Source organism: Kineococcus arenarius subsp. arenarius, assembly GCF_050871845.1.
Classification (GTDB): Bacteria; Actinomycetota; Actinomycetes; order Actinomycetales; family Kineococcaceae; genus Kineococcus.
The window spans coordinates 1-57,081 of sequence record NZ_JBJLSE010000017.1 but is presented as its reverse complement, the minus strand read 5'-3'; the positions used below and the strand labels follow the sequence as shown (position 1 = coordinate 57,081).

General features: G+C 74.7%; 52 protein-coding genes and 2 pseudogenes (1 of these 54 only partly in view). 30 read left to right on the top strand and 24 right to left on the bottom strand.

What is annotated here, in order from left to right; translation table 11 throughout:
* Positions 1-1,306, bottom strand: partial view of a choline BCCT transporter BetT gene (betT, locus tag ACRYM0_RS06850; RefSeq protein WP_432503368.1) — the 5' portion only. Its footprint begins 857 nt before the window's first position; 1,306 of the gene's 2,163 nt are visible here — the first part of the coding sequence; it begins with the start codon at positions 1,304-1,306; its stop codon lies off the left edge, out of view.
* A gap of 237 nt (positions 1,307-1,543) precedes the next feature.
* Here betT and treZ point away from each other — a divergent pair, with 237 nt between their 5' ends.
* Positions 1,544-3,301 carry a malto-oligosyltrehalose trehalohydrolase gene (treZ, locus tag ACRYM0_RS06845; protein ID WP_432503380.1) on the top strand — a complete coding sequence of 586 codons (1,758 nt, stop codon included), beginning with the start codon at positions 1,544-1,546 and terminating at the stop codon, positions 3,299-3,301.
* Positions 3,298-3,963 (top strand): NUDIX hydrolase N-terminal domain-containing protein, encoded by a 666-nt coding sequence (locus ACRYM0_RS06840; protein WP_432503366.1) that lies wholly within the window; start codon positions 3,298-3,300, stop codon positions 3,961-3,963. Before treZ ends, ACRYM0_RS06840 begins: the two co-directional genes overlap by 4 nt.
* A gap of 52 nt (positions 3,964-4,015) precedes the next feature.
* On the opposite strand, the gene ACRYM0_RS06835 is transcribed toward ACRYM0_RS06840, so the two are convergent.
* Both ACRYM0_RS06835 and zapE read right to left on the bottom strand, forming a co-directional pair.
* The gene (locus ACRYM0_RS06835) at positions 4,016-5,206 is read right to left on the bottom strand and encodes a Na/Pi symporter (RefSeq protein ID WP_432503364.1); all 1,191 of its coding nucleotides are present in this window, start codon (positions 5,204-5,206) and stop codon (positions 4,016-4,018) included.
* Positions 5,207-5,327: 121 nt separating this feature from the next.
* Positions 5,328-6,413 (bottom strand): cell division protein ZapE, encoded by a 1,086-nt coding sequence (zapE, locus tag ACRYM0_RS06830; protein ID WP_432503363.1) that lies wholly within the window; start codon positions 6,411-6,413, stop codon positions 5,328-5,330.
* Positions 6,414-6,568: 155 nt separating this feature from the next.
* Here zapE and ACRYM0_RS06825 point away from each other — a divergent pair, with 155 nt between their 5' ends.
* From ACRYM0_RS06825 to ribA, 3 genes and pseudogenes are all read left to right on the top strand, one after another.
* Positions 6,569-7,474, top strand: a complete 906-nt coding sequence (locus ACRYM0_RS06825) for a sulfurtransferase (protein ID WP_432503362.1) — start codon at positions 6,569-6,571, stop codon at positions 7,472-7,474.
* A 41-nt stretch (positions 7,475-7,515) separates the two neighbouring features.
* Complete coding sequence (locus ACRYM0_RS06820) at positions 7,516-7,929, top strand: SufE family protein (RefSeq protein WP_432495476.1); 414 nt, start codon at positions 7,516-7,518, stop codon at positions 7,927-7,929.
* 171 nt (positions 7,930-8,100) lie between these two features.
* Positions 8,101-8,697: pseudogene (gene ribA / locus ACRYM0_RS06815) on the top strand (GTP cyclohydrolase II); the annotation flags it as partial.
* 58 nt (positions 8,698-8,755) lie between these two features.
* Here ribA and ACRYM0_RS06810 read toward each other — a convergent pair.
* The 3 genes from ACRYM0_RS06810 to ACRYM0_RS06800 are packed head-to-tail and all read right to left on the bottom strand — an operon-like array spanning position 8,756 to position 11,543.
* Positions 8,756-9,928 (bottom strand): AAA family ATPase, encoded by a 1,173-nt coding sequence (locus ACRYM0_RS06810; RefSeq protein ID WP_432503361.1) that lies wholly within the window; start codon positions 9,926-9,928, stop codon positions 8,756-8,758.
* The gene (locus ACRYM0_RS06805; protein WP_432503360.1) at positions 9,928-11,130 is read right to left on the bottom strand and encodes an alpha/beta hydrolase; all 1,203 of its coding nucleotides are present in this window, start codon (positions 11,128-11,130) and stop codon (positions 9,928-9,930) included. Before ACRYM0_RS06805 ends, ACRYM0_RS06810 begins: the two co-directional genes overlap by 1 nt.
* Entirely contained in the window at positions 11,127-11,543 is a 417-nt protein-coding gene (locus ACRYM0_RS06800) for a DoxX family protein (RefSeq protein ID WP_432503359.1), read from the bottom strand. The genes ACRYM0_RS06805 and ACRYM0_RS06800 overlap by 4 nt, the downstream gene beginning before the upstream one ends.
* A gap of 60 nt (positions 11,544-11,603) precedes the next feature.
* Here ACRYM0_RS06800 and ACRYM0_RS06795 point away from each other — a divergent pair, with 60 nt between their 5' ends.
* The 3 genes from ACRYM0_RS06795 to ACRYM0_RS06785 all read left to right on the top strand — a co-directional run bounded on the left by ACRYM0_RS06795 (position 11,604) and on the right by ACRYM0_RS06785 (position 13,054).
* Positions 11,604-12,158, top strand: coding sequence for a hypothetical protein (locus ACRYM0_RS06795; RefSeq protein WP_432503358.1), 555 nt, complete (start codon positions 11,604-11,606; stop codon positions 12,156-12,158).
* 37 nt (positions 12,159-12,195) lie between these two features.
* Positions 12,196-12,627 (top strand): peptide-methionine (R)-S-oxide reductase MsrB, encoded by a 432-nt coding sequence (gene msrB / locus ACRYM0_RS06790; protein WP_432503357.1) that lies wholly within the window; start codon positions 12,196-12,198, stop codon positions 12,625-12,627.
* A gap of 70 nt (positions 12,628-12,697) precedes the next feature.
* Positions 12,698-13,054, top strand: coding sequence for a hypothetical protein (locus ACRYM0_RS06785; protein ID WP_432503356.1), 357 nt, complete (start codon positions 12,698-12,700; stop codon positions 13,052-13,054).
* A gap of 67 nt (positions 13,055-13,121) precedes the next feature.
* Here the strand turns inward: ACRYM0_RS06785 and hemQ are convergent, their stop codons facing one another.
* The 3 genes from hemQ to hemE all read right to left on the bottom strand — a co-directional run bounded on the left by hemQ (position 13,122) and on the right by hemE (position 16,463).
* The gene (gene hemQ, locus ACRYM0_RS06780) at positions 13,122-13,850 is read right to left on the bottom strand and encodes a hydrogen peroxide-dependent heme synthase (RefSeq protein WP_432503355.1); all 729 of its coding nucleotides are present in this window, start codon (positions 13,848-13,850) and stop codon (positions 13,122-13,124) included.
* A 67-nt stretch (positions 13,851-13,917) separates the two neighbouring features.
* On the bottom strand, positions 13,918-15,291 hold the full coding sequence (hemG, locus tag ACRYM0_RS06775) for a protoporphyrinogen oxidase (RefSeq protein WP_432503354.1): 1,374 nt from the start codon (positions 15,289-15,291) through the stop codon (positions 13,918-13,920).
* Positions 15,292-15,320: 29 nt separating this feature from the next.
* Positions 15,321-16,463, bottom strand: a complete 1,143-nt coding sequence (gene hemE / locus ACRYM0_RS06770) for a uroporphyrinogen decarboxylase (protein ID WP_432503353.1) — start codon at positions 16,461-16,463, stop codon at positions 15,321-15,323.
* A 65-nt stretch (positions 16,464-16,528) separates the two neighbouring features.
* Here hemE and ACRYM0_RS06765 point away from each other — a divergent pair, with 65 nt between their 5' ends.
* The 5 genes from ACRYM0_RS06765 to ACRYM0_RS06745 all read left to right on the top strand — a co-directional run bounded on the left by ACRYM0_RS06765 (position 16,529) and on the right by ACRYM0_RS06745 (position 20,842).
* Positions 16,529-17,149 carry a DUF3000 domain-containing protein gene (locus ACRYM0_RS06765; protein ID WP_432503352.1) on the top strand — a complete coding sequence of 207 codons (621 nt, stop codon included), beginning with the start codon at positions 16,529-16,531 and terminating at the stop codon, positions 17,147-17,149.
* Between the two features lie 125 nt (positions 17,150-17,274).
* The gene (locus ACRYM0_RS06760; RefSeq protein ID WP_432503351.1) at positions 17,275-17,877 is read left to right on the top strand and encodes a response regulator transcription factor; all 603 of its coding nucleotides are present in this window, start codon (positions 17,275-17,277) and stop codon (positions 17,875-17,877) included.
* A 58-nt stretch (positions 17,878-17,935) separates the two neighbouring features.
* A complete protein-coding gene (locus ACRYM0_RS06755) occupies positions 17,936-19,288 on the top strand; it encodes an HRDC domain-containing protein (protein WP_432503349.1) in 1,353 nt (450 codons plus the stop codon).
* Positions 19,289-19,415: 127 nt separating this feature from the next.
* Positions 19,416-19,871, top strand: a complete 456-nt coding sequence (locus tag ACRYM0_RS06750; protein WP_432503348.1) for an ATP-binding protein — start codon at positions 19,416-19,418, stop codon at positions 19,869-19,871.
* Between the two features lie 110 nt (positions 19,872-19,981).
* A complete protein-coding gene (locus tag ACRYM0_RS06745; RefSeq protein WP_432503346.1) occupies positions 19,982-20,842 on the top strand; it encodes a hypothetical protein in 861 nt (286 codons plus the stop codon).
* A gap of 33 nt (positions 20,843-20,875) precedes the next feature.
* Here ACRYM0_RS06745 and dxs read toward each other — a convergent pair whose 3' ends face one another.
* From dxs to ACRYM0_RS06715, 6 genes are all read right to left on the bottom strand, one after another.
* The gene (gene dxs, locus ACRYM0_RS06740; RefSeq protein ID WP_432503345.1) at positions 20,876-22,795 is read right to left on the bottom strand and encodes a 1-deoxy-D-xylulose-5-phosphate synthase; all 1,920 of its coding nucleotides are present in this window, start codon (positions 22,793-22,795) and stop codon (positions 20,876-20,878) included.
* Between the two features lie 188 nt (positions 22,796-22,983).
* The gene (locus tag ACRYM0_RS06735) at positions 22,984-23,370 is read right to left on the bottom strand and encodes a hypothetical protein (RefSeq protein ID WP_432503343.1); all 387 of its coding nucleotides are present in this window, start codon (positions 23,368-23,370) and stop codon (positions 22,984-22,986) included.
* A gap of 458 nt (positions 23,371-23,828) precedes the next feature.
* Positions 23,829-24,512, bottom strand: a complete 684-nt coding sequence (locus tag ACRYM0_RS06730; protein ID WP_432503341.1) for a nucleotidyltransferase domain-containing protein — start codon at positions 24,510-24,512, stop codon at positions 23,829-23,831.
* 540 nt (positions 24,513-25,052) lie between these two features.
* Complete coding sequence (locus tag ACRYM0_RS06725) at positions 25,053-25,229, bottom strand: hypothetical protein (RefSeq protein ID WP_432503339.1); 177 nt, start codon at positions 25,227-25,229, stop codon at positions 25,053-25,055.
* A gap of 87 nt (positions 25,230-25,316) precedes the next feature.
* Positions 25,317-25,724 (bottom strand): hypothetical protein, encoded by a 408-nt coding sequence (locus tag ACRYM0_RS06720; RefSeq protein WP_432503337.1) that lies wholly within the window; start codon positions 25,722-25,724, stop codon positions 25,317-25,319.
* A 146-nt stretch (positions 25,725-25,870) separates the two neighbouring features.
* The gene (locus ACRYM0_RS06715; protein WP_432503335.1) at positions 25,871-26,515 is read right to left on the bottom strand and encodes a nucleotidyltransferase domain-containing protein; all 645 of its coding nucleotides are present in this window, start codon (positions 26,513-26,515) and stop codon (positions 25,871-25,873) included.
* 9 nt (positions 26,516-26,524) lie between these two features.
* Between ACRYM0_RS06715 and ACRYM0_RS06710 the strand changes: the two genes are divergently transcribed.
* Positions 26,525-26,899: a hypothetical protein gene (locus ACRYM0_RS06710; RefSeq protein WP_432503333.1), complete on the top strand. Its 375-nt coding sequence runs from the start codon at positions 26,525-26,527 to the stop codon at positions 26,897-26,899.
* A gap of 117 nt (positions 26,900-27,016) precedes the next feature.
* Positions 27,017-27,628: a dihydrofolate reductase family protein gene (locus tag ACRYM0_RS06705; protein ID WP_432503331.1), complete on the top strand. Its 612-nt coding sequence runs from the start codon at positions 27,017-27,019 to the stop codon at positions 27,626-27,628.
* Between the two features lie 62 nt (positions 27,629-27,690).
* Here the strand turns inward: ACRYM0_RS06705 and ACRYM0_RS06700 are convergent, their stop codons facing one another.
* Positions 27,691-28,704: a dipeptidase gene (locus ACRYM0_RS06700; RefSeq protein WP_432503330.1), complete on the bottom strand. Its 1,014-nt coding sequence runs from the start codon at positions 28,702-28,704 to the stop codon at positions 27,691-27,693.
* Positions 28,705-28,901: 197 nt separating this feature from the next.
* Here ACRYM0_RS06700 and ACRYM0_RS06695 point away from each other — a divergent pair, with 197 nt between their 5' ends.
* On the top strand, positions 28,902-29,456 hold the full coding sequence (locus tag ACRYM0_RS06695) for an AAA family ATPase (RefSeq protein ID WP_432503328.1): 555 nt from the start codon (positions 28,902-28,904) through the stop codon (positions 29,454-29,456).
* 98 nt (positions 29,457-29,554) lie between these two features.
* Here the strand turns inward: ACRYM0_RS06695 and trpS are convergent, their stop codons facing one another.
* Entirely contained in the window at positions 29,555-30,673 is a 1,119-nt protein-coding gene (trpS, locus tag ACRYM0_RS06690; RefSeq protein ID WP_432503325.1) for a tryptophan--tRNA ligase, read from the bottom strand.
* Between the two features lie 359 nt (positions 30,674-31,032).
* Between trpS and ACRYM0_RS06685 the strand changes: the two genes are divergently transcribed.
* The 9 genes from ACRYM0_RS06685 (at position 31,033) to ACRYM0_RS06645 (ending at position 43,022) form a co-directional block, all read left to right on the top strand.
* Positions 31,033-32,760 carry an acyltransferase gene (locus tag ACRYM0_RS06685; RefSeq protein WP_432503323.1) on the top strand — a complete coding sequence of 576 codons (1,728 nt, stop codon included), beginning with the start codon at positions 31,033-31,035 and terminating at the stop codon, positions 32,758-32,760.
* A 232-nt stretch (positions 32,761-32,992) separates the two neighbouring features.
* On the top strand, positions 32,993-33,967 hold the full coding sequence (locus tag ACRYM0_RS06680; RefSeq protein WP_432503379.1) for a hydroxyacid dehydrogenase: 975 nt from the start codon (positions 32,993-32,995) through the stop codon (positions 33,965-33,967).
* A 60-nt stretch (positions 33,968-34,027) separates the two neighbouring features.
* Positions 34,028-35,146: a Gfo/Idh/MocA family protein gene (locus tag ACRYM0_RS06675; RefSeq protein ID WP_432503320.1), complete on the top strand. Its 1,119-nt coding sequence runs from the start codon at positions 34,028-34,030 to the stop codon at positions 35,144-35,146.
* Positions 35,147-35,182: 36 nt separating this feature from the next.
* Positions 35,183-36,091, top strand: a complete 909-nt coding sequence (locus ACRYM0_RS06670; protein WP_432503319.1) for a sugar phosphate isomerase/epimerase family protein — start codon at positions 35,183-35,185, stop codon at positions 36,089-36,091.
* Positions 36,092-36,493: 402 nt separating this feature from the next.
* Positions 36,494-37,366, top strand: coding sequence for an ABC transporter permease (locus tag ACRYM0_RS06665; protein ID WP_432503377.1), 873 nt, complete (start codon positions 36,494-36,496; stop codon positions 37,364-37,366).
* Positions 37,363-38,310 (top strand): carbohydrate ABC transporter permease, encoded by a 948-nt coding sequence (locus ACRYM0_RS06660; RefSeq protein WP_432503317.1) that lies wholly within the window; start codon positions 37,363-37,365, stop codon positions 38,308-38,310. Before ACRYM0_RS06665 ends, ACRYM0_RS06660 begins: the two co-directional genes overlap by 4 nt.
* Before the next feature lie 93 nt (positions 38,311-38,403).
* Positions 38,404-40,059 carry a type 2 periplasmic-binding domain-containing protein gene (locus ACRYM0_RS06655; protein WP_432503314.1) on the top strand — a complete coding sequence of 552 codons (1,656 nt, stop codon included), beginning with the start codon at positions 38,404-38,406 and terminating at the stop codon, positions 40,057-40,059.
* Positions 40,056-41,873: a hypothetical protein gene (locus ACRYM0_RS06650; protein WP_432503311.1), complete on the top strand. Its 1,818-nt coding sequence runs from the start codon at positions 40,056-40,058 to the stop codon at positions 41,871-41,873. The genes ACRYM0_RS06655 and ACRYM0_RS06650 overlap by 4 nt, the downstream gene beginning before the upstream one ends.
* Before the next feature lie 87 nt (positions 41,874-41,960).
* On the top strand, positions 41,961-43,022 hold the full coding sequence (locus ACRYM0_RS06645) for a LacI family DNA-binding transcriptional regulator (protein ID WP_432503310.1): 1,062 nt from the start codon (positions 41,961-41,963) through the stop codon (positions 43,020-43,022).
* A 105-nt stretch (positions 43,023-43,127) separates the two neighbouring features.
* Here the strand turns inward: ACRYM0_RS06645 and ACRYM0_RS06640 are convergent, their stop codons facing one another.
* Both ACRYM0_RS06640 and ACRYM0_RS06635 read right to left on the bottom strand, forming a co-directional pair.
* Positions 43,128-44,213, bottom strand: coding sequence for an NAD(P)-dependent alcohol dehydrogenase (locus ACRYM0_RS06640; protein ID WP_432503307.1), 1,086 nt, complete (start codon positions 44,211-44,213; stop codon positions 43,128-43,130).
* Between the two features lie 61 nt (positions 44,214-44,274).
* Positions 44,275-45,267, bottom strand: coding sequence for a LacI family DNA-binding transcriptional regulator (locus tag ACRYM0_RS06635; RefSeq protein ID WP_432503305.1), 993 nt, complete (start codon positions 45,265-45,267; stop codon positions 44,275-44,277).
* A gap of 330 nt (positions 45,268-45,597) precedes the next feature.
* Between ACRYM0_RS06635 and ACRYM0_RS06630 the strand changes: the two genes are divergently transcribed.
* Entirely contained in the window at positions 45,598-47,655 is a 2,058-nt protein-coding gene (locus ACRYM0_RS06630; RefSeq protein ID WP_432503304.1) for a beta-galactosidase, read from the top strand.
* 80 nt (positions 47,656-47,735) lie between these two features.
* On the opposite strand, the gene ACRYM0_RS06625 is transcribed toward ACRYM0_RS06630, so the two are convergent.
* The 3 genes from ACRYM0_RS06625 to ACRYM0_RS06615 are packed head-to-tail and all read right to left on the bottom strand — an operon-like array spanning position 47,736 to position 52,860.
* Positions 47,736-49,187 (bottom strand): neutral/alkaline non-lysosomal ceramidase N-terminal domain-containing protein, encoded by a 1,452-nt coding sequence (locus ACRYM0_RS06625; protein WP_432503302.1) that lies wholly within the window; start codon positions 49,185-49,187, stop codon positions 47,736-47,738.
* Positions 49,188-49,229: 42 nt separating this feature from the next.
* Positions 49,230-50,819 carry a carboxylesterase/lipase family protein gene (locus ACRYM0_RS06620; RefSeq protein WP_432503301.1) on the bottom strand — a complete coding sequence of 530 codons (1,590 nt, stop codon included), beginning with the start codon at positions 50,817-50,819 and terminating at the stop codon, positions 49,230-49,232.
* Between the two features lie 43 nt (positions 50,820-50,862).
* Positions 50,863-52,860, bottom strand: coding sequence for an MBL fold metallo-hydrolase (locus tag ACRYM0_RS06615; protein WP_432503299.1), 1,998 nt, complete (start codon positions 52,858-52,860; stop codon positions 50,863-50,865).
* A gap of 316 nt (positions 52,861-53,176) precedes the next feature.
* Between ACRYM0_RS06615 and ACRYM0_RS06610 the strand changes: the two genes are divergently transcribed.
* Complete coding sequence (locus ACRYM0_RS06610; RefSeq protein ID WP_432503298.1) at positions 53,177-53,425, top strand: hypothetical protein; 249 nt, start codon at positions 53,177-53,179, stop codon at positions 53,423-53,425.
* Between the two features lie 43 nt (positions 53,426-53,468).
* A complete protein-coding gene (locus ACRYM0_RS06605) occupies positions 53,469-53,684 on the top strand; it encodes an alpha/beta fold hydrolase (protein WP_432503375.1) in 216 nt (71 codons plus the stop codon).
* Between the two features lie 45 nt (positions 53,685-53,729).
* Here the strand turns inward: ACRYM0_RS06605 and ACRYM0_RS06600 are convergent, their stop codons facing one another.
* Positions 53,730-55,169, bottom strand: coding sequence for an RNA polymerase sigma factor (locus ACRYM0_RS06600; protein ID WP_432503297.1), 1,440 nt, complete (start codon positions 55,167-55,169; stop codon positions 53,730-53,732).
* Between the two features lie 171 nt (positions 55,170-55,340).
* Here ACRYM0_RS06600 and ACRYM0_RS06595 point away from each other — a divergent pair, with 171 nt between their 5' ends.
* Positions 55,341-55,808, top strand: coding sequence for an acyl-CoA thioesterase (locus ACRYM0_RS06595; protein WP_432503294.1), 468 nt, complete (start codon positions 55,341-55,343; stop codon positions 55,806-55,808).
* Between the two features lie 195 nt (positions 55,809-56,003).
* Positions 56,004-56,261: a hypothetical protein gene (locus ACRYM0_RS06590; protein WP_432503292.1), complete on the top strand. Its 258-nt coding sequence runs from the start codon at positions 56,004-56,006 to the stop codon at positions 56,259-56,261.
* 298 nt (positions 56,262-56,559) lie between these two features.
* On the opposite strand, the pseudogene ACRYM0_RS06585 reads toward ACRYM0_RS06590, so the two are convergent.
* Positions 56,560-57,081, bottom strand: a pseudogene (locus ACRYM0_RS06585) (hypothetical protein); the annotation flags it as partial.

The following is a 57,081-nucleotide window of genomic DNA, read 5'->3' as shown; positions in this document are numbered from 1 at the left end:
TGTAGAACCCCCGCTCGGGCGTGTTCACGGTCAGCTCGCCGAAGTCCGAACCGCCCCGGCGCACCGCGTCGATGGCGCTGTTGCCGAAGATCGAGACCCACATGACGATGTAGGCGAACGGGATCGTCAGGCTGCCCAGCACGAACTGGCGGATGGTGCGCCCGCGGGAGATCCGGGCCAGGAACATGCCCACGAACGCCGCCCAGGCGGCCCACCACGCCCAGAAGAACAGCGTCCAGCCGTTCATCCAGTCCTGCGGGTTCGTCCAGGCGAAGGTCTCCATCGTCAGGGACCCGAACCCGCTGGCGAAGTCACCGATGTTCATGACCAGGCCGTTGAGCAGCAGCGTGGTGTTCCCCGCGATCAGCACGAACAGCACCAGGCCCGCGGCGAGGAGCACGTTGAGCTGGGACAGCAGCTTGATGCCCCGGTCCACGCCGGTGACGGCGGAGATCGTGGCCAGCACGACCGCGAGGGCGATCAGCCCGATCTGGGCGGCCGGGCCCTCGGGGACGCCGAACAGGACGAACAGGCCGAAGTTCAGCTGCACGACGGCGATGCCCAGCGACGTCGCGACCCCGAAGATCGTGCCGAGCATGGCGGCGATGTCGACGCCGTGACCGAGGGCACCGTGCACGCGCCGGCCGAACACCGGGTACAGCGCCGAGCGGATCGCCAGGGGCAGGTTCATGCGGTAGGAGAAGTACCCCAGGGCCATGCCCATGAGCGCGTACATCCCCCAGCCGGAGATGCCGTAGTGGAACATCGTCCACACGGTCGCCTCGCGCGCGGCGGCCACCGTGCCGCCCTGGCCGACCGGCGGCTGCAGGAACTGCGTCACCGGCTCGGCGACCGCGAAGAACATCAGGTCCGTGCCGATGCCGGCGGCGAACAGCATCGACACCCAGGCGAAGGTGCTGAACTGCGGGGAGGAGTGCTCCGGGCCGAGCTTGGTGCGCCCGTACCGCGACAGCGCCAGGACCACGACGAAGACGAGCACGACCGTGGCGAACAGGACGTAGTACCAGCCGAACCACTGCCCCACCCAGCCCACCGCGGCGGAGATCACCGACGAGGCGGACTCGGGGGCGAGCAGGATCCAGCTCGCCAGCGCGAGCACGGCGATCGCCGCTCCCCAGAAGACCGGCGCCTGCACGCGGGCCTCGCGCCCCGCCGGGCCCGCCCCGGCGCCGCCGGTGGGCTGCACCGCGGTGCTCCCGTCGGGGTCGGTCCCGTGGCGGGTGCTCCCGTCGGGGGTGGTTCCGTCGGGACTGCTGCCGGCGGGGGTGGTGCCGGGTGTGCTCACGGGTCCTCCTGCTCGTGCCGGGTACCGTCGCGGCGGCACCCGGCGGCACCGGGGGGCCCGGGCGGGGCGGCGATCGGCGGTGCGGTCGCGGTGCGGCTGTCCAGCGGGGTGGTCGACGCCGGACGACGGCACACCTTAGGTGGGGAGCAACGGTTGCTGTCAAACGCGTCACCACCGCTGCAGGGAGCACGGGTCGCCGGGTCGGGCGCCGTCCGCCAGGGTGGGACCATGGTGCGGATGCAGCGGTTCGGGGTGTGGGCGCCGACGGCGCAGCGGGTGGACGTGGTGGTCGGCACCGGCGACGGGGCCGCGCGGCACGCGATGCAGCGCAGCGGGTCGCCGCGGGAGGGCTGGTGGAGCACCGAGGTCGAGGGTGCCGGGCACGGCACCCGCTACGCGTTCTCCCTCGACGGCGGCGACGCGCGCCCCGACCCCCGCTCGGGCTGGCAGCCCGAGGGGGTGCACGCGGCCAGTGCCGTGGTCGACCCCGCCACGTTCACCTGGAGCGACGACGCGTGGACCGGCCGCGACGCGCGCGGGGCGGTCTTCTACGAGCTGCACGTGGGCACCTTCACGCCGGAGGGCACCTTCGCCGCGGCGACCGCGAAGCTGGACCACCTCGTCGACCTCGGCGTCCAGGTGGTGGAGGTGCTGCCGGTCTCGGCGTGGGACGGGCCGTGGAACTGGGGCTACGACGGCGTCGCCCCCTACGCGGTGCAGCACGAGTACGGCGGCCCCGAGGGGTTCGCCGCGTTCGTGGACGCCTGCCACGGCAAGGGGCTGGCCGTCGCGCTGGACTGCGTCTACAACCACCTCGGGCCCAGCGGCAACTACCTGGCCGAGTTCGGCCCGTACTTCACCGACAAGCACGACACCCCGTGGGGCGCAGCGGTCAACCTCGACGACACCGGCTCGCAGGAGGTGCGCCGCTGGATCTGCGACAACGCGCTGCGCTGGTTCCGCGACTTCCACGTCGACGCGCTGCGCCTGGACGCCGTGCACGCCCTCGTCGACGACTCCCCGACGCACGTGCTCGCCCAGCTGGCCGACGAGGTCGCCGAGCTCTCGCGCGAGCTGGGCAGGCCCCTGTCCCTGGTGGCCGAGTCCGACCTCAACGACGCGGCGATGGTGACCCCCAGGGCCCAGGGCGGCACGGGCATGACGGCCCAGTGGGACGACGACGTGCACCACGCCCTCCACGCGCTGCTGACCGGCGAGCGCCAGGGCTACTACGCGGACTTCGGCTCCCCCGAGGTGCTGAAGACGACGTTCGAGGAGGCGTTCTTCCACGCGGAGCGGTTCTCCGCCTTCCGCGGCGAGGTGTGGGGGAAGAGGGTCGACCGGGACCGGGTGCCGGGCACGGCGTTCCTGGGGTACCTGCAGACCCACGACCAGGTCGGCAACCGCGCCGTGGGCGAGCGCATCGGGCACCTGCTGAGCGAGGCGCGCCTGGCGGCCGGGGCGGCGCTGTACCTGCTGGGGCCGTTCACCCCGATGATCTTCATGGGCGAGGAGTGGAACGCCTCCACGCCGTGGCAGTTCTTCACCTCCTTCCCCGACCCCGAGCTGGGCCAGGCGGTCAGCCGGGGCCGTCGCTCGGAGTTCGGCGACCACGGCTGGAGCGCGGAGGACGTGCCCGACCCGCAGGACCCGGCGACGAGGGAGCGCTCGGTGCTGCGCTGGGACGAGCTGGGGCGGGAGCAGCACGCGCGGGTGCTGGAGTGGTACCGCACGCTGACGCGGCTGCGCCGCGAGGTCCCCGAGCTGCGCGACGCCGACCTGCGGCGGGTGCGCGTGGACGCGGCGGACGGCGCGCTGGTGCTGCACCGCGGACCGTACCGGGTGGTCGTCTCGCTGGGCGGCGGGGACGACGTGGCCGTCGGCGGGGCCCCGCTGGAGGTGCTCGCCGCGTTCCCGGCCGGGCCGGCACCGGAACTGCTCGCCGGGGGCGTGCGCTTCGCCGGTGAGGGCATCGCCGTGGTGCGGGTGGCGTGAGCGGCGCCGCCGGGGGCGGCGAGCGGGCCGAGCAGGTGCGGCGGGCCGCGGTGCGGCTGGCCGCCCTGGCCCAGGACGGCCTGGCCTACTCCGTCGGCGACGCCACCAAGGACTACGACACCGCCCGCTACCGGCAGATCACCGAACTGGCCGCGGGCCTGCTGGCGAGCGTGTCCGGCACGCCCGTGGAGGAGCTGCGCCTCGTGCTGGGCCGCGACGCCGGGTACGCCACCCCCAAGGTGGACGTGCGCGCCGGCGTGGTCGACGAGCGGGAGCGGCTGCTGATGCTGCGCGAGCGCAGCGACGGGCTCTGGTCGCTGCCCGGTGGCTGGGTCGACCCCGGCGACCGGCCCGGGGAGGCCGCGGTGCGCGAGGTGCTGGAGGAGACCGGGTACCCGGTGGAACCGGTGAAGCTGGTGGCGGTGTGGGAGCGCGACGTGCGCGGCAAGCAGCCGCCGCTGCCGGTGTCCGTGTTCCACCTGTTCTTCCTGTGCCGGCCGGTGGGCGAGCCGGTGGCCGCGCAGGACCTGGAGACCCTCGAGGTCGGCTGGTTCGGCCTGGACGAGCTGCCGGAGCTGTCGGGGGCGCGCGTCACGCGCGAGGAGCTGGAGCGGGTGCTGGCGCACCACCGCGACACCTCGCTGCCCACGGAGTGGGACTAGCGCGGCCGGACCGGGACGGCGGGGCGGCGACCCGGCCGCCCCGCCGCGCGGGTCAGCCGGCGGCGACGGCGACGACCGGCAGGGCGACGAACACCCCGCCGGTGTAGACCGGCACGACCCAGCGCCGCCGCGCCGCCAGGGCGCCCAGGCCCTCGGCGAGGCGGACCGGCAGGTACCGGATCCGCGGCAGCGGGTAGATCAGCGTGACGGCGGTGACGTTGAACAGCACGTGGACCAGGGCGATGACGAGCCCCTCCGGCTGGCCGGTGGCCAGCGCCGCCAGCAGCGCCGTCAGGGTGGTGCCCAGGTTGGCGCCCAGGGTGATCGGGTAGGCGTTGCGCACGGTGAGCGCCCCAGCGGCCACGAGCGGGAGCAGCGTGACGGTGACGATGGAGGAGCTGACCACGAGGATCGCCGCGACCGTGCCCACGGCGATGCCGACCAGGCCACCGGCCCGCCCGACCGACCGGTTCGCCTTCTCCTGCAGGGGCCCGGCGATGACCGCCCGCATGTTCTTGCTGAGGTACCGGATCGTGACGTAGAGGGCCGCGACGCCGAGCACGAGCATGACCGTGCCCAGCCCCGCCCCCGCCGGCACCAGGGCCGACAGGACCGTCTCGACCGCGGCGTTGGCCGGGTCGGTGGCCATCGCCAGCGGGCTCGTGGTCTCCACCCCGGTGATGCCGGTGTCCGCGACGACGCCGGCGAGCCAGCGCGCCGCCGAGGACAGGAACCCGGTCAGCAGTTCCAGGGGCAGCAGGACCAGCACCGCCAGGAAGTTGAAGAGGTCGTGCATCGTCGCCGCTGCGACGACCTGCCGGAACTCGTCGCGCCGGCGCATGCTGACCATCGTGACGATCGTGTTGGTCACGGTGGTGCCGATGTTGGCGCCCATCACCATGGGCACGGCCGTCTCGACGGGGACGACGCCCGTCGCCACCAGGCCGACGATCGTGGAGGTGGTCACCGACGACGACTGAACCAGGATGGTGGCGAGGACGCCGGCGAACAGGCCCGAGAGCGGGTGGCTGACCCCCGCGAGCACCGCGTCGCCGAACCCCTCGCCCATCTGGGCGATGCCGTCCTCCAGCACCCCCACCGCGACGAGGAAGAGGTACAGCAGCACCAGGGCCAGCAGGGCGCGGACGGCGACCTGCCTGCCGCTGGGGCGTGGACCGTCGGGGGACCGCGCCTGCGACTGCGGCCGAGCGGGGACGTCGTGCGTGCGCGTGCGGTGTGCCATGGGGCCCTCCGGGATCGGGTGCGCGACGCCCGAGGAGTGCCCCCCGCCGGTGAACCCCCGGTGACGACCGCCGCAACCGTGCGCGTCGGGGTCGTGGCGCCCCGGTCGCTCCCGGACGGGGTCAGGCCAGCGCGGCGCCGTCGCGGGCCAGCGCCGACAGCCGGGAGACCGCGCGCAGGTACTTCTTGCGGTACCCGCCGTGCAGCAGTTCGTCGGTGAAGACCGCGTCGAAGGGGACGCCGGAGGCGACGACCGGGATGTCGCGGTCGTACAGGCGGTCGGCGAGCACGACGAGGCGCAGGCCGACCATCTGGTCGGAGACGGTGCCCACCCCGCGCAGGCACACGGCCGCGGTGTCGCGGACCATCGCGCCGTAGCGGCTGGGGTGCACGCGGGCCAGGTGCGCCAGGACGGCGTCGAAGTCGTCCAGGGTGGCGCCGGGACGGGCCGCGGCGACGCGCTCGACGTCGGCGTCGTCCAGCGGAGCCGGAGCGGCCGGCAGGCCGCGGTGGCGGTAGTCCTCGCCGTCCACCCGCTGCACCGCGAACTGACCGGCCAGGGCCTGGATCTCGCGCTGGAAGTCCTGGGCGGCGAAGCGCCCCTCCCCCAGCGCACCGGGCAGCGTGTTGGAGGTGGCGGCGAGCTTGACGTCGCGGTCCACCAGCTCGCGCATCAGCCGGGACATCAGGACCGTGTCGCCGGGGTCGTCGAGCTCGAACTCGTCGATGCACACCAGGTCGTGCGGGGCCAGGGCGTCGACGGCCTGGCGGAAGCCGAGCGCCCCGACGAGGTTGGTGTACTCCACGAAGGTGCCGTAGGCGGCGGTGCGCCCGCCCTCGGTGACGACCTGGTGGTAGAGCGAGGACAGCAGGTGGGTCTTGCCGACGCCGAAGCCGCCGTCGAGGTACACGCCCGGCGCGCCCTGCGGGGCGCTGCGGCGCTTGAACAGCCCCGCGAGGCCGCCGCCGCGCCCGCCACCGCCGGCCAGGACCCGCTCGCCGAAGCCGCTCATCGCCGCCACGGCCTCGGCCTGGGTGGGCTGGTCGGGCGCGGGCACGTAGCTGGCGAAGCGCACGCCCGAGAAGCGCGGCGGCGGCACCAGCTCCGCGACCAGCTGCTGCGGGGGCACCCGGGGGTCGCGCTCGACCAGGGAGCCCGCCGCGCTGCGCTCCTGGGGCTGCACGGGCGTCTCCTCGGGTCGGCTCACCCGGACAAGGGTAGTGAGGCGGGCGGCACCCGGCGTCCGGGGCGTCTGGCAGGATCGCGACGCGGCGGGAACGCGACCGCGCGGCGCGGTGTTGGTGCTGCTGCGGGCGCGCAGCCCGCCGGACGCGAGACGCCCCCACCGCACGGAGGACGACAGTGGCCCTGCCCCACGACGGCGACGAGAAGCTCGCCGCCTACGCCCACCCCGAGAAGCTCGTCACGACCGCCTGGCTGGCCGAGCACCTCGGCGAACCGGGCCTGAAGGTGGTGGAGAGCGACGAGGACGTCCTGCTGTGGGACACCGGGCACGTGCCCGGTTCGGTGAAGGTGGACTGGCACACCGAGCTGAACGACCCGGTGACGCGCGACTACGTCGACGGCGAGGGGTTCGCGGCGCTGATGTCCCGCAAGGGCATCTCCCGCGAGGACACCGTGGTGATCTACGGCGACAAGAACAACTGGTGGGCCGCCTACGCGCTGTGGGTGTTCACCCTGTTCGGGCACCCCGACGTGCGGCTGCTGGACGGCGGGCGCGCCAAGTGGATCGCCGAGGGCCGCGAGACGACCACCGAGGCCCCCGAGCCGGAGCCGGCGCAGTACCCCGTCGTCGAGCGGCAGGACGCCTCGATCCGCGCGTTCAAGGAGGACGTGCTGGCCCACCTGGGCGGCCGGCTCGTCGACGTCCGCTCCCCGCAGGAGTACACCGGTGAGCGCACCCACATGCCCGACTACCCCGAGGAGGGGACCGTGCGCGGCGGGCACATCCCCGGCGCCGAGAGCGTGCCGTGGGCGCGCGCGGCCGCCGAGGACGGCACCTTCCGCACCCGCGCGGAGCTGGAGGAGATCTACCAGCAGGAGAAGGGCCTGGCCCCCGGCGACGACGTGATCGCCTACTGCCGCATCGGGGAGCGCTCCAGCCACACCTGGTTCGTGCTGACGCACCTGCTGGGCTTCGAGAAGGTCCGCAACTACGACGGCTCGTGGACCGAGTGGGGCAACGCGGTGCGCGTGCCGATCGCCGTCGGCCCGGACAAGGGCGAGGCGCCGGCGGTGCGGCGGTGAGCGAGGACGTCTTCTCCCCCACCGCGGGGCTGCCGCCGGCGATGGCGCAGATCGTCGAGGAGTTCCAGGCGCTGCCCGAGCGCGAGCGGCTGCAGCTGCTGCTGGAGTTCAGCCAGGGCCTGCCGGCGCTGCCGGCGCACCTGGCCGACCACCCCGAGCTCATGGAGCGCGTGGACGAGTGCCAGTCGCCGGTGTTCGTCAACGTCGAGGTGGACGCCTCCTCGGCGGTGCACCTGCACGTGTCCGCTCCCCCGGAGGCGCCCACGACGCGCGGGTTCGCCGGGGTGCTGCGCGAGGGCCTGGACGGGCTGCCCGCGGCGCAGGTCCTCGACCTGCCCCCGGACGTGTGCTCGCGCCTGGGCCTGGAGCGGGCGGTCAGCCCGCTGCGCATGCGCGGCATGACGGGGATGCTGGCCCGGGTCAAGCGCCAGGTGCGGGTCGCGACCGCGTCCTGAACCCCGGGCACCGGCACTACCCTTGCAGGTTCAAGCAGTTGTCCGCCGGCCGGTGGCCGGCACGAGGAGACGCACGTGACCGAGGTCCAGGAGTCCGGCACCACCACCCCGCCGGGGCAGCGCGCCACCGTGCCGGGGCAGCACGCCGGCCTGCCGCCGCAGCACCCGGCGCTGCCGATCGTGCGGGTGTCCGAGGCCGTCCTGCCCACCACCCACGGCACCTTCCGGGCGGTGGCCTACCGGCAGGCCGACGGCGTCGAGCACCTCGCGCTGGTCGCCGGTGAGGTCGGCGACGGACACGGCGTCCTGGTCCGGCTGCACTCCGAGTGCCTCACCGGCGACGTCCTGGGATCGCTGCGCTGCGACTGCGGCCCCCAACTGCACGCCGCGCTGGCGGCGATCACCGAGCGCGGACGTGGTGTCGTGCTGTACCTGCGCGGGCAGGAGGGCCGCGGCATCGGTCTCGCCGAGAAGATCGCCGCCTACGCCCTGCAGGAGCGCGGCCGCGACACCGTCGAGGCCAACCTCGACCTCGGCCTGCCGGTGGACTCGCGCGACTACACCGGCGCGGCCGCCGTGCTGCGCGACCTGGGCGTGCGGGACGTGGAGCTCCTGACGCACAACCCCGTCAAGGTCGAGGCGCTGCGCGGGCACGGGGTGCCGGTGCTGGCCCGCCGGGACCTGCCGGTGGCCCAGACGCCGGACAACGTGCGCTACCTGCGCACCAAGCGCGACCGGATGGGCCACCGCCTGCCGGGCGTGTCCTGAGGCGCTTCCCCGCCCGTCCCCGCCCGGTGGGGTCCGGTGCCGGGGGCCGCGGTTCGGTTCAGTGGCTGTCCGTGCCGCGCTGCGAGAGCAGGCGCGGCGCCACGAGCCGGTCGGCGACCAGGCCCGTCACCAGCGAGTACACCGCCTTGTGCGCCACGTCGACGACCTGCTCGCGCACCGGCCACGTGTGCGGGGGCGCCCCCGCGCCCGAGACGTTCTCCGCCGTCTGGTCGAACGCCAGCCGCACCGCCGTGTGCGTGAGGGAAGCCCTCGGCCCCCGCATCCCCAGCGCCGACCACGCACCGCGCAGCGCGCCCAGCGTCGCACCGGTGCCCCAGTGCATCGCGTGGTTCGCCAGCCACGGCCGCTCGTCGTCGCCGACCGGACGCCCCAGCAGCCCCAGCAGCGCCCGCGCCGGCACGTAGGAGTTCGGCCGGTGCGTCAGCGCCTGCTCGACCTTCTCGCCTGCCGTCATCACGGCCACCCCCGCCAGACCGGCCAGCGCACCGCGCCCGGCCGCAGCCAGCAGCAGCGCACCGCGCCCGGATCGCCCCACCTGGTCCTCCACGTGCTCCCCGCCCCCCTCGTCGGCTCCCGCCGCGGGCACCCGACCGTGCCCGACGACCATGCTGGTGCACTCGCGCCCGCCCGGCGAGGCGGCGACCTCGTGCACCACCGCGAACCCCTCCGCGCGCAACGCCGCGGCGCTCAGCAGCGAGCGCCGGTGCGCGTGGCGGGCCAGCACCTCCGCGGGCACCCGCTCGTCCACCGGGCGGCCGCGGTCGCGCTCCAGCAGCGCGGGCAGCGGCAGGTGCGGCATCAGCACCGCCTCGGCGGGCAGGCCCCCCGCGGCGGCGGTGCGCAGGTGCTCCACCCGTTCGGCGCGGCGCAGGTGGGTGGCGTCGGCGAGGTAGCCCGCCCGCAGGCCCGCCAGCGCCTGGCAGCGGCGGCGCGCGCGGCGCACCGCCGGCGGCGAGTACGCCTGCAGGTCCCGCACCGGACGCCCGGCGGCGGCGTCGGCGGCGCGCAGCTCGCGGCGCAGGTCGTCCAGGCTCACCACGGGCAGCGCCGGGCGGGTGCGCCGCAGCAGGGCGCGGCGCAGCGTCGTCTTGCCGCTGCCGGCGGCGCCGACGAGCACCAGCACCACCGGTGCGGGCTCCCGGCACCCGCTCGCGGTGCGCTCGGCGCAGGCGGTGCACGCGCACCCGGGCACCGCGGGCAGCGCGGGCATCAGCCCGCCGGCGGGGCGAGGTCCGGGACCGCGGCGGCGTCGAGGTGGGTGCGCAGGAACCGGCGCACCGCGTCCTCCCACCCCGCCGGGTCCACGTTCCACTCCTTGGTGTGGCGGGCCGTGCCGCTGCGCACGAACGTCACCAGGTCCGGGCGCGCCTCGGCCAGCCGCGCCGACGGCCCCGAGGGCACGTAGTCGTCGGCGTCGGAGTGCAGCAGCAGCACCGGCAGGTGCAGCTCCTGCGCGCGGCCCACCCAGTCCATGCGGCGCAGGTCCACCGGCCCGTCCACGCCGATCAGCCGCCGGCCCAGCGGGTGCCCCAGCAGGCCCAGCCCGTACCGCCCCAGCCGCACCGGCAACCGGTGGCGCCGGGCCTGGTGGTCCAGGACGTCGTACCAGTCCAGCACGGGGCCGTCCAGGACGACGGCGGCCACGTGCCGCGCCAGCGGGGAGCGGGCCACCAGCTGCAGCGCGATCGCCCCGCCCATGGACCACCCCACCAGGACCAGCCGGCGCGCGCCGTGCTCCAGGGCGTACCGGCAGGCGGCCTCCACGTCGTGCCACTCGGTGTCGCCCAGCCCGTAGCGCCGCGCCGGGGACGGCGGGCCGTCGGCGTCGTTGCGGTAGGCGGGCACCAGGCACGTCAGCCCCAGCTCGTGCAGCGGCGGCAGCGCCCGCAGCGCCTCCTCCCGGGTGGCGCCGCGCCCGTGCACCAGCACCGCCCAGGTGCCGCCCTGCGCCGCCGCGGGGGCCGGCACCCGCCAGCAGGGCAGCTCCCCCACCTCCGAGCGCACCACGACGTCCTCGTGCGCCAGGCCCAGCGCGCCGCGCGGGGTGCCGGCGAAGAAGTACTGGTTCCAGCGCCCCGCCCCCGGGCGGGGCGTGCCCGCGTCCACGCCCAGCAGCTCGCGGGTGACGCGCTCGCCGGTGGCCTCCAGCACGCGCCCGACGCGGAGGTGGCCGCGCCCGCCGTCGGTCCACACCCCGTAGCGGCCGGGCACGACGGTGTCGGCGGTGGCACCCAGCACGACGCGGTGCGGGCCCACCTGCAGGACCTCCACGTCGTCGGGCTTGTGGCGGGCGGGGGTGACCACGGCGCGCGCGAAGGCGGTGGCGACGGCCGTGGCGGCGGCCGCCGTCCCCGCGGCGAGGACCGCGCCGGAGGCCGCGGCGCCCAGCACGGCGCGCCGGTGGCCGTTCACGCGGGGCCGCCGCGCGCCACCCGCAGCGCCGTGCGCACCAGCGGCACCTGCAGGGGCAGCCGCGCCAGGGTGACGGCCCGGCGCAGCGCGCCGGCCCGGCCGCGGGCGTGCCGGGCGTCCAGCGCCATCCGCCCGTTGGCCGGCCACACCGCCAGCAGGAACCCGGCGCCCGCCCAGCCGGCCGCCCGGCGGGTGGCGGGAACGCTCAGCCCGGCGGCCAGCGCCAGCTCCGCCACGCCGGAGGCGGTCGTCCAGGCCCGGGGCGGCCCGGGCAGCGAACGCGGCACGATCGCGTCGAAGACCCCCGGGCGGCGCAGGTGGGCCAGCCCGGCAACGCCGAACAGCACCGCCAGCGGCGCCCACCGCGCCGTGCTCGCCGGCACCGCCGCTGCCGCACCCCGCCCCAGGACCACGGGGCGATCCTGCCGCAGCCGCACGGGCCCGCGCACGGGGCCCCCGGTAGCGTGACCGGGGTGAGCCACCCCGCCGTGCCGCCCGTCGACCAGCCCGCTGAGCAGGCCCCCCGGGACGGGGCGGACGCCCCGTGGACCGTCGTGGTCCTGACCGAGGAGGCGCTGGGCCTGATCGACGCGGGCAACATCGCCGCCCTGCACGAGGACGAGGACGTGCACCACGTCGTCGTGGTGCCCGCCGACACCGAGCGCAACCTGCTGGCGGACGTGCTCGACCACCTCAGCCTCGGTGAGCTGCGCGCCGCGCTGGAGGAGGTGCGCGCCGGTCGACCCGACCCCGAGCGGGCCCGCGTCGACGCCGAGACGGCGCTGGCGCGCTCCCTGGAGCAGCTGCGCGCGCTGGGGCTGGACGCCGAGGGGCGCACGAGCGGCGACGACCCGGTCCCCGTGGTGCGCGAGCTGCTGGGCGCGCTGCCCGGCGCGCGCGAGCTGGTCGTCGTCACCCGCCCGCACGCCGTGGAGGACACCTTCCACACCGACTGGGCCTCCCGCGCCCGCGACACCCTCGGGGTGCCGGTGCTGCACCTGTACGCCGGCACCACGCGGCTCGGCTGAGCGGAACACCCCCCGCGGCGGGCAGGTTGCACGGGGCATGACCACCCCGGAGACGACCGCGAAGAAGTACGCCGTCACGAAGTCCGACGAGCAGTGGCGCGAGGAGCTGTCCCCGCAGGAGTACGCCGTCCTGCGCCAGGCCGGCACCGAGCGGCCGTTCAGCAGCGAGTACGAGGACGACCCCACCGAGGGCGTGTACGCCTGCCGCGCGTGCGGCGCGGAGCTGTTCACCAGCACGACGAAGTTCGCCTCGCACTGCGGCTGGCCGTCCTTCTACGACCCGAAGGACTCCGACGCCGTGGAGCTGATCGAGGACCGCTCGCTGGGGATGGTGCGCACCGAGGTGCGCTGCGCCACGTGCGGCTCGCACCTGGGTCACGTGTTCGAGGGTGAGGGCTTCCCCACGCCCACGGACCAGCGCTTCTGCATCAACGGGATCAGCCTGACGTTGCGCCCGACCGCCTCCTGACGCGCACCGGGCAGCGGGCGCGGGGCCGCTGCGGGTGCGGCCGTGCGGAGCCGGAGGCAGAGTGGACGGCATGAGCGAGCCGTACTCCGAGACCTACCAGCCGATCGACCCCGAGCTTGACCCGCTGGACGACCCGGACCTGCGCGCGCAGAACTCCTCGATCGACGGCGACGGCAACGAGGGCGACGAGCTGGGCGCCCTGCGCACGGACACGCTCCTCTTCGACGCGGACGACGACACCTACGACACGGGCCGCCAGGTGAGCCACGCCACCGAGGAGCTCATGAGCGACGACGTGGACGTGGACAACGAGACGATCGACGAGCGGGTGACGCAGGAGGAGCCGGACGAGTCCGGCGGTGCGGGGCACGCCGGCGTGGCCGACCACGTGGCCGCCGCCGACACCGAGGACCCCGAGCGCCTCTGAGGTCTTCCACGACGCGCGAGAGCCGCCGCCCCGGAGGGGCCGGCGGCTCTCGCGCGCGGTGGAGCCGTCAGGGCAGGGCGGCCACGAGCTCGGCCAGCGGCGTCCGGGTGCCGGTGTAGAACGGCACCTCCTCGCGCACGTGCCGGCGGGCCTCGGTGTTCCGCAGCTCGCGCATGAGGTCGACGATGCGGTGCAGCTCGTCGGCCTCGAAGGCCAGCACCCACTCGTAGTCGCCCAGCGCGAACGCGGAGACGGTGTTGGCGCGCACGTCGCCGTAGGAGCGGGCGGCCAGGCCGTGGTCGCGCAGCATCGTGCGCCGCTCCTCCTCGGGGAGCAGGTACCAGTCGTAGGAGCGCACGAACGGGTACACGCACAGGTAGCCGCGGGGTTCCTCCCCGGCCATGAACGCGGGGATGTGACCGCGGTTGAACTCGGCGGGGCGGTGCAGGGCGACGACCGACCACACCGGGGTGAGGTGGCGGCCCAGGCGGGTGGCGCGCAGCCGGCGGTAGGCCTCCTGCACGAGCTCGACGGTGTCGGCGTACCACCACACCATGAGGTCGGCGTCGGCGCGCAGGCCGGCGACGTCGTACAGGCCGCGCACCGTCAGGCCCTTGCCGGTGAGCTCGTCGAGCAGCGCCTGCACCTCGGCGGTCAGCTCGGCGCGGTCGGCCTCGCCGAGGGTGTCGCGCACCGCGAACACCGACCACATGGCGTAGGCGATGGTGTTGTTGATCTCCTCGGCGCTGGTGCGCGCGGCGCTCGGCGCCGCCGCGTTCGGGGTCTGCTCGCTCATGCCCCCATCGTCCACCCGGGCCGGGTGCACCCCGGAGCCGGGCCGGGTGAGCCCCGTCACCCCCGGCTCACCCCACCGGGGCGGGCAGCACCTCGTCGGCGGCGCGGGTGGCCGCGGCCACGCACGCCGGCACGCCCACCCCGTCCAGCACGGAACCGGCCAGCGCGAGCCCGCCGGCGGCGGCGACCGCGGCGCGCACCCGCTCGACCCGCTCGACGTGACCCACGGCGTACTGCGGCAGGCCGTCGACCCAGCGCACCACGGCCGAGCCCACCGAGTGCAGCGCGCGGCCCAGCAGGGCCGAGGCGTCGGCGGTGGCCCAGCGCAGCACGTCGGCGTCGTCGGCGTCGAGGGCCTCGCGCTCGCCGGCGCGGCCCAGCGAGACCCGCAGCACCCGCACGTCCGGGCGCTGGGCGGCCACCCAGTCCCACTTGTTCGCCGACAGGGTCAGCGCCTTGACGCGCAGGCCCGCGGCGGCCGCCTCCACGGGGGGCACGAGCACGCCGGAACCGGTCAGCCCGGCCAGCTCGTCGGTGGGCACGGCGAGCGCCGCGATGACCATGCTCGCGGTCTGCACCGCGGCCAGCTCGGCGGCGGCGGCGGGCACGGCGTCGCGCAGCAGCGCGGCGGCGGCGGGGGCGGGCACGGCCAGCACGACGGCGTCGGCGGTGCGGGTGCCGCCGGGGGTGCTCACGCGCCAGCCGCCGGCCGCCTCGCGCTGCAGGGCGGTGACGGGGGTGCCGGTGCGCACGGCGACGCCGGCGGCGGCCAGCGCCGCGGTCAGCGCCTCGGGCAGGCGGGCCACCCCGCCGGCGACACCGGCGAAGACGGGGCCGGCGGCGGCGGGCCGGGCCGCGGCGGCGGCGCGCACGGCGGCCAGCAGGGAGCCGCCGCGGCGGGCGCTCTCCCACAGGGCCGGGACGGTGGCGCGCAGGGACAGGCGGTCGGCGTGCCCGGCGTAGACACCGCCGAGGAGGGGCTCGACGAGGCGGTCGACGACCTCGCGGCCGACGCGGGCGGCGACGTGCTCGGCGACGGCGACGTCGTGCTCCAGCGGTGCGGCGGGCAGGTCCTCCTCGGCGCGCACGCGTTCGACGGCGGCGGGGTCGAGCAGGCCGGCGACCTGGTCGGCGGAGCCGGGCACCCCCATGACGGTGCCGGCGGGCAGGCGGTGCAGGGAGCCGTGCGAGCGCACGGCGGCCGCGGCGGTCGCCGGGTGCACGAGGTCGTCGCCGAGCCCGGCGGCGCGGATCAGCTCGACGGCCTCGGGGCGTCGGGCGAGGACGGACTCCGCGCCGAGGTCGACGACGACGCCGCCGACCTCGGCGCGCTGCAGGACCCCGCCGGTGCGGGGCGAGGCCTCCAGCACCTCCACGTCGGCGCCGCGGTGCAGCAGCCGGTGCGCGGCGGCCAGGCCGCTGACGCCGCCGCCGACTACCACGACGCGCGGTCGCGGACCCGCCGGCACGCTCACTCGGCGCCCTCGGCGCCGCGCCAGGCGTGCACCTCGTCGACGACGCGGGCCAGCACGCCCGGGTCGGCCGTGGGCGGCACCCCGTGGCCGAGGTTGAACACGTGCCCGGCGCCGGCGCGCTCACCGGCGGCCAGCACGCGGCGCACCTCGCCGCGCAGCACGTCCCAGGGCGCGGACAGCAGCGCGGGGTCGAGGTTGCCCTGCACGGCCACGGGCCGGCCGGCGCCGGCGCGCCCGCGCGCGGCACCGACGTCCAGCGGCACCCGGAAGTCCACGCCGAGGACGTCCACACCGCCGTCGACGGCGGCCATCGCGCCGAGCAGCTCCCCGGTGCCGGTGCCGAAGTGGGTGCGCGGCACGTCCAGGCCGGCCACGGCGCCCAGCGCGGCGGCGGAGTGCGGCACCACGTGCCGCTCGTAGTCGGCCAGGGACAGCGAGCCGACCCAGGAGTCGAACAGCTGCACCGCGGAGGCGCCGGCGAGGACCTGCGCGCGCAGGAACGCACCGGTGATCTGCGCCAGGCGCGCGGCCAGGTCGTGCCACAGCTGCGGGTCGGCGTGCATGAGCGCCTTGGTGCGCAGCAGGTCCCGGGAGGGGCCGCCCTCGACGAGGTAGCTGGCCAGGGTGAAGGGGGCGCCGGCGAAGCCGATGAGGGGGGTGCCGGTGGCGCGCAGCTCCCCCACCGCCAGGCGCACGGCCTCGGTGACGTGGTCGAGGCGGTCGGGGGTCAGCTCCGGCACGCGGTCGAGGTCGGCGCGGGTGCGCACCGGCTCGGCGATGACGGGCCCGGTGCCGGGCACGATCTCCACCCCGACGCCGGCGGCCTCCAGGGGGACGACGATGTCGGAGTAGAAGATCGCGGCGTCCACGCCGTAGCGGCGCACCGGCTGCAGGGTGATCTCGGCGACCATCTCGGGGCGGCGGCAGGACTCCAGCATCGTGGTGCCCTCGCGGACCGCGCGGTACTCCGGCAGGGAGCGCCCGGCCTGGCGCATGAACCACACGGGGGTGCGCTCCGGGCGCAGGCCGCGGGCGACGTCGCCGCGAGCCACCCGCAGGTAGGGGGCGTCGCGCAGGTGCTCCTCGTGCGGTGCGCCCGGGGCGGCGGCGGGGGCGGGGGCGTCAGCGGGTCCAGGCACGCGCCCGATCGTCGCACGGCGCGGCGCGCCCACCACCGCGCCCCGCGTCCCTAGTCTCACCACCCGTGACGCTCTCCCGAGTGCCCGGCGCGACCCGTGACGGCACGGGTCCCGACGCCTTCGAGCGCGCCGTGCGGGCGCTGCGCGACGTGCGCCTGCGCCCGGACGTGGTGCTGAGCGAGGTGCCGGCGCCGGCGCGGATCGCCCCGCACGCGGTGGCGCTGGCCGGGGACGTCGTGGTCGACGGCGAGGAGCTGGCCACGGGCCGCTTCATCCTGCTGCACGACCCGTCCGCCCCGCCGGAGTGGGAGGGCACCTTCCGCGTCGTGACGTACGCGCGGGCGGACCTCGAGGCGGAGCTGGGCGCGGACCCGATGCTCGGGCAGGTCGGGTGGAGCTGGCTGGAGGACGGGCTGCGCGAGCACGGCGCGCGCGCGACCGGGGTGGGCGGGACCGTCACGCGCGTGCTGTCGGAGGGGTACGGGGCGCTGGCGGAGCGGCCGCCGTCGGTGGACGTGGAGCTGCGCGCCTCCTGGACGCCGCTGCCGGACGCGGGTCCCGCCGGGCAGGGGCCGCCGTTCGACGTGGCCGCGCACCTGCTCGCCTGGAGCGTGCTGCTGTGCACGGTGGCGGGGCTGCCGCCGCTGCCGGAGGGCGTCACCGCGCTCCCGCGCGCCCAGCGCTGAGGCCCGCGCCCACGGCGCGCACCGTTCGCGCCCGGGCTGTCAAGTCCACGCCGGTTCCAGCCGATCACCTCCTCAGTGAGGCGTGCCGCAGGAGGCGGGCGCCCAGTTCCTTCAGGAGGACGACGGTGACTGCGCTCGTCGAACGCCCTGGGATGGCCGTCCCGTCCCGCCTCGGCCGCTTCGCCGCTCTCGTCGCGGTCGCCGACCCCGTGGTGCGCGAGTCCGTGACGCGGACGCTGCGCATGCTGGGTGCGGTGAACGTCGAGCACGCCGGCAGCGTGGCCCAGGCCCGCGCCATGGCCCGCACCGGCCCGCGCGCTCTCTTCATCGCCGACGCCGGGCTGCCCGACGGCTCCGGCGCCCAGCTCGTCTCGGAGCTGCGCGCGGCGGGCTGGAACCGCTGCGTGGTGCTGTCCAGCAACGCGGACCCGTTCGCGGTGCGCGGCGCGGTGGCCGCGGGGGTGCGCTGCTACCTGGTGACCACGCGCCCGGAGGGCGCCGGCTTCGAGGGCCGCACCGGCGAGTCCGGGGTGGACAGCCTGTCCGAGCGCGAGGTCGAGGTGCTCCAGCACGTCGCCGACGGCCGCTCCAACAAGGACACCGGCGCGCTGCTGGGCCTGTCGGCGCTGACGGTGAAGAGCCACCTGGCGCGCATCGCGCGCAAGCTGGGCACCGGCGACCGCGCCGAGATGGTCGCCATCACCCTGCGGGCCGGTGTGATCCAGTGAGGTGACCCGGTGACGCCCCACCGCACGCGCCGCGCCCGGCGGCACGTACGGTGGGCGCGTGCCGGTCGGGAGGGGAGAACCAGGGACCCAGCCGCCGGCGGAGGTGGGCGCGGACGCCGCGCCCGAGGCCCCCGCCGTCGAGCTGCCGCTGCTCGACGCCCCGGCGCAGGGCCTGCCGCCCGTCGTGACCGACGAGCCCGCCCTGGCCCGGGTGGTGGCCGCGATGGCCGCCGGCACCGGACCGGTGGCCGTGGACGCCGAGCGCGCCTCCGGGTACCGCTACGGCCAGCGCGCCTTCCTGGTGCAGTTGCGCCGCGCCGGTGCGGGCACCGCCCTGATCGACCCCACCGCCCTGCCGGACCTGTCCGCGCTGGGCGAGGCGCTCTCGGGCGCCGAGTGGGTGCTGCACGCCGCCACCCAGGACCTGCCGTGCCTGGCGGAGCTCGGGATGCGGCCGGCCACCCTGTTCGACACCGAGCTGGGCTCGCGCCTGGCGGGCCTGCCCCGCGTCGGCCTGGGGGCGGTGGTGGAGGAGCTGCTGGGCCTGCGGCTGGCGAAGGAGCACTCGGCGGTGGACTGGTCCACCCGTCCGCTGCCCGAGCCGTGGCTGACGTACGCGGCGCTGGACGTGGAGGTCCTGGTCCAGGTCCGCGACGCGCTGGCCGAGCGCCTGGCGGAGCAGGGCAAGCTGGAGTGGGCGCGCGAGGAGTTCGCCGCGATCGCCGCCGCACCGTCACCGGTGCCGCCCGCCGAGCCGTGGCGCCGCGTGTCGGGCCTGCACGCGGTGCGCTCGCGCCGGCAGCTGGCCGTGGTGCGCGAGCTGTGGCTGGCCCGCGACGCGGAGGCGCGCCGCCGCGACACCTCCCCGGGCCGGTTGCTGCCGGACTCCGCGATCGTCGCCGCCGCGCGCGCCCTGCCCCGCTCCGCGCAGGCCCTGGCTGCCACGGGCGGTTTCACGGGGCGCGCCTCCCGCACCCGGTTGGAGCTGTGGGCGGCGGCGGTGGCCCGCGGGCTGGCGCTGCCGGACGCCGAGCTGCCCCAGCACGCGGTGCGCGGCGACGGTCCCCCGCCGCCGCGGACGTGGGCGGCCAAGCACCCCGAGGCCGCGGCCCGGCTGGCCGCCGCGCGCGCCGCGGTGATGGCGATCGCCGACCGGCACGCCGTCCCCGTGGAGAACCTGCTGCAGCCCGACGCGCTGCGGCGCCTGGCCTGGCAGCCGCCGCGACCGCTGGACGAGGCGGGCGTCGCGCGGGCGCTGAGCGATCGGGGCGCGCGCCGGTGGCAGGTGGAGCTGGTCACCGCGGCGGTGACGAGCGCGCTGGTGGAGGCCGAGGCGACGCCGGCCGGGGGCGCGCAGGCCGGGGTGGTCACCGGCGAGGCACCGTCGGCACCGGCCGCTCAGGACGGCTGAGCGCCCGCTGGGCGGGACGCGCGTCTCGCGCGCTGGACACGCTCGCCTTGCCGCTGCCGGGAGGCTGCGGAACCCTGGACCGAACGGTGACGACGACGCCACCGGTCCCGAGGGGTGGAGGTGGGCGGTGGAGCGCCTCACGCTGGACGAGCAGCTGTCCGCAGCGGCCATGGCACGGCACTGGGTGTGCGAGAGGTGCCCCACCGAGCACCTGCCGGAGGCGCGGCGCTGGATCGCGGAGCTGCTGACCAGTGAACTGGTCTCCAACGCGCTGGAGCACGGCAGCGGGCCCGTGGTGCTGACGATGACGCACGACGAGGAGGGCATCGTGGTGGGCATCTCCGACGGGGACACCCGGGTGCCGGCGCTGCGCACGCAGCTGCCCGGGGCCACGGAGGGGCGCGGCATCGCCCTGGTCGACGCCCTGTCCACGGCGTGGGGCGTCTACCGCAACCAGCGGCCCGAGCCCGCACCGCCCGGCGGCGCAGGGGTGCAGATCAGCTGGCCGCAGCCCGACGAGGACGACACCCGCCCGGGCGCCGCCACGGGCAAGACCGTCTGGTTCCACCTGGCGACCCGCTGAGCGCGCTGCGTCAGCCGGGACCCCCGGCAGGAGGCGCCGGCTGACCCGTTCGGCGCAACGGGCGTCGTGCCGGCGCGGCGCGCCGGGCGCCGTGGCCTACGGTCGCGGACGTGAGCCACGGTCAGCCGCCACCCGTCCGGGCGTTCCTGCGGCGCTGCGTGCTGGCGGTCAGCGTGCTCGACGACGTGGACGTGGACCCCGACGACTCCGCGGTGCACGTGCCCGGCTGCGTCCCGCTGGCGTGGTCGGAGGTGGCCGCGGCGGCGGGCCCGCTGCCCGGCGGCGCCGCCGCGCTCCCCGACCCGGCCCCGGGGGCCGCGGCGCGGCTGCGGGTGCGCCAGCTGCTGCTGGCGCACCGGGAGCTGCACCGCTCCCGGGCGCGGCGCGTGGCGCTGGCCGTTCCCCGCGGTGCGGACCGGCACCCGGGGCCCGGGTGGGTGGCCGCGCCGGTGCTCGGAGGAGCTCTGGACCTGGGACCGGGCGTGATCGTCGCCCACGACGGGCGGGAGCGCGCCCTGCCGGTGCCGGCGGCCTCGGCGCGCGCCACCGGTGGGGACGCCGGGCTGGGCCCGGGGCAGCGCGAGCACCTGGAGGCGATGGGGGTGCTGGCCGCGCAGCGGCTGCGGCGCGACTCCGGTGCCCGCGGCGGTGGGGTGCTGCGTCCGGTGGGCGGCTGCGACGTGCCGACGCTGCTGGCGGCGGCGAGCCTGCGCGAGCACCTGGTCGCCGCGCCGGGCGGTGCGCCGGGGCCGGTGCTGCGCGCGGTGGCGGTGCCCGACCGCACCCGCGGCTGGTTCGACCTGGCGCGGGTGGACCCGGCGTTCGTGGTGGCGGCGTGGTCGGTGACCGACCCGGCGGACCGGGGTCTGCGCCGGCCCGTGCTGGTCACGCGCGAGGAGGTCGCACCGGCGCCCACCGCGCCGGACCTGCGTGACACCGCCGGCCTGGCGCGGGCGGTGCTGGGCCTGTAGCGCGCGGCCGGCGGGCCGGACGGTGGTGCCGCGTCAGGCCGTGGTGCCCGGCGCGCTGGGAGCGGGGGCGTCGGTGCGGGTGCCGCGGGCCACGGACTCCACGATGGTGCGGGCCACGGCCTGCGGCGCCAGGCCCACCTCGTCGAGGATGGCCTCGCGCGAGCCGTGGTCCAGGAAGCGCTGCGGCAGGGCGAAGGTGAGCACGGGGGTGTCCACGGAGCGGGCGCGCAGCTCCTGCGCGAGCGCCCAGCCCAGCCCGCCCACCTCGCCGCCGTCCTCCAGGACCGCGACGTGCTGGTGGCTGGCGGCCAGCTCCACCAGGGCGTCCTCGACCGGGACCACCCAGCGCGGGTCCACCACGCTCACCCCGACGCCGTGGGCGCGCAGGCGGGCGGCGACGTCGAGGGCGCGCGGCACCAGGGAGCCGACCGCGACGAGCAGCACGTCGTCGCCGTGCGCCCACTGCGGGCCCTCCAGGACGTCCACGGCTCCGGTGCGGGCGATCGCGGGGATGTCGGCGGGCACCTTGCCCTTGCTGAAGCGCAGCACGGTGGGGGCGTCGTCCACGGCGACGGCCTCGCGCAGCTCCTCGCGCAGCGTGGTGGCGTCGCGGGGCGCGGCCAGCCGCAGGCCCGGCACGAGCCGGCAGATGCTCATGTCCCACATGCCGTGGTGGCTGGCGCCGTCGGGGCCGGTGACGCCGGCGCGGTCCAGGACGAACGTGACGCCGGCCCGGTGCAGCGCGACGTCGAGGAGCACCTGGTCGAAGGCGCGGTTGAGGAAGGTGGCGTAGACGGCGACGACGGGGTGCAGGCCGCCGGCGGCCATGCCCGCGGCGGAGGTGACGGCGTGCTGCTCGGCGATGCCGACGTCGAAGACCCGCTCGGGGTGGGCGCGCGCGAACGGCTCCAGCCCCACGGGCAGGCGCATGGCCGCGGTGATGCCCACGACGTCGCGGCGGGCCTCACCGAGGGCGACCATCTCGTCGGCGAACACGCTGGTCCAGGAGGAGCCGGAGCTGGCCTGGGCCTCGCCGGTCTCGGGGTCGATGACCCCGACGGCGTGGAAGTGGTCGGCGCTGTCGTCCAGGGCGGGCTTGTAGCCGCGGCCCTTCTGCGTGATGGCGTGCACGATGACGGGCCCGCCGTAGGAGCGGGCGCGGCGCAGGGCGTGCTCGACGGCCTCCACGTCGTGCCCGTCGACGGGGCCGACGTACTTCAGGCCGAGGTCCTCGAACAGACCCTGCGGGGCGACGATGTCCTTGATGCCCTTCTTCATCCCGTGCAGGGTCTCGTAGGCCAGCCGCCCGGGGGCGCCGCCGCGGCGCAGCGACTGCTTGCCCCAGTCGAGCAGCTTCTCGTACTCGCGGGTGGTGCGCAGGGTCGCGAGGTGGGAGGCCATGCCGCCGATGGTGGGGGCGTAGGAGCGCTCGTTGTCGTTGACGACGACGATCACGGGACGCTCGGAGCCGGCGATGTTGTTCAGCGCCTCCCAGGCCATGCCGCCGGTCAGGGCGCCGTCGCCGATGACGGCCACGACGTGCCGGTCGCGCTCGCCGCGCAGCTCGAAGGCCTTGGCCAGGCCGTCGGCCCACGACAGGGAGGTGGAGGCGTGGGAGTTCTCCACCACGTCGTGCTCGCTCTCGGCGCGCGAGGGGTAGCCGGACAGCCCGCCCGCCTCGCGCAGGTGGGTGAAGTCCTGCCGGCCGGTGAGCAGCTTGTGCACGTAGCTCTGGTGGCCGGTGTCGTACACCAGGCGGTCGTGCGGGGAGTCGAACACCCGGTGCAGGGCGATGGTCAGCTCGACCACGCCGAGGTTGGGGCCCAGGTGCCCGCCGGTGCGGCTGACGGCGGCGACGAGGAAGTCGCGCACCTCGGCGGCGAGCCGCGGCAGCTGCTCCGGGGGCAGGTGCTTGAGGTCCTCCGGCCCCTTGATGTTCTCGAGCAGCCCCATGCGGGGTGGCCTCCTGTACGCGCGTGCAGTGCGGTGGGTGGTGCGGTCCGGGGCGTTCCCGGGTGTCGTCGTCCGGGCGAGTGTAGGAGCCGCGTGCGACGTCAGCGCGCCCGACCGCACCCGCTCGGCGCACCGCCACAGGACCCGCACACGAGCGCACGCGCGGGTCGCGCGCCGGCACGGCGGCGTCACAGCCGCGGCACGGCCCCCTCGCCGCGCAGGGAGCGCTGCAGCAGGTCGACCGCGCGGGCCACCCGGCGCAGCCGCAGGTCCTCGCGCTCCAGGACGTCGAAGACGCGCGGCGCGACTTCGGGCGGCAGGTGCGCGGACAGGTCCACGCGGGCCGAGGCGGTGGCCCGGCGCAGCGCCTCGCGCTGGGCGTCGACGTGGTGGCCGACCAACCAGGCCAGCAGCAGGGGGTGGTGGCGCAGCGGCGGGTACCCGCGGTACTCCGGCGGCGCCTGGTCCAGCAGCCACGCCGACGCGGCGAGCTCCCACTCCCCCGCTCCCGGCGGCGGCACCTCCTGGGGCCAGCCCGGGGGTCCGTGCCGGTGCGCGCGCGGTTCCACCGACACCCCCTGGATCGAACGTCCGTTCGATCCTAGCCCCGTGCGGTGAGCCGGGCTTCCCGGCGCGCCTGGACGGCGGATTCGCCGTGGGTCCCTCCGGCTCCGCCGCCCCGGCCGGGGAGGCGACCGTGCTCGAGGCCACCCGCCGCCACGGCGTCTCGGCCGCCACCGCGGGCGACCGGCGCGACCGCTCCACCACCGCCCGCCACAGCGACACCGGCTCGGGCAGCGGCGGCGCTGCGACCGGCCTTGAAACGGGGACGCCGCGGGCGGTGCCGGTCCCTTCGGCGACCCCGAGGTCCCGAGGAGGGAGGGGTCTGCCGCCACTTCGGTCGACTCCTCGACCTGCCCCACCCGTTGGCCACCTCTCACGCAGCGGGAGGAACGACCGCCGACCTCGCCGTCGAGGCTTCGCACGACGCGTTGACCTCGCGGGGCGGAACCGGCCCGCTGGAGGTCGTGGTTCACTCCGCCCGCTGGGCGCGATCCCGTTCCCGCGGCTGCGTTCGCGCATTGTCGGCCGCGCAGGCGGGGTTGACGGGACGAGTCGACACCTGATCATGCAGCAGACCCATCCACGGATGCGTCGCGTCGGTGAGTTGCAAAGCCTCGATCAGCCAGATGCGCTGAGAGCTGTCGAGCACCCCGACGACCTGAGCGAAGTCGGCCTCGTCCTTCGCGCGCGGGCCGGCGCTCTTGTAGAGCAGCTGCACCTCCGGTGCCAGCACAGCCCGCTGCGGGGTGGAGGCAGGACCGCTGAGCGTGCGCCAGGCTCGGCGGACTCGGTCGTCTCGCCGGTACACCCACTGCTGGTCACCACCGCCACCGTCGTCGATGAGGTCGTCGACCACCAGCTGCAGGCGCCAGTCAGCAGTGGGGGTAGGGCGGCACCAGATGTCATGCACGCCCAGCGGCAGCTCTTCAGCGACCGGCCAAGGCCGCAGCGTGCCTGGCGGGTCGGCGGCGTGCACGTCCCACCCGGTCAGCTGCTCCCGCAGCCGGGACAGGTGCGGGCGCAGCACCAGGACGTCGATGTCATCGTGCTCGCGGGTGTGCCGGCCCAGGTGCAGGTCGATCGCCCAGCCACCGGCGATCCACCAGGGCACGTCAGCCCGGCGCAGCAGGTGGGCCACCTCGTCGGGGCCCATCGGCGACCAGGACCCCAGCTCGCTCGTCACCCGCGACAGCCTGGCGCATCGCCGAGGCACGGGCCGACCGCGCCGTTCATGCCACCCTGCGGGCGACGTCGCGGTCGTGGCGTCGGCCTCGTCAGCGGGGCGTGCTCGGTGAGCCTCAAGCGAACACGCCAACGCGAGCAGACGCGTCGCACGGCTGCCACGTCGAGGTGAGGCGCTGAGCGCCACCAGCCGATTCCACGGTCGTCCCGCACTGCGGTCACACGCGAAACCGTCACGGCAACACCAGTGACGTAGCCCGACGACCGATCCACACTGGACCGGGTGGACGCGGTGGTGATGAGCGCGACGACCGCCGGGGGCGAGCGGTGGACGCTGTTCAGCCAGGAGGCCCGCGGGGAGCCGGGCAGGTCCTCAGCGCCAGCGCCGGCAGCGGGGACGCGGACGAGCCGTCCACGCTGGTGCTCAAACTGCGCGGCGAGGTGCGCGCGGTGGTGGTGCGCTCGTCCGACGGCACCCGGGAGGACCAGCGCGACCCGCTGTCGGGGGGTGCTACACCCACCAGGTCGATCCGCGGCCGCGGTCGATCTGGCGGCTCACCTCCTGGGCGAAGCGCGCCTCCTCCGGGTCAGCGGCGTGGCTGCCGCGGTCCAGCCGGCGCCGGGCGCCCCAGCCGATCACGCCTGCCAGGACGGCGAGCACAGCAGCGAGGAGCAGCCACGTCGTCATCGTCACCCTCCTCAGGAGCTGGGACCTGCCACGGTAGACGGCATCCGCCCCGGGCGTCGTTCCCGACGGTGTCCGGGCGCCGCGCGCTCACGACGGCGTGGGGTCACCGTCGCTTCCCGCCGCGGCCGAGCGGGCCGTGGCCGCCCCAGCGGATGCGCAGCGGGAGTTCACGTCGTCGGGGTCGCGCCCGTGCAGGCGCACCAGCCCGCGCTGCCGCCCGGTCGGTGCGTGCTCCTCGACCTCGACGTACACCACGAACGAGCGGCCCGCCGCGTGCGCCTGCGCCCACGCGAGCACCTGCTCCACGTCTTCGGCCTCGTGCAGGCGGTGCTCGTCGCTGGCGCGGGACGCGTACGCCTGCGCTGGCCCCAGCTCGCGGCCGCGGCGCTGCGGGAAGGTGTAGCCGGTACCGGTGTGCTCCCAGAAGTAGACGCGGTAGACCGGTTGTTCCACCTCGAAGCTGACGTCCCGCGGATCCACTGCTTCGCTGCGCATGAGGGCACCTTGCCAGCAGGACCTCCGAGCCGGAGGAGCGCTCGTGCCGTGCCGCGGCGCGTCTTCCCACGGCGCGGGTCGCGCGCTCGTGCCGGTGACGACGACGTGCACATCAGTTCGAGACGTCCCAGCGGTCTGTGCTCAGCTCATCCCGCGCCGTACCCCCCGGCCAGGCGTCCACCGCTGTCCCGCAGCACGTCGTCCACCACCTGCGCCAGGGACTGCACCCGCCCGGTGGCGACGGCGTGCCGGTGCGCCCGCACCAGGCGCTGCGCCAGGTCGGGGTCGGAACCGCGCAGGCGACGCAGCAGCCACTTGCCGCTGCCCAGCCACTGCCGGCGGGCGAGCAGGTGCAGCTGCGCCGCCTCCAGCAGCACTTCGGCGGCTAGGACCTGCCGCTCACCGGCATCGGCGGCATCGCGCAGGTCGTCCACGCCGGCGGTCAGCCGGTAGCGGCGTGCCGCCAACTCGTCGTCGTCGACGGCCGGTGGTCCGGCGGCCAGGAAGGCGCGGGCCTGTTCCTGCACGACGGGCCCGCCGTCCTGTTCCCCGCGCAGCAGCACCCCGGTGGCGCACATGTGCACCAGGGTGCAGCGGCTCGTGGCGGCGTCCACGTCCCACCAGCGGAGCAGTTCGTCGGGCGTGTACGCGAAGACCTCCGCCAACCGCCCTTCGTGCCGCAGGGTGCGGCGGAAGGACCGGCCGTGGCCGGGCAGGACGAGCACGACGTCCAGGTCGGAGGTGGGCGTGGCCCGCCCGCGGGCGCTGCTGCCGGCCAGCACGGCCACCACCGCCTCGGGGTGGTGCCGATCGACCAGAGCGCGAGCGGCGTGCACCGGATCCACCCCGCCACCTTCTCCACCGGCTGGGACCTCTCGCCACACCGTTTCGCACGCGTGGGGGTGGTGGGGTTCTGGACGGTGCGTCCCGGCGCCCCGGTCGAAGCGCAGCCGGTCGTCTTCTCCGGGTCCGGGGGCGAGCGGGTCGTCCGCGCTCGTGACCTCGCCTCGCTCCCGTGGTTGCCGGCCGACGACACCGGTCCCCGGGATGCGGCCCTGTTCGCCGAGTTCGGTGAGCTCGCCGACGAACTGGTGGACGCGTCGGCGATCCCGGAGACCGGAAGGTCGGCCCACGGGCGCCCTGGTCGATCAGCCCTTCGATCGCGGCATCGATGATGCGTTCGCCGGCGCAGCGGTCCACCTCGAACGCAGTGGTCCCGTCAAACCGTCCACGACTACTTTGGTTGTCGTGGCGGGGGTCGCTGGGGCGCCTCCACGGGAGGGAGCAAGCCGGTGCGCACCTTGACCTACTACGTGGGGGTGACCCTCGACGGGTTCATCGCCGCACCCGACGGATCCGTCGACGTCTTCCCGGTGGATCAGCCGGTGCTGGACTTCATCGCCGGCGAGTTCCCCGAAACCCTGCCCACTCACGTGCGCGGCCCACTGGGGGTGACCGCGGCCGGTGCGCGCTTCGACACCGTGGTGATGGGCCGCGGCACCTACACCCCGGCCCTGACGGCCGGGATCACCAGCCCCTACGCCCACCTGCACCAGTTCGTGGTCTCCACCACCTTGCCGCCCAGCCCGGACTCGCAGGTGCAGGTGGTGGCCGATGACCCCTTGGACCTGGTGCGCCGCCTCAAGCGGGAGCCGGGCGGGGGCATCTGGCTCGCCGGGGGTGGTCGCCTGGCCGGCGCGGTGCTCGAGGAGATCGACGAACTCGTCATCAAACGCTATCCGGTCCTGTTGGGGGCCGGCATCCCGGTCCTGGCCACCGACCGGCCCCGACCTGGATCCTTCGCACTCGTCGACGCTCGAACCCTGCAGGGTGGCACCACGGTGAGCACCTACCGAAGAGTCGAAGACTCACAGCTCCCTTCGACGGCACCCGACCGTTCCTAGCCGAAGCGCCCGGTGCGTGACGCGAACCGCCAGCGCGTCTGCGTCGAGTGGTCTCGCGCGGTTCACGGACGTGGCGCGAGGCGACGCGTTGGGGTCGTGGCAGCGTCCTGGTCGCCTCGCACCCACCCGTCCTGCGCGACGCGCCGGAAGTTGCCGCCCAGGACGGCGCACACCGTCTCCTCCGGGTACCCCCGTCCCCGCAGCGCCTCCTCCACCGTCAGCAGCTCCTCGGGGGTGACGAACTCGATGGGGCCCCACCCGGTGAAGCACTCGGGGAACAGGTGCGGGTTCAGGGTCAGCTCGGTGTTGAAGTCGTCGACGTCGAAGGGGTAGTCGGTGGACACCCCGACGTGCTCGGGACCCACCAGGTCCAGGGCCCGCTCCAGGTGGCGCAGCAGCGCCTGCAAGGACGCGTCGTTGGGGCCGAGGAAGATCCCCACCCCGGTGATGCCGACGACACCGCCGGTGGCCGCGCACGCCAGCACCTGCTCGTCGCTGATGTTGCGGGGGTGCTCCCACACCGACTGCAGGCACGAGTGGCTGTAGACCATCGGCCGGGTCGTCGCCTCGCTGATCTGCAGGCCGGTGCGGCGCCCGCAGTGCGAGCCGTCCACCACCATCCCCACGCGGTTCATCTGCGTCACCAGCTCACGCCCGTAGGCCGTCAGGCCCTCGTCGACGGCGTCCAGGCAACCGCCGCCGGCGGCGTTGCGGTTGTTGTAGGTCGGCAGCAGCGTGCGCACCCCGGCGTCGTGGAACTCCTGCACCAGGTCCAGGTCCCCTTCCAGGGGGCCGGAGTCCTCCAGGTCGAACGCGACGGCGATCGCGTTCTGCTGCGCGGCCCGGTCGACGTCGGCCACGCTGCTGACCGGCGTGAACCGCGCATCGGCGGCGAGCCGGGCCCGCCAGCTGCGGGTGATCGCGCGCACGTCGTCGGCGCTGTGCGGGGCGTAGCCGACGTTGACCGAGACGAACGCTCCACCGGAGCGGGCGTAGCGGGCCAGCTGGCTCACGTCGGCGTGCGGGTTCAGCGGCAGGCAGCAGTGCTGCTCCCACAACAGCGGCGGGCGGGTCACGTGGGTGCTCCTGACGATCTTCCGCGGCGGCGCTGGCCGCGACCGGTGGTGCGCTGCCGCCACCTTGCCAGCCGGCACCAGGTCCCCAGGGCTCCGGCCCCGGGAGCACCTGCACCACCGCGCGCTGACGACGCGACCACCGCGCGGGCGGGCGGCAGCCGGTGCACCATCGAGCGGGCGAGGAAGGGACGACAGCGGTGGACCGGGCGACGGCGATCCTGATGGTCGGCCTGCCCGGCGTCGGCAAGACCACCCGCGCCCGCCGGCTCGAGCGGCAGCTCGCTGCTCTGCGCCTGACCCCCGACGAGTGGATGATCCCCCTCTTCGGGGACTCCGAAGCCGGCGGCAAGCGCGACGTGCTGGAAGGTCGGCTCCTGTGGACCGCGCTGCGCGCCGCCGAACGAGGCCTGAACGTCATCGTCGACTTCGGGCTGTGGGGGCGTGACGAGCGATCCGCCCTGCGCTGGCTCTTCACCGCGGTAGGAGCCGACTGCCGCACCGAGTACCTGACCCTGGACCCCGAGACCCAGCTGGCGCGCATCCGCCGACGCTCCACGCACACGCCCGAGCAGACGTTCGCCGTCAGCGCCGAGGACCTGGCGCGGTGGCGACACGACTTCGAGGAACCGACGGCTGAGGAGCTGGGCGGCGCGCTCCCGCCTCCGCCCCCGCCGACGCACGCGACGTGGTCGGCCTGGGCGGCGGCTCGCTGGCCCTCGCTGCCTGACACCTGGGGCGAGGCGACCGGCTGACGAGCACCCGTGCGGTCGCGGCCTCCGGCCGGGGACGGCGCGCCGGACGCCGCCGCACGGATCGTCGACGTCGCCGACGTGACGTGGGACGAGTCGGGTCAGCAGGTCATGCCCAGCGCCTCCTGCACCGTGGACAGGGTGCGGTCGGCGACGACGTTGGCGTGCTCGTTGCCCGCCGCCAGCACCGCCCGCAGGTGGTCGTCCGCGTCGGCGAGCTCGCGGCGCCGCGCCCGCAGCGGACGCAGGTGCTCGTTGACCGCCTCGGTCACCACGGCCTTCAGGGCAGCCGCGCCGCCGTCGCCGACCTCCTCCGCCAGCGCCTCCGGCGAGGCGCCCGTGCACAGCGCGGCGGTCAGCAGCAGGCTGGACACCTCCGGGCGGTGCGCGGGGTCGTAGGTGATGCGCCGCTGCGCGTCGGTCCTGGCCGAGCGGATCAGAGCAGCGGTCTCGTCCTCACCGGCACGCAGGGCGATCGCGTTGCCGGCGCTCTTGCTCATCTTCGCCCCGTCGGTGCCGAGCAGCAGGGGAACCGGCGACAGCAGCGCCTCCGGCTCGGCGAAGACCTCGCGCCCCGCCGCGTAGCGCTCGTTGAACCGGCGCGCGATCGACCGGGCGGTCTCCAGGTGCGGCAGCTGGTCCTGGCCCACGGGGACGAGGTTGGCGCCGCAGAAGAGGATGTCGGCGGCCTGGTGGACCGGGTAGGTCAGCAGCAGCCCGCTCATCCCCCGTCCCCTGGTGGCGGCTGCCTCGGCCTTGACGGTGGGGTTGCGCTGCAGCTCCGCGACGGTGACCAGGCTCAGGAACGGCAGCAGCAGCTGGTTCAGGGCCGGGACCGAACTGTGGGTGAAGATCGTGGCGCCGGGGCCTCCCGGGCCGGTCCGGGTGCCGGTGCGGGGAACGACGCCTGCGGCGAGGTGGTCCAGCAGCACCTCGCGCACGTTGCCGCGCACGTCACCTGCCACGTCGCGGTCGGTGATGACCTGGTAGTCCGCGATCACCACGAAGACCTCGACCCCGGCCGCTTGCAGGCGGACCCGGTTGGCGAGGGTGCCGAAGTAGTGGCCCAGGTGCAGCGGACCGGTCGGTCGGTCGCCGGTGAGGACGCGGAACCGCCCGGGTGTGGACGCGATCTGCTCCTCGAGTTCGACACTGCGGTGTCGGGCAGCGAGGACGGAAGGCGTCGGCGACGCAGCGAGGGTGGGGGTGGAGTCGGACACGAGAGCTCCTGGGTCGAGGGAGCCGCCCACCGAGGAGTGCCCGAGTGCCACCGTTCGAGGTGGGTCCGAGCCGCCGCGGGGCAGCTCGGACAGGTCCGGAGGCAGCCGCTACAGCGACTGCCACCAGGTGCACGGGATCGTCAGCACGCCGCCACGATAGCCACTCGCGTCCCGTTCGGGCCAGGACCGTGAATCGTCACGGCTCTGCCGCCGACTCCACACCGGTCGCCACGCTGACGCCGCTGATCGATCGATCAGGTTCTTTCGATCGATCTTGACCTGTGCGCGGTGGTGTCGGCACGGTGGGCCCACCAGGACGGCTCGACGACGAGGCGCCGTGACCTCCCTCGGGAGCCCGCATGAGGACCACCCCTCCAGCCGAGCAGAACTCGGTCGCCGAGGACGCGCACGAAGAGGTACCGGTTTTCGACGCGCACCACCACGACTACTCGCCGTGGAGCTTCTGGGGCCAGGCGTCGCCGGCAGCCCGGCGACGTCAGCAGGACCTGCAGCGGCAGGCGCTCCTGGAGCACCCTCAGTGGTCGATCGGTGAGGACTGCTTCCTCAGCGAACTGGCGGCGGTGCAGGCCGAGCGGCTCGTCATGGGCGATCGCAGCTACGTCGCCGCGCACGCCCACCTGACGGACGAGGTGCTGCTCGGCCGTGACTGCACCGTCAACGCCTTCACCGTCGTGCGCGGCGGCGTGCGCACCGGTGACGGGGTGCGCGTGGGGGCCCACACCTCGCTCCTCGCCTTCAACCACGGCACGGAACCCGGCACCGAGGTGCACCGCCAGCCGTTGACCTCCCGGGGCATCACGATCGGCGACGACGTCTGGATCGGCTCGCACGTGGTCGTCCTGGACGGCGTCAGCATCGGCGACCACGCGGTCGTGGCAGCCGGTGCGGTCGTGCCCAAGGACGTGCCCGCAGGAGCCGTCGTGGGCGGGAACCCGGCACGCCTGCTGCGCTGGCGGGTGCCGCCCACCGCACCGGTCGGGCAGGTCCCCGCGGACGAGCTGGCCGCGCGGCTGGTGGCCTTCGAGGCCCGCGCCCGCGCCCAGGCGCCCGTCGTGCTCGCGGGGAACTGGCACCCCGAACTGCCCGGTGGGCAGTTCACCGACTCCCCGGGCGCCGCTCCGAGCGTGCGCGCCCAGTGCGACGCGCTCGAGGTCGCGGCGCTGCTGCTCGACGGGGCTCCGCCCCAGCTGCCCCTGGAGGAGCAGCTCGGGCGCCTGCGCGGCTGGCAGGACGAGCGCACCGGGCTGGTGCCGCCGCTGGACGCCGACGGCCGTCCCGCCACCACCGCGCCGGACCTGCACGACGGCGACACCGCCTACCACGTCCTCTCCGTGGGTTACGCCCTGGACGTGCACGGTTCCCGCTTCGAGCACCCCGTCCGGGCGGTCGCGGACGTGGACGCCGCCACCCTGGTGACCGCCCTGGACGCCCTGCCGTGGCGGGGCGACCCCTGGCGCGCCGGGGCCTGGGTGGACGCCGTGGGCACCGCCTTCCGGTGGAACCTGGCCCGCGGCCTGGAGGGGAACCGCGGAACCCTGCAGGCCCTGTTCGGCTGGCTGACCCTCCGCACGGACCCGCAGAGCGGCATGTGGGGCGCACCGCCGCCCGGAGACGGTGCCCGGCAGCTCGTCAACGGCTTCTACCGCGCCTCGCGGGGAACCTACGCGCAGTTCGGCCTGCCCCTGCCCCACCCCGTGCGGGTGGTGGACACGGTCCTCGCGCACGCCGCCGACCCGCGCTGGTTCGCCCGTGAGGTCCAGGACGCCTGCAACGTCCTGGACGTCGCGCACCCGCTCTGGCTGGCGGGGCGGCAGACGGCGCACCGGCGCGAGGAGGTCGTGGCGCTGGCCCGGCGGCTGCTCGCCGACGCGCTGGGGCACTGGCGCGAGGGGCGGGGGTTCGCCTTCCGCGCCGGCCGCACCCCGGGTCTGCAGGGCACCGAGATGTGGTTGGCGATCGTGTGGCTGCTCGCCGACCTCGCGGGTCTCTCGGACCTGCTCGGCTACCGGCCCCGGGGCGTGCACCGCCCCGAGCCGGCGATGAGCGCGCAGCTCCGCCGTCCCTGACCCGGGTGCAGCCGGGACGCGACCGCACCCACGATCGACGACGCACGATGAGGAGCCCCTGGATGCCCCGGCCGTTCTCGACCCCGCGGGCTGCGCGGACCGGTCCCCGCGCAGCGCACCTCCCGCGACGACGGCACCGCCGTCCCGCCCGTCCGCAGTGCACGCAGCGCTCGTCGTGCCCGCCCGGTCCCGCGGCGAGCCCCAGGTGAGCCGGCCGCGCCTCACCCTGGCGATGGGCACCGCCGCGCACCGCCGAGTCGTCGGCGAGGACTTCCTGAGGCGGCTGGCCGCGGTGGCCGACGTGAACCCCGGCCTGCTGGAGGAGTTCGACTCCCCCTCGGCGCGCCAGGTCCTCGCGAGCACCGACGTGCTGGTGACCGGGTGGGGGTGCCCGCCGCTGACGGCGCAGGTCGTCGCGGCCGCTCCGCGGCTGCGGGCCGTCGTGCACACCGCCGGGTCCGTGCGCCACCACGTCACGCCCGCGGTGTGGGCGCGAGGCATCGCGGTCTCCTCGGCCGCGGCGGCGAACGCCGTGCCCGTCGCGGAGTTCACGCTCGCGGTGGTGCTGCTGGCCGGCAAGGGGGTCCTCGCCTCCGCCGCGGCCTACCGGCACGCTCGCGGCCTCACGGCCACCGCGGTCATCGACGCGGGCGGCAACTTCGGCAGCACCGTCGGGATCCTGTCGGCTTCCCTGGTGGGGCGCCGCGTGGTGGAGCTGCTGCAGCCGCACGACGTGCAGGTCCTCCTGCACGACCCGTACGTGACCGACGCAGCGGTCCGGGCGATGGGCGCCGAACCGGTGGGGTTGCCGCAGCTGTTCGAGCGCAGCGACGTCCTGAGCGTCCACACGCCCCTGCTCCCGGAGACCCGGGGCCTGGTGGACGCCGGACTGCTGGCACGGCTGCACGACGGGGCGACGCTGGTGAACACCGCCCGTGGCGCCGTCGTCGACGCCGAGGCGCTCACCGCCGAACTGCTCTCGGGCCGGCTGCACGCCGTCCTCGACGTGACCGACCCCGAACCGCTGCCGGCGGAGCACCCGCTGTGGGAGTGCGGCAACGTCCTGCTCACCCCGCACGTGGCCGGCTCCGCGGGCAACGAGCTGAAGCGCCTCACCGCCTGCGCCGCGGAGGAAGTGGAACGCTTCCTGACCGGGCGACCCTTCGCGCACCCGGTGAGCCTCGCCGCGCTGGAGCGCTGCGCGTGAGCACCCGGGGACGGCACGCCCGTCGTCGCCGGCACCACCTCCTGGATCGGAGTTGAACCCGTGAACCGCAGAACCCGCTTCGCCGTCCTCGGCGCCGGCGTCATCGCCCAGCAGCACGGCACCGTCCTGCACCAGCTCGGCGAGGAGGTAGAGCTCGTGGCGGTCGTGGACCCCGTGCGCTCCCGCGCCGAGGCCCTCGCCGCCGAGCACGGCGCTCAGGCCCACGCCACGCTCGCGGAGGCGTGCGCCGCGGTCGACTTCGACGTCGCCGTCGTGTGCACCCCCACGGGCATGCACGGCGAGGCGGTGGCGCAGGCGCTCGACGCGGGCAAGCACGTGGTCGTGGAGAAGCCCGCCGAGGTCTCGACCGAGCGGATCGAGGCGCTGATCCGGGCGCGCGACCGGGCGGGCACCGTCGTCACCGTCGTCTCCCAGCACCGTTTCGACCCGTCCACCGAGATCGTCGTCGACGCGGTGGCCCGGGGCGCGTTCGGCCGCCTGACCTCGGCGATCGCCTCCGTCGACTGGTGGCGCGGGCAGAACTACTACGACTCCGGCGACTGGCGCGGGACGTGGGCGCTCGACGGCGGCGGCGCCCTCATGAACCAGGGCGTGCACACCGTCGACCTCCTGGTCGCGACCATGGGGCTCCCCGTGGAGGTGTTCGGGTACACCGGGACCCTGGCCCACGAGCGCATCGAGGTGGAGGACGTCGCGGTGGGCGCCGTGCGTTTCGCCTCCGGCGCCCTCGCCGTGCTGCACGCCTCCACCGCGGTGCACCCGGGGCTGGGCACGCGCCTGCAGGTGCACGGCGACCGCGGCTGCGCCGTCATCGAGGACGACCGCCTGGTGCACTTCCACTCCGCGCCCTCCGAGGAACAGGCGCTCGGGCTGTCCATGGGCGGCACCAGGGCCGGCACGAACCAGGTGCAGCGGTTCGCCGGGCCCGACGGGACGCTGCCGGGCCCCGTCACGAGCGTCGCGGGACGGATGTCCGACGCCCACCTGCTGCAGTACCGCAATTTCCTGGCGGCCCTGCGCGGCGAGGAGGAGCTGCGGGTCGGCCTGGAGGACAACCACCGCGCGGTCGGGATCATCACGGGCCTGTACGAGGCCGCTCGCAGCGGGCGGCCCGTCGTCCTCAGCGAGCCGGTGACCACCGTCTCGAGCAACCGCTGACCCGCCCCTCCCCGGGCACCCGCAGAGAGGACCGCGATGACGACGCACCAGCACGACGGCACGCGCAGGATCGCCGCCAACCCCATCCCCTACTGGGCGCAGGGCGGCAAGACCCGGGAGGTCTTCGAGACGGCCTTCCGCGACCTGAGGGAGATCGGTTTCAGGGCCGTCAAGGCCGACGTCCCCGAGGGCACGGGGGCCGGCGAGTACGCCGCGTGGCTCGACGGGTTCGGCCTCAGCCCGTCCCTGAGCCTGTTCAGCAGCCCGCTGGACGAGACGGTGGACATGTCCGAGGTGCTGGAGCAGGCCCGGCGCTTCGCGGCCGTGCAGGCCGAGCTCGGCCTGGACCGCACGATGCTGTCCTCGATGTCGCTGCCGGCCCGCCTGCAGGCGCCGGCCGTGGGAGCGGGGTTCGACGCCGGGCGCCTGGCACGCGCGATCGAGAACGCCGGCCGCGTGTGCGAGGTGCTGATCGCCGAGGGGATCCGTCCCCTGCACCACTCGCACGTCGGTGGCGTGTTCGAGACGGAGGCGGAGGTCACGGCGCTGCTGGACACCCTGGGGCCGGACCTCATCGGCTTCGGCCCGGACACCGGTCACCTGCGCTGGGCGGGGGCCGACCCGGTCGCCCTCATCGAGCGCTACCGCGACCGCATCGGGGGCATCCACATCAAGGACGTCTACCCCGACCACCTGGACGCCGCCCGCGCGGGCGGCGGGGACTACCGCAGCGTCTCCGGCAGCGGGCGGCTGTGGGCCGAACCCGGCAGGGGTGTGCTCGACCTCGAGGCCGTCCTGGAAGCGCTCCCGGAGGACTACGACGGCGACTACATGATCGAGGTGGACCACCCCAGCGTCGCGACGGTCTACGAGTCGCACCGGCTGTCGTTCGAGTGGGCCACGGCGACGCTGGACCGGCTGCCACCCGGCACGCCGAGGACCTAGAGCGGCGGGGTTCACGGTTCGGACCCGTCGCCCGCCGGCGCTGGGCACTGCGTGCCGACGACCGCCCTTGAACGTTCTGATCGATCGATCACAGGCCTTCCAGGGGTCCGCCCAGCGTGTTAATTTCGCTCGCAGATCGACCGGTAAACGTTTGCTGAAGACCTCGCGAGACACCCAGCGCCGGGTGTCGCCGCTTCCCACCGGACCTGGTCCGCACCGGTCCGTCCCAGTCTTCTCCTCAACAGCTGACGCGGTAGGAGCTCAAAGGTGAGAGTCAAATCGGCTGGCACCCAGCCACGAGGGGCGGCGGCGACCGCCGTCGAGGTCGAGGACACCGCGGCACGACGCGGCACACCGACCCCCAGGCGCCCACGCCGGCCCCTGTCGCGCGACCGACTCCTCCTGGTGGCGTTGGGGCTGCCCGGCGGCATCGCCCTCGTGCTGTTCCAGTACCTGCCGCTGCTGGGCAACGTCATCGCCTTCAAGGACTACCAGCCGTACCTGAGCATCTCCGAGTCGGAGTGGGTGGGCTGGGCGAACTTCTCGTTCCTCTGGGACGGCAACGCGGAGTTCCGCAACGCCCTGTGGAACACCGTCGTCCTCACGGTCATCCAGACGGTGCTCGTCTTCCCCGTGCCGCTGGTGCTGGCGCTGGTGCTCAACAGCCTGATGGGGGAACGGCTGAAGCGGACGCTGCAGTCGATCATCTACCTGCCGCACTTCCTGTCCTGGGTCATCGTGGTCGCGTTGTTCCAGCAGATGCTGGGCAACGCGGGCATGCTGAACACCTTCCTGGTCCAGAACGACCTCCCGATCATCCAGATCATCGGAGAACCGGAGTTGTTCAAGGCCCTCCTGACCAGCCAGGTGATCTGGAAGGACGCCGGCTGGGGCACGATCATCTTCCTGGCCGCGATCTCCCGGGTCGACCAGGAGCAGTACGAGGCGGCGGCCGTGGACGGGGCGAACTCCTGGCGGCGGCTCTGGCACATCACCCTGCCGGCGTTGAAGGGCCTCATCATCCTGCTGCTCATCCTGCGCCTGGGCAGCAGCCTCTCGGTGGGTTTCGAGCAGATCATCCTCCAGCAGGGCCCGGTCGGCCTGGAGGCCAGCGAGGTGCTCGACACCTGGGTCTACAACAACGGCATCCTCGGGGGCGAGTGGGGCACCTCTGCCGCGGCCGGCCTGGTCAAGGGCATCGTCGGGCTCCTCCTGGTGATCGGTGCCAACAAGCTGGCTCACGCCTTCGGCGAGAGAGGGGTGTACGAGAAGTGAGCACCACCCAGAACCCGACGATCGGGGACGACACCGTCCAGTCCTTCCGCAAGGACGGCCGACGGCCGCCGTGGATGGAGAAGCCGAGCCCGATCATCCAGGCTGTCAAGTTCGTCTTCCTGGCCATCACGGTGGCGCTGGTCCTCATCCCCTTCTGGTCGGTCATCGCCACGTCGCTGGCCGACCAGCAGACCATCAACGAGTCCGGCGGCGGGATGGTGATGTGGCCGGGCGGCGGGGTCAGCTTCGACGCCTACACGACGGTCCTCTCCGGTGGCGTGGTCACCCGCGCGGTCCTCATCTCCGTGGGCGTCACCGTCGTGGGGACGCTGCTGTCGCTGGCGGCCACCGCCGGCCTGGCGTACTGGCTCTCGCGCCCCGGGGCCCTGGGGGCCAAGCCGATGCTGATGCTCGTGCTGGGCGCCATCCTCTTCGCTCCCGGCCTGATCCCCAGCTACCTGGTGGTCAAGGAGTTCCACCTGCTCGACTCGCTGTGGTCGCTGATCCTGCCGGTCCTGGTCAACGCCTTCAACGTCATCGTCATGCGCGCCTTCTTCCAGGAGCTGCCGAAGGAACTGTTCGAGTCCGCCGCCATCGACGGCGTCGGCGCGGCCACCACCCTGTTCCGGATCGTGCTGCCCCTGTCGAAGGCGGTGCTGGCCGTCATCGGGCTCTTCTACGCCGTGGCCTACTGGAACGCCTTCTTCAACGCCCTGCTCTACATCCAGTCCAGCGAGAAGTGGCCGATGGCCCTGGTCCTGCGCACCTACGTCGTCAACCAGACGACCATCGGCGGCGAGCAGGCCGCCGGCGAGGTGCTGCCGCCGCAACTGCCGCTGCAGATGGCCATCCTCGTGATCGCCATCGTGCCGATCCTGCTGGTCTACCCCTTCATCCAACGCCACTTCGCCAAGGGCGTCATGATCGGCGCCGTCAAGGGCTGACTGGTCCCACCACCGATCGGACCCACCGGTCGCCGTTCCACCACCCACCGGCTCACGACGGGCCGAGGGCACCCATCGGATCGAGGAGGATCCATGTCGAAGAGTGCATTCAGCCGACGCGGCCTGATCGCCGGTGCCGGGGGGTCGGCCGCCCTGCTCGCGGCGGGCGGGCTCACCAGTTGCTCCAGCGGTGACGGAGGTGGCTCCGGGGGTTCCTCCGGGGGCGGCTCGGCCACCCTCCCGACCCACACCCCCTACACCGGGGTGACGCCGGACCTGCCCGGCACCGAAGAGGGTGTCGACGCGGCGTACTTCAACTTCCCGGCCGACAACCCCGTCTCGGTGCCGGAGAAACCCGGCAACGGTGAGACGCTGACCGGGATGGCGAACATCTACTACGCCGTCCCCCCGGGCCCGGGGAACAACAGCTACTGGGCCGGCCTGAACGAGCGCCTGGGCGTGGACCTTCAGCTGCAGATGGTCAGTGCCGCCGACTACACGCAGACCTTCCCCACCACGATCGCCGGCAACGACCTGCCCGACATGGTGCAGGTGCCGAACGCGCCGGTGCCCAACCTGCCCCAGCTGCTGAAGGCGCGGTTCACCGACCTCAGCGAGCACCTGTCGGGCGACGCGATCAACGACTACCCCAACCTCGCCAACATCCCCACCCGCAGCTGGTTGCCGACCGCCCACAACGGCGGCATCTACGGCGTCCCCATCCCGCGCGGGGCGATCGGTGTCTACCACTTCATCCGGGCCGACCTGTTCGGTGCGGCCGGTGTCTCGACCGAGCCCCAGAACTACGAGGAGTTCGTCGACGCCACGAAGGCGCTCACCGACCCCGGGCAGCGGCGCTGGGCCTTCAGCCTGGTCAACCAGCCCCGCCAGCTGCTGGGCCGGATGAACGAGGAACCGAACGTCTGGGCCGAGGAGGGCGGGCAGCTGACCCACATGTACGAGACGGAGCAGTACGCCCAGACCGTCACCGACCTCATCGCGATGTGGAAGTCGGGGGTCATGCACCCCGACTCGTTCAACCCGGCGCAGCCGTTCAAGCAGCTCTTCAACGCGGGCACCGTCGCCGTCAACGCCGCGGACGGGTACCCGGGCTACATCCAGTACATCCTCGACAACGCCGACAACCCGAACTTCCGGCTGGGCCTGATGCCGGTGAACAAGCGGGACGGCAGCGGGCTGGCGGAGTGGGCCCTCGGGCCCGGGTACTACTCCATCAACGTGCTGGCGAAGCAGGAGGACCCCGAGAAGATCAAACTGGCGCTGCGGGTGCTCAACTGGCTGGCCGCCCCGTTCGGCACCGAGGAGTACCTCTACCGCCTGTACGGCGAGGAGGGCGTCGACCACACCCTGGACGCCGACGGCAACCCGGTGCTGACCCCGACCGGCACCACGAACACCGTGCTCCCCATCCGCTACCTCGCCGACAGCCCGTACAACCTCTACGTCCCGGGCCGCCCGCAGGACGCGGAGCAGCAGCACGACTACCAGTCGCTGGAGGTTCCCGTGGGGATCCCCAACCCGGTGGTGGGCTTCTACTCGGAGACCGCGGCCAGCGCCAACGCCGCGGCGGACATCAACTTCAACGACGGCGTCAACGCCATCATCCAGGAGCGGCGTCCCTTCTCCGACCTGGAGGGCCTCATCGCGACGTGGCGCGACGCCGCCGGCGACGCCATGCGCAACGAGTACCAGGACGCGATGCAGGCCGCCGGGGGCACGAGCGCGTGAGCGAGCTGCCCCGCCCGCTGGACCTGCTGGAGGCGGCGGTGACCGCGTGGTCACCGCACCTCCAGCAGGACGGCAACCTGCACGACCCCGTCTTCGACACCCCGACCCAGTACGGCACCGCCTACCACGCGTGGTGCTGCGCGGTGCTGGCCGCGCAGCCGGGCACCGGTGAGGACCCGCGCCACCGGGAGCAGGCGGCCACCTGCCTGGCCGCCACCCTCGCCCACACCGCCGACCCCACCGCCGAGGCGCACGCGTCCACCTTCGACCGCCGGACGGCGAGCGTCACCGGCCGGCTGAACCACCGCGACTTCACGTGGCCCCCGCTGCTGAAGACGTACCTGGGCCTGAGGGACCTCGGGGTGGCGCTGGAGGCGAAGCTCGGCGAACGGATCGCGGACGTGGACGTGATGGCGTCCTTCCGCGCCCGGCCGCCGTCCAACTGGGCGGCCGTGTGGATGAGCGGGGAGTGGCTGCGCATGCGCACCGGCCTCTCCCCCACCCGTCCCGAGGAGTTCGACGAGTGGCTCGACGTGTTCTTCGCCGGCGGGGGGACCGGGTTCGACATGGACCTGGGCATGTACACCGAGCACGGCCTGCCGAACGCCTACGACCTCTTCACCCGGGCCCACCTGGTGGACCTGTTGGCCGGCGGCTGGGCCGGGCGCAACCGCGAGCGCGTCGAGGAGTTCCTGGCGGCGGGGCTGCGGCGCAGCCTGGCGATGCAGCTGTCGGACGGCTCCACGGCCTCCGGCTACCGCAGCGCCGGGCAGACGTGGGTGCTGGGAGCGCAGGTGGCGCTGTTCACCGCGCACCGCGTCCTGGGCCTGGGGACGCGGGCGGACCTGGACGCCGCCCGGCTGGCGGCGTGGCGCGCCTACACCTCCCTGGTGCAGTGGCAGCGCCCCGGCGGGGTCTTCTCCCCGGTGCAGAACCTGCTGCCGCCGCAGTCCCGGGTCGGCTACGAGACGTACACCGCCGACGGGCACTACTCCCCCCTGGCGCTGGCCTTCCTGGCGAGCGCGATCACGGCGGGGTTCGGTGAGGACGAGGCCCCGTCGTCGGCGCAGCTGGACGCACGCCCCGCCACCTCGCTCGCCGAAGGTCCCCCCACGCACCGCGGCGCCGCCCACCGCGGCCGCGTCTCGGTGGCCGTGCAGGCCGCCGCGGACGACACCTACGACGCCAGCGGCCCGGTCGACCTGACCTTCGGGTCGGGACGCCGGCTGCAGTTCGTCAGCGCCGCCCGCCACCTCGGCGGCGGTCCCTGGCTGGTCCCCGGCCTGGCCGTCCGCGCACAGCCGGGTCCCACCCCCGTCGAGGCGCTGTGCGCGTCGCCGCGCCGGCTGACGGCACCGCTGGGCACCCTGCCCGGTGCCGGCCTGAGCTTCGAGGCGCTGCTGCTCGAGCCGGGCACCGGCGACGACGGCGGGGACCGTCCCGGCGGTGGAGCGGCCGGACGTCGTCACCGGTGGTCGGTGCGCCTCGAGGAGGACCGGGTCGAGGTGAGCGAGACCCTGGAGGGCTGGCCGGGCTGGCGCACGTTGCTGGTCCCCTACGTGCGCGATCTCGGCGCCCTGCCGGAGACGACGGTGGAGGTCACCGGGGACGGCGTGCTGTTCAGCCGGGGTGACGAGCACGTCCGGGTGCGCGTGCAGGGCGCTGTGGAACGCCTCACCGTCCTGCCGCACGGCTACGAGAACCGGCGCGGGTCGTGCGGGTTGGTGCGGATCGACCTGGCCGGACCCGGCGACGAGCTGCGCTGGTCGATGGCCGGGTCGTCGAGCGGTGGGGGCGGGCCCACCGCCGGCTGAGCACCGCCGGACCTGCCGGAGGTCGTGGAGGCGTTGGACTACGGTGCAGGACGGCGGTCAGGACACGACCCGGCAGGAGGGGCACCGGTGGCCATACTCGGCCCAGCGCGGCGGCGGGAGCAGATCCTCGCCCTGGTCGGCGCCCGGGGCAGCGCCAGGGTCGCGGACCTGTCCGCGGCGCTCGGAGCCGCCGCCGTGACGATCCGCCGCGACGTCGAAGCCCTCGCGCAGGAGGGCCGGGTCACGCGCCGCTACGGCCTCGTCCTCGCAGCTCCCGAGGCGCCACGTCCTCCACCGCTGGGAACCGTCGTCGCCGTCGTGTCCTTCGTGAGCGGCTACATGCAGCAGATCCTGCTGGCAGCCCAGCAGGCGGTGGCCGAGGCGGGGGGCCGCTACGTCCTGGACGTCGCCCCCGACGCGCACGCCGTGCGCCGCTCGTTCGAGCGGGCGGCCGCGACCGAGGGGGTCGAGGGCGTCCTCTTCGCCCCGCGCTGGCAGTCGGTGGCCCAGGTGACCGGCGACCTGGACCACGTGCTCGCGCCGGGGCTGCCGCTCGTCCTGCTGGAGCGGTTCGCGCCGCGGGGTTCGCTCCTGGCCGCACGCGACGCGGTCCGCAGCGACCACACCAGCGGGGTCCACCAGGCCCTGTCGCACCTGCGGGCCCACGGTCACCGCAGGGTCCTGCTGCTCAGCCGCGACGACTCCCCCACCGCGCGCACGGTGCGGGCCTGCTTCGCGGAGGCGCAACGGTCCTTGAACATGCCCGTGCTCTCCCAACCGCTGCTGAGCTCGGACGGCGCGGACCAGGAGCACTGCGCGCAGGCCCCGGACCCGGTTGCAGCGATCGCTCGCTTCGGCGCGACAGCGGTGCTCGTGCACTCCGACGTCGACGCGCTGACGATGCTGCCCCGCTTCGAGGCGGCCGGCCTGTCGGTACCGGACGACCTGAGCATCGTCTCCTGGGACGACGTCGTCGCCGGCATGGGGAGCGTTCCGCTGACCACGATCGCTCCGCCGAAACGGGAGGTGGGGACCGCCGCCGTGGAACTGCTGCGCTGGCGGTGCGCGAACCCCGCCGCACCGGCGCGACGGCTGGAGATCGCGACCCGGCTCGTCGAGCGGCGTTCGGTGCGTTCGACCGGTCGGTGATGGTCGGCCCGCGCTCCGCCTGCACGTCGGCGCGCGGGCCCCGCGACGGCCGGCGCGCACCCGCGCCGGCCGCCGGGTGGCCCGCGGCCCTGCCGGCTGCGCGGCTCAGGACACCGGCGCCGGAGCGGTGGGCAGCGTCGAGGTGTCGATGACGAACCGGTAGCGCACGTCGGAGGCCACGACGCGCTCCCACGCCTCGTTGACCTGCTCGGCGCGGATCACCTCGACCTGCGCGGCGATGCCGTGCTCGGCGCAGAAGTCCAGCATCTCCTGGGTCTCGGCGATGCCGCCGATGTTGGAGCCGGCCAGGCTGCGGCGCGCGGGGATCAGCGAGAAGGCGCGCACCGACATGGGGTTCTCCGGCGCCCCCACCTCGACCAGGGTGCCGTTGCGGCGCAGCAGGCCCATGTGCGCGTCCAGGTCCAGGTTCGCCGAGACGGTGTTGATGATCAGGTCGAAGGAGCCGGCGAGCTGCCGGAACGTGTCGGGGTCGCTGGTGGCGTGGTAGGCGCTCGCGCCCAGCCGCAGGCCGTCCTCCTGCTTCTTCAGCGACTGCGACAGGACGGTGACCTCGCAGCCCTTCGCCGCGGCGATCTGCACGGCCATGTGGCCCAGTCCGCCCAGCCCGATGACGGCGACCTTCGTGCCGGGACCGGCGCCCCAGTGGTTCAGCGGCGAGTACGTGGTGATGCCCGCGCACAGCAGCGGTGCGGCCACGTCCAGCTCCAGGCCGTCGGGGATGCGCAGCACGAAGTGCTCGTCGACGACGATCTGCTGGGAGTACCCGCCGGCGGTGGGCCGCCCGTCGGCGGGGTCGGTGCCGCCGTATGTCCCGACCATGCCGGCGATCGTGCCGTTGCCGGTGCAGTACTGCTCCTCGCCGTCGCGGCAGGCCTCGCACTCGCGGCAGGAGCCGACCATGCAGCCGACGCCGACGCGGTCGCCGACGGCGTGCTTCGTCACCTCGGTGCCGATCTCGGCGACGACGCCGGCGATCTCGTGGCCGACGACGATGGGCCAGTCGACCGGGCCCCACTCGCCGCGGGCGGTGTGGATGTCGGAGTGGCAGATGCCGGCGTAGCGGATCTCGATGCGCACGTCGCGCGGGCCGACGTCGCGCCGCTCGATCGTGGTGGGCGCCAGGGGCCCGGTGGCGGACGGGGCGGCGTAGGCGCTGACGGTGGTGGTCACGGTCCCTCTTCCTGCCTGTGGGGTGGAGGGACGAGTCCAGCACGCCGGCGACGCGCGCGCCTCACGGGGGCGGCGCGGTGCTGGCGCGGTCCACGACGGGTGAGGACAGCAGCCGCACCTCCGGCGCCCGCGGTCCGTCCACGCGCTCCAGCAGCATCTCGACGGCGGCCCGGCCGATCTCGTCGGTGGGCACGTCCAGGCCGGTGAGCGGTCGCGTCACCGCGCCCGGCGCGCCGATGCGGACCAGCGACAGGTCGCCCGGCACCTGCCGGCCCTCCTCCGCCAGGACCGCCAGCAGGTGGGGCAGGGCCGCCTCGTTGTGCACGAGCAGCGCGGTGGGGTCCGGCAGCTGCCGGTGCAGCGCGGCCAGGCAGGAGCGGACACCCGCCGTCGACGCGGCGCAGGGTGCGCTCGCGGCCGCCGCCCCCACCTCGCCGGCCGCGGCGAGGAAGCCCTCGCGCAGCCGGTCGGCGTACCCGGCGCGACGGCGCACCGACGACGGCGTGGCCCCCACCAGGCCGATGCGCCGGTGCCCGAGCGCGGCCAGGTGGGCCACGGCGTCGCGGGCCGCCCTGGCGAAGTCGAAGTCCACGCAGGACAGCCCGCGGGGTTCTCGCGGCACGCCGACGAGCACGGTCGGCCGCCCCAGGCCGGCCAGCACCTGCACGCGGGGGTCGTCGCTGGCGACGTCCAGCACGACGAGGCCGTCGACGAGCGAGGCCGACGTGACCCGTTCCAGACCGGCGGCTTCCTCCTGCGTGAGCAGGAGCACGTCGTGCTCGCGGGTGCGGGCCGTGGTGACGACGGCGCGCACGAACTGCATGACGACGCCGAGGTCGGCGCCCTGGTGCAGCGGCACCACGAGAGCGACGACCCCCGTGCGGCGCGAGGCCAGCGCCCGGGCGCCGGCGTGCGGGCGGTAGCCGAGCTCGCCGATGGCCTTCTCGACGCGGGCCCGGGTGGCGGCGGAGATGGCGCGCTTGCCGCTGAGCACGTACGAGACGGTGCTGGCGGAGACACCGGCGACGCCGGCGACGTCGGCGATGGTGGCCACGCGGGTCCCTCCCCGTTCACGCCGGTTCCACGGCAGTCGTGCCGGCGGAGGGGCGGTTCGTCGAAGCGCTTCGCCAAGCAACCTACGTGAAGACCTCCTCCGAGGACAAGGACGGCCCCGACGACACGACTGCGAAGCGGGCGAAAGGCGCGTTCGTGCTTGACACGGGTGAGGTGACGCAGAAAACTCTCAACCAGACAAATCGAAGCGCTTCGCCATCCGGCGATCCCGTGCGCGTCCGTCGACGAGGACGCGACCCCTCCGCCAGGACGGCCAGGTCCTCGTGCCCGGGCCCGGCGGTCCTCGCCCCACCCCGTCCTGGAGAAAGCCTTGCCCTCCCCCGCGCGCCGCCTCAGCACCGACCGCCTCCTGTTCGGCGGCGACTACAACCCGGAGCAGTGGCCGCCCGAGGTGTGGGCCGAGGACGTCGCGCTGATGCGGCGGGCCGGGGCGAACGCCGCCACGATCGGCGTGTTCTCGTGGGCCGAGCTGGAGCCCGAGGAGGGCGTGTACGAGTTCGGCTGGCTGGACCGCGTGTTCCAGACCCTGCACGACGGCGGCATCGGCGTGGTGCTGGCCACGCCGACGGCCTCGCCGCCGCCGTGGTTCACCCGCGCTCACCCCGACGCGATGCCCGTCGGCCCGGACGGGGTGCGCCTGAGCCACGGCAGCCGCGACACGTACGCGGTGAGCGCACCCGCGTACCGCAGCGCCGCCCGTGCGATCGCGCAGCGACTGGCCGAGCGGTACGGCGGGCACCCCGCACTGCTGGCGTGGCACGTGCACAACGAGTACGGGACCCTGGACTGGGGCGAGCACGCCGCGGCGGCGTTCCGCCGGTGGCTGCGACGGCGCTACGGCACGCTGACCGAGCTCAACCGCGCCTGGTACACCGCCTTCTGGTCGCAGCGGTACTCCTCCTGGGAGGACGTCCTGCCACCCCGGGCGACGCAGTACATCGCGAATCCCACCCACGCCCTGGACTTCAAGCGGTTCAGCTCCGACGAGATGCTCGACGCGATGCGCGAGCAGCGCGACGCGATCCGCGCGGCGGGCTCGACCGCCCCGGTGACGACGAACTTCATGCTGCCCACCTGGAACCACCTGGAGCAGTGGAGCTGGTCAGCGGAGCTGGACCTCGTGTCCGTGGACCACTACCTCGACACGGTCGGCCCTGACGGCGAGACGCACGCCGCCTACGGCGCGGACCTGACGCGCTCCTTCGCCGGGGGCGGCCCGTGGCTCCTCATGGAGCAGAGCTCCACCAGTTCCACCGTCCCGGGCCGGCGGGCGCACAAGGCACCGGACCGCGTCCTGCGCAACTCCCTGTCGTACGTGGCGCGCGGTTCGCAGGGTGCGCTGTTCTTCCAGTGGCGCGCACCGGCCGCCGGCGCGGAGGCCTGGCACGGCGGCATCGTCCCGCACGCCGGCGCGGGCTCCCGCTCGTTCCGGGGCTTCGAGGGGCTCGGCCGCGCCCTGGCCTCGATCGCCGAGGTGGCCGAGCCGCCGGCCGACGGGCCGCTGGTGGAGGCGGACGTCGCCGTGGTCTGGCACGCCGAGGGGTGGTGGGCCACCGACACCAGCCAGCTGCCCAGCGACCTGCTCGACTACTCCACGGCCGTGCGCGCGGCCCACCGCGCCCTGTGGCAGGCCGGGTACGCGGTGGACTTCGTCGCCCCCGACGCCGACCTGTCGCGCTACCGCCTGGTCCTGGTGCCCAGCCTGTTCCCCGTCACCGACGAGGCGGTGCGCCGCCTGGGCGAGCACGTCACCGGCGGCGGGCACCTGGCCGTGTGGCCGTTCACCGGGTACGCCGGCGCGGACCTGCACGTCGTCCCCGGCGGGTACCCCGGGCGGTTGCGCCACCTGCTGGGCCTGCGCGTGGAGGAGCTGCACCCCCTGGCGGGCGACGAGCAGGTGCGGCTGCACCGGGACGGCGAGGCGCCCCTGCGGGGACGGGTGTGGAGCGAGCTCGTCGTGCCCGAGGGCGCGCAGGTGCTCGCCGCGTACGACGGTGGCGAGCTGGCCGGCGAGCCGGCCCTGACCCGCCACCGGGTCGGCGGGGGCGTGGCGCACTACGTCTCCACGTTCCTGGAGGAGGACTCGCTGCGGCGCTGGCTGACCTCCGTGTGCGAGCAGGCGGGTGCGCGGCCGGTGCTGCAGGGGTCCGTGCCCCAGCGCGTCGAGGTGGTCCGGCGGCGCGGTGCCGCGGCCGACTACCTGTTCGTGCTGAACCACTCGCAGGGCCCGGTGCTCGTGACCGGCCCAGGCACGGACCTGCTGACGTCCGCCGGCGCCGAGCGGGGCCTGCGCGTGGAGGCCCTGGGGTGCGCGGTGCTGCGGACCCGTGCGCGCGAGGGCTGGGCGGTCGATCCGCTGGGCTCCTGAGCGGTGCCCGAGACGCAGCTGCAGCCGGGACGGTGGCCCGGCTGCAGCTGCGGGGTGGTGGCGCGCGACCACCGGTCGCGTCAGCGCAGCGCCTGCTCGCCCACCAGGTCCGCCAGGCCCTCGACGACGGCGTCCTCCGCGCACCCGGGCTTCAGCCGCGACCCCAGGACCTGGAACGTCTGGTGGCTGAACGACTCGTCGTCGGGGACGTACCCGGAGGCCGCCCTGCCGTTGGCGAGGGTGACGAACATCGTCTTCGTCAGGGGCGAATCCTCCTTCACCCGCAGGCCGATGCGGGTGTAGATCTCCGCGTTGGCCGTCGTGAGCGCGACGTCGCCGATGCCGAGCACGCCCAGGCGCAGGTCGACGTCCGGACCGTCCTCGTACTCGCCCGCGACGCCCTCGCGGGCGTCGTCGAGCCGGGTGCGCCCCGGGCAGGTCGCGGTGTCCTGACCGGACCAGATGGTCGGTGCCACGGTGAGGGGCTCGGTGTGCGACATGACCCGGATGACCTCCTCGCCCAGGACGATCCCCGCGGCCTGCACGTAGTCGAACAACTGCCGCAGCACCGCCGGGTCCGCGGGCCCGGCGGGGACCTCCCCGTTCCGCACGGGGGCCTCGACGTCCTCGCGGACCTCCTCGTAGCCGGTGACGGGGGCACCGGACCGCGAGGCGATCACGTTCGTGCCCGTCCGCAGCCACTTGGGGTTCACGTCCCCCGACGCGCCCTGCGTGAACACCGCCACGACGTCGTCGCCGAACGCCTGCTCGACGTGACGGCTGGTGGCGGCCGGGAAGTCGCCGCTGACCGCTCCGCTGAGGTAGCCGTTGACGGGGTGCATGGCGTAGTTCGCGTACGTGGCGATCGGTGACCCGTCGGGCCGGGTGAAGGTCAGGACGGCGACCTCCTTGTCGGCGGGGGCGTCGAGGTTCGCGGCCTGCGTCCACCGCCCGGTCTCGGGGTCGAGGGCGTCGCGGTTGACATTGAGGTCGGCGCTGCCGCTGGCGTACCCGACCTGCGCCGGTTCGAGCTCCGCCCGCGCGGCCCGCACGGCCTCCAGGGCCTTGTCGGCGAGGATCTCCGTCCCGTACCGCGGTGCCTGCGGATCGCTCGGGCCGGCCGGGTAGGCGCTGTGGGAGTGGGTGCTGGAGATGACGATGTTCTCCACCGGCGTCTGCAGCTCGGCGGCGATGCGCTGGACGGCGTCGGCCCACACCGCCTCGTCGATGCCGCTGAGGTCGGCGCCGATCAGGGCGGCACGCACCCCCTGGTTCTCGAACACGATGGCGCGGACGTTGAGGCGCTCGTGCTCGTACTCCCCCAGCGCCGGGTACTCGGGGTTCGCCGCCGGGGTGATGTCCACCCTGGCGGCCCCGGCCCGCAGATCGCTCTGCGCAGCGGCCGCACCGGTGGCCGCACGGGCGGCCGCGGTCTGCTGCGCGGGGACGGCGGCGGCCACCAGGGGCGAGAACCCCACGGCCGCGGTCAGGACTGCGGCCGCCGTCGCGCGGCGGGCGGTGTTCCTCTTCATCGGGGGTCCTCCGGTTCTGGCTGCGGGTGGTGGTGACGCCGGTCAGGTCCAGAGCGAGCAGGAGTGCTCGCGCTCGAAGGCAGCTCCGGGGATGACCTCGGTCCGGCCGCCGGGCAGGAGCCCGAGGCGGAGCTCCTCGGGTTCGGTGGAGACGGGCCACGCGGGCAGGCCCTCGCCGTTCGGGTTCCCCGACCGCGCGAAGTTCGACCAGTAGCCGATCATCACGTCGGACAGCCGCAGCTGCTCGGCGGTCAGCGGTTCGCTGGTCTCCGACTGCCACAGGTACGGGACCTCGGAGGTGTGGCCGCTGCCGATGGGGAAGGAGGAGGGCACGGTCATGTAGGGGCGGCCCGGGGCCGTCTCGTCGCGGAACTCGAAGGTGTACGTGGGGACCTGCCGGGCGAGGGACCGGGTCACCGGGAGCGCCCCGCAGACGCGGGCGTCGGTCTGCAGCGCGGCCAGTGCCAGCCCGGGGGTCTCGTACCCGGTCACCGGGTAGGCGGCGAGCAGCTCCTCGGCGTCGTCGCCGTAGGTCTCCCGCACGGTGCGCTCGTAGGCGGTGGCCGTCAGCGGCAGCCGCACCAGGTCGTTGGCCTCGTAGACGAAGGCGCGGGACTCGTTGCGGGTGTTGCCGATCACGACGGGCACCTGGTTGAAGGCGCCGGTCGCGAAGGCCTCGGCCGGGGCCAGCGGCAGGTCGGACCCGCCGGCGACCGCGCCGAACCTCAGGCCGGTGGACAGCTGGACGTCGAGCAGGTCCGCGGCGCTGCGCGAGCGCAGGCACGCCACCGCCGTGGCGGGGTCGGGGCAGCCGGCGGCCTGCGCGAACTCCTCGCTGCGCGCCGCGCCCTCCTCCCGGCTCACCGCGTCACCGCAGTTGCCGGCGCTCTCGATGGCGGCGGCGGAGAACAGCCCGGCCGCGCTGGGAGAGGCCAGCAGCCAGCACACTCCCCCGGCCCCGGCGGACTGGCCGGCGACGGTGACCCGGGAGGGGTCGCCGCCGAAGGAGGCGATGTTGCGCTGGATCCAGCGCAGCGCCGCCACCTTGTCGGTGTTGGCGTAGTTCCCGCTCGAGGCTCCGTCGGGGGTCTCGGCGTCCAGGCCCGGCAGCGACAGCCCGCCGAGGACGCCCAGGCGGTAGTTCACCGTCACGACGACGTTGCCGCCCTCGAGGGCCATCCGGTCCGGCTGCACGTCGGTGGCGGCACCGTTGATGCCGCCGCCGCCGTGGAAGAACACCTGCACGGGTGCCGCGGACCCGGCCCCGCTGGGGACCCGCACGTTGAGGAAGAGGCAGTCCTCGGTGGTGCTCGCCGGTGTCCCGGGGCGCCAGAAGACGGCCGACTGCACGCACTCCGCACCGGGCTCGGTGGCGTCGCGCACGCCCGCCCACGGCGTGACGGGTTCGGCGGGGCGCCACCGCTGCGCGGGAGCGGCGTAGGGGATGCCCTGGTACGTCCCCAGGCCGTCGGTCACCGTCCCGCGCAGGCTGCCGTCGGGGGTGTGGACGACCTCCTGCACGTCCGGGGGCTGGGCGGTGGCGGTGGCGCCGACCGCGGGGGCGGCGGCGGTCAGGGCCAGGGCGGCGGTGAGGGTGGCCGCCCACCAGGGGCGGCGGGTGCGGTGCTTCACGGTGACCTCCGGTCAGCGTCGAGGAGGGGGGTGGCGCCGCTGCTCACAGCGGCAGCAGGACGAGGGCGAGGGTGTCGTCGTCCCCGGCGCGCAGGGCGGCGTAGCCGATGCGCGGGGAGGCGACGTGGGCGGCCGCGCCGCGCGCGATCCCGTCGGCCACCGCGGCCTGCACGTTGTCGACGTACTCGGGGCTGGTGTGCCACTGGTGGTTGTGCGCGGTGTAGACGGTGTCGTAGCGGCCGTCGGTCTTGCGCCGCCAGGCGGCCAGGGCCGCCGCGAACTCCTCCAGCGGGACGTGGAGGGTGAGCCCGCCGGCGGGCCCCTGCTCCCCCAGGGCGTCGCCGGCGAACAGCACGCGCGACACCGGGTCGAGCACCGTGAGGCTGCAGGCGGAGTGACCGGGCAGGGAGTACACCTCGAGGTCGACCGGCCGGCCGGCGTCGTCGGTCCCCAGCGGGACGAGGTCGCCGTCGTGCAGGAGGTTCACCGCGGCGAGCCCGGCGGTGTCCACGACCGCGGCGGCGGGCAGGTGGACGGTGTGCTCGGTGAACTGCGGCAGGCCCCCGACCTGGCTGGTGTCGTCGCTGGTGAGCAGGACCTCCAGAGGGTGCCCCGGCACGAGCCCGCGCACGTATTCGGCCAAGCCGCGGGTCCCCCGGCCGGTGCCCAGGAGCAGCGCCCGCTCGGACCCGCTCACGAGGAACAACGACTGGTTCGCCGAGTCCCGGACCATGTGCAGGCGCGTGCGGATGTTGTCCAGGAAGGCGTAGGAGGCGTCGGCGTCCGGTGAGGACCGGTAGCCGCCGGGGATCGCCACGAGGTGGTAGGCGTCGGAGTCGTCGCCGACGTCACCGGCGCGGGGACCGCCGGGGTAGAGGTTGGCCAGGGAGAAGGTCATCCGCGCCGAGCGCACCCCGATCCAGACGACCTCGCGGCCGATGGTCCGGTACGGCTCGGCCGCCACGGAACCGTCCAGCGCCGCGGAGGCCGCGTCGAACATGTCGGTGACGTACTGGGCGTCCAGCGGCCGGCCGTCCACGGGCGGCAACCCCCGGGCGAACTGCTTGACCTGGTAGAAGTGCGCCGGCAGCAGGGCGACGCCGTCCAGCGGCGCGAGGACCTCGCGCAGGCGGCCCAGCATGTCGCGGTAGAGCGTCGTCGTCGCCGAGTCGAAGTGGGCCCAGACGTAGGCGGAACCCACGGCGTCACCGGTGGCCAGCATGCGGTTCTCGACGTCCAGGTAACCGGTCGATCCGGGGGTGTGCCCGTACATCGCCACCGCGCGGATCGTCCTGCCGCCGAGGTCGAACTCGCCGACGGCCTCACCGCCCCCGACCGTCGAGGCACCACCGCCTTCGCGGACGGGCACGTAGTTCGGCGGCGCCTCCTCCGGCCAGTCCAGTTCCGGGTAGTACACCGTGCGATCGCCCATCTGCGCGTTCTTGCCGGTGTGGTCGCCGTGCCGGTGGGTGTTCGCGACGTCGAAGTCGACCGGGTCCGGACGCGGGGAGCCGTCGTCCTCGTGGCCGAGCAGGTGCGCCACGACGATCTTCAGGTCGCTCTCGCCGAGGACGTCGGGGGTGTTCTGCGCCGTGTCGATCAGCAGGGCCCTCCGGGACCCCTCGAACAGCCACATCGTCGAGCCCTGGGACCGGCGGGCGTTGACCTCGGCCATGTTCTCGATGCGCCAGGTGCGGTGTCCCAGGGCGCTCGTGAAGACCCGGTAGGCGGTGTAGCTGCCCCAGGGGTTGGGTTCGGCGAAACCGGTCCCCGGCGGGGAGTCGTCCGGGTCGTCGCGCGTCGCGACGAAGCCGGGGACCAGTTCGTACCAGCTCAGCTCCGCGGTCCGGGCCGGCGCGTCCCGGGTGACGGCTCGCGCCGACCGGGGGGCGAGCGGGACCGCGGCGGCCAGCACGGCGGCGGCGGCGAGCAGGCTGCGGCGCGAGGTCGGCGCACCGGCCGCCGCGCACCCGGCGTGGCAGCAGTCGTCGTCGGTGGCCGCGGGTCGCGCCGGCGAGCCGGGAGGGAGGGAGGTGGGCATGGGGGGTGGGCTCTCTTCATCGAGAGGGAGCGCCGCCGTTCGCTGGCGACGTCGCCGGACCGGTTGGGGCAGGGAGGTTGCCTGAACCCTGCTCGCCGCAACCTTGGTCCTCGCTGTGAGCGGTGTCAACCCTCCGCAGCGGGGAGAGCGGGGGGCACCGACGGGTTTCGGGCGGGTGAACTCCTGGCGGACGGTCCCCCGCGGGCTTCCCCCACGGGCCGCGCGGGCGCACCCTGGGAGGAGCTGTCCAGCAGGGTGCAGCCGCCGGTGCGGTCCGTGCCGCCCGGCTGAGGTTCCTGTCCGAGGGAGGCCCGGCGTGATCGAACCGCGCATCGTGCAGCGCCTGCGGGACGCTGCCGAGGACCACCGCGTGCACCCGGAGGAGCCGGTGCACCTGACGGTGCAGCTGGCCGACGGCCGCAGCGTGAGCGGCACCCCCCTGGCCGTGGAGGACGGCACGGTGTGGCTGCGGACGCTCCAGGACGAGGACGGCGCCGCCGTGGAGCTGGACTCCGTGCTGGACCTGCGCGTCGACGGGCACGGCCCGGCGGTGGTGGAGGGCTGAGCAGGACCTCTCGCCCCGGTCGCCGCGGAAGGGGTCGGGGCACCTGCGGCTGGTCCTGCTCGACCCGCGAGGTGCGGGCCGGTCGGCGGTTCCCGCGGACACCACCTCCTACCGCTGCGACCACCTCGTCGACGAGGTGGAGGCACTGCGCGTGCACACCGACCTGGAGCGGGTGGACGTGCTCGCGCACTCCGCCGGCTCCGGGGTGGGCGCCGTCACCGGCGCGCCCTCGTCGGCAGCGAACCGCCGCTGCCCGTGAAGGTCCGGTCCGCTCCGCCGGGTGGACCACCCCTCAGGTGCCGGGTCAGTCGAGGTAGTCGCGCAGCACCTGCGAACGCGACGGGTGGCGCAGCTTGGACATCGTCTTGGACTCGATCTGCCGGATCCGCTCACGCGTGACGCCGTACACCTTGCCGATCTCGTCCAGCGTCTTCGGCTGACCGTCGGTCAGGCCGAAGCGCATCGAGACCACGCCCGCCTCGCGCTCGGAGAGGGTGTCCAGCACCGAGTGCAGCTGCTCCTGCAACAGGGTGAAGCTGACCGCGTCGAGAGCGACGACGGCCTGCGAGTCCTCGATGAGGTCACCGAGCTCGGAGCTGCCGTCCTCGCCCAGGGGGGTGTGCAGCGAGATGGGCTCGCGGCCGTACTTCTGGACCTCGACGACCTTCTCCGGGGTCATGTCGAGCTCCTTGGCGAGCTCCTCCGGAGTGGGCTCGCGGCCCAGGTCGCTCAGGAACTGGCGCTGCACCCGGGCGAGGCGGTTCATCACCTCCACCACGTGGACCGGGATGCGGATGGTGCGGGCCTGGTCCGCCATCGCGCGGGTGATGGCCTGGCGGATCCACCACGTCGCGTAGGTCGAGAACTTGAAACCCTTGGTGTAGTCGAACTTCTCCACCGCGCGGATCAGACCGACGTTGCCCTCCTGGATCAGGTCCAGGAAGAGCATGCCGCGGCCGGTGTAGCGCTTGGCCAGGGAGACGACCAGGCGCAGGTTCGCCTCGAGCAGGTGGTTCTTGGCGCGGCGGCCGTCCTCCGCGATCCACCACAGCTCCCGCTCGGAAGCCGGGTGCTTCGCGGTTCCCGAGTGCAGGTGGTGCTCGGCGAACAGGCCGGCCTCGATGCGCTGGGCGAGCTCGACCTCCTGCTCGGCGTTGAGGAGGGCGACCTTGCCGATGAGCCTGAGGTAGTCCTTGATCGGGTCCCCGCTGGCGCCGGCAGTGGTCAGCTGCACAGCGGGTGCACCTTCACCGTCGTCGTCCTCGGCGTCGGTGACGATGACCACTGCACTGCCCTGCTCGAGGCCGTTGTCGACCGCAACGACGTCGGAGCCCTGCCGGCCGGTGCTGTCGGCCTCGCTGGTGCTCGTCCCAGCCGGTGCGCCGTCGCCCACCGCACCGCCCAGAGCCTCACCACGCGGCTCGTCCAGCACCTGAGTCGTCAGGATCGACCCCGTGCTCGTCGGCGTCACGCGCGCCGCGACTGCTCTGGCGGGAGTCGCCCTGGTGCGGGCGGCGCGGTCGACGACGGGCGCGCTCTCAGGAACCGTCACGATGACGCCGGCGTCGCGGAAGGCCCGCAACACCGCCCTCACGTGCTCGAGCGGCAGCCGAGCGTCCTCGCACGCGCTTCGCACGTCGTGGGCGTCGACGAAACCGTCGGCACTCCCCTGCCGCAGCAGCTGCTGGAGCGGATCCCGGTCGAGTTCCGCCGGGAGGGAGGGGGAAGTCGAGGGAGAGGGCACGCACTGCCTTTCGTCGAAGGGCTCACGTGCACCCCCGGGCTGTTTGAGGTTGAAACGTGGACGGTCGATCAGGTATTCCCCACCGCGCCACACGACGCCCCTGGCCCGGGGCTCCACCCGCACGCCGGGCACCTCACCGCCGACCGGGGAGGAACCGGGCAGACTGCACCCGTGAGCACCGTCGAAGACCTGCGGCCCCCGCACGCCGTGTCGGTCCCCATCCCGCTGCGCTGGTCGGACATGGACGCCTTCGGGCACGTGAACAACACCGCCTTCCTGCGCTTCTTCGAGGACGCCCGCTTCACCGCCTTCCCCGCCGCGGGCGTGGGTGCCGACGGGCAGCTGTCCACCCGGGCACTGCTCGCGGTGCGCCACGAGGTGGAGTACCGCTCTCCGCTGCTCTACGGTCGCCACCGGCTCACGATCCACATCTGGGCGACGCGGTTGGGCACCAGCAGCGTCGACGTGGCCTGTCAAGCGGTCGCGCAGGAAGGCGATCAGGCATGCGTGTCAGCAGTCGCCCGCAGCCGGATGGTCATGGTGGACACCACCTCCGGGCGCCCCCGACCCATGAGCGAGGACGAGCGCGCACAGTTCAACGCCCACCTGGGAACACAGGTGCAGTTCCGCGGCTGGTGACACCCGCGGCCCGCGGCGGCCCCGCAGGCGCAGCACGCGACCCCCTCGGCACGGGATCGCGGCCTCAGCACCGGCCAGCTCCGGCGGTCGCCCGGCCTCGAAGCGCCCGACCGGCCGGGACGGCCGGGGCCGGCAGCTGAGGAGCCGGGTGGTGCTGCGGTCGACGCCCGCCGCAGAGCACGACAAGCTGACGCCATGAGCCAGCACACCGAACTGCGCATGCGCGTAGGCCGCGAGACCGGGCACACCCTGCACCTGCGCCGTGGGGACGAGCCTTCCGACCTGGACGACTTCCTCGGCTCGGTGGCGACTCCGGAGCTGGCGATGAAGATCGCCGAGGCGTGGAACGCCTACTGGCCGGAGCCGGACCCCGATGAGGTGGGGACGGGCCGGGTCGAGGAGGTCAAGGCGGAAGCGGTCCAGCGCGCGCGGCGGGGTGACCTCGCCGGTTGAGGTGCGAGGCCCGGCTTCGACGGAGACCTCCCACCGACACGTCGGAGGTGAGGACGGTCGCGACGGCCACGCCGAGGGAGCGCCACGACGAGCTGCGTGAGCGGGCGGCCCGCACGGCGCTCGAGGCCTCTTGTGCCGGGCCGGTCGACGCCGGCGACCGGCCCGGCACCACCACCACCACCACCGGTGACGCGGCTCCCCCGCAGACGGGAGGTCCCCCCGGCCGAGGACCTGCGGGTGTCGTGAAGCCCGACGACGGTCGGGCTCGCCCACCCGGCCGCGGATCCGCGGATCCGGTTCAGGGGATCTTCACGCCCGCCGCCCGCATCCGCTTCTTGGCCCGCTGCGTGGATTCCTTGAAGGCCCGCTGCACCTTGACCCCGCGGCGCCGGAAACCGAGCAGGTCCATCGCGACCTCGAGCACCTGGGCGTCCTGGGCCTTCACACCGAGTCGGCCGTAGGCCAGGGCCACGGCGGCATCGACCGCCTCCACCGGCGTCTGGTCGACGTTGGGGTGGGTCCCGCCGAGGCCGGCGGTGAAAGCGCTCACCGATCCCTCGGCATCGGCCACGCTGCCCAGGCCCGGGGGCAATTCAGCAGCGGCGGGGCTTTCCGGTTCCGGTTCGGGAAGATCTTCGATTTGCGGCGCCGCCGTACCCTCCGCCGCACCGGCCTCTTCTCGAGCGGCGCGCTCGGCCTCTTCTCGAGCGGCGCGCTCGGCCTCTTCTCGAGCGGCGCGCTCGGCCTCTTCTCGAGCGGCGCGCTCGGCCTCTTCTCGAGCGGCGCGCTCGGCCTCTTCTCGAGCGGCGCGCTCGGCCTC

What these genes read in the sequence shown, in the direction of transcription:
- ACRYM0_RS06615 (WP_432503299.1), bottom strand. Translation starts at nt 52,860, where the DNA reads ATGCCCACCTCCCTCCCTCCCGGCTCGCCGGCGCGACCCGCGGCCACC.
- msrB (WP_432503357.1), top strand. Translation starts at nt 12,196, where the DNA reads ATGACCACCCCGGAGACGACCGCGAAGAAGTACGCCGTCACGAAGTCC.
- ACRYM0_RS06680 (WP_432503379.1), top strand. Translation starts at nt 32,993, where the DNA reads ATGGGCACCGCCGCGCACCGCCGAGTCGTCGGCGAGGACTTCCTGAGG.
- ACRYM0_RS06670 (WP_432503319.1), top strand. Translation starts at nt 35,183, where the DNA reads ATGACGACGCACCAGCACGACGGCACGCGCAGGATCGCCGCCAACCCC.
- ACRYM0_RS06590 (WP_432503292.1), top strand. Translation starts at nt 56,004, where the DNA reads ATGAGCCAGCACACCGAACTGCGCATGCGCGTAGGCCGCGAGACCGGG.
- ACRYM0_RS06785 (WP_432503356.1), top strand. Translation starts at nt 12,698, where the DNA reads ATGAGCGAGCCGTACTCCGAGACCTACCAGCCGATCGACCCCGAGCTT.
- ACRYM0_RS06835 (WP_432503364.1), bottom strand. Translation starts at nt 5,206, where the DNA reads ATGGCACACCGCACGCGCACGCACGACGTCCCCGCTCGGCCGCAGTCG.
- ACRYM0_RS06730 (WP_432503341.1), bottom strand. Translation starts at nt 24,512, where the DNA reads ATGGGCCCCGACGAGGTGGCCCACCTGCTGCGCCGGGCTGACGTGCCC.
- ACRYM0_RS06625 (WP_432503302.1), bottom strand. Translation starts at nt 49,187, where the DNA reads ATGAAGAGGAACACCGCCCGCCGCGCGACGGCGGCCGCAGTCCTGACC.
- ACRYM0_RS06820 (WP_432495476.1), top strand. Translation starts at nt 7,516, where the DNA reads ATGGCGCAGATCGTCGAGGAGTTCCAGGCGCTGCCCGAGCGCGAGCGG.
- ACRYM0_RS06810 (WP_432503361.1), bottom strand. Translation starts at nt 9,928, where the DNA reads ATGCCCGCGCTGCCCGCGGTGCCCGGGTGCGCGTGCACCGCCTGCGCC.
- hemQ (WP_432503355.1), bottom strand. Translation starts at nt 13,850, where the DNA reads ATGAGCGAGCAGACCCCGAACGCGGCGGCGCCGAGCGCCGCGCGCACC.
- ACRYM0_RS06655 (WP_432503314.1), top strand. Translation starts at nt 38,404, where the DNA reads ATGTCGAAGAGTGCATTCAGCCGACGCGGCCTGATCGCCGGTGCCGGG.
- ACRYM0_RS06720 (WP_432503337.1), bottom strand. Translation starts at nt 25,724, where the DNA reads ATGCGCAGCGAAGCAGTGGATCCGCGGGACGTCAGCTTCGAGGTGGAA.
- ACRYM0_RS06685 (WP_432503323.1), top strand. Translation starts at nt 31,033, where the DNA reads ATGAGGACCACCCCTCCAGCCGAGCAGAACTCGGTCGCCGAGGACGCG.
- dxs (WP_432503345.1), bottom strand. Translation starts at nt 22,795, where the DNA reads ATGGGGCTGCTCGAGAACATCAAGGGGCCGGAGGACCTCAAGCACCTG.
- treZ (WP_432503380.1), top strand. Translation starts at nt 1,544, where the DNA reads ATGCAGCGGTTCGGGGTGTGGGCGCCGACGGCGCAGCGGGTGGACGTG.
- ACRYM0_RS06725 (WP_432503339.1), bottom strand. Translation starts at nt 25,229, where the DNA reads ATGACGACGTGGCTGCTCCTCGCTGCTGTGCTCGCCGTCCTGGCAGGC.